At 61.5% G+C, this 57,671-nt stretch carries 44 protein-coding genes and 20 pseudogenes (1 of these 64 running past the window's edge); 45 read left to right on the top strand and 19 right to left on the bottom strand.

Annotation, left to right across the window (positions count from 1 at the left end; translation table 11 throughout):
• Positions 1–247 (top strand): annotated as a pseudogene (locus OMK73_RS02980) (DDE-type integrase/transposase/recombinase); its annotated part reaches 65 nt to the left of the window's first position; the annotation flags it as partial.
• A 122-nt stretch (positions 248–369) separates the two neighbouring features.
• Here OMK73_RS02980 and OMK73_RS02975 read toward each other — a convergent pair.
• From OMK73_RS02975 to OMK73_RS02935, 8 genes and pseudogenes are all read right to left on the bottom strand, one after another.
• On the bottom strand, positions 370–867 hold the full coding sequence (locus OMK73_RS02975) for a YbhB/YbcL family Raf kinase inhibitor-like protein (protein WP_267600613.1): 498 nt from the start codon (positions 865–867) through the stop codon (positions 370–372).
• A 276-nt stretch (positions 868–1,143) separates the two neighbouring features.
• Positions 1,144–2,148 (bottom strand): annotated as a pseudogene (locus OMK73_RS02970) (2-hydroxyacid dehydrogenase).
• Positions 2,149–2,287: 139 nt separating this feature from the next.
• Positions 2,288–2,691 (bottom strand): annotated as a pseudogene (locus tag OMK73_RS02965) (fumarylacetoacetate hydrolase family protein); the annotation flags it as partial.
• 55 nt (positions 2,692–2,746) lie between these two features.
• Positions 2,747–3,170, bottom strand: a pseudogene (locus tag OMK73_RS02960) (VOC family protein).
• A 930-nt stretch (positions 3,171–4,100) separates the two neighbouring features.
• Positions 4,101–4,343: a hypothetical protein gene (locus OMK73_RS02950; protein WP_267600612.1), complete on the bottom strand. Its 243-nt coding sequence runs from the start codon at positions 4,341–4,343 to the stop codon at positions 4,101–4,103.
• Between the two features lie 370 nt (positions 4,344–4,713).
• Entirely contained in the window at positions 4,714–4,851 is a 138-nt protein-coding gene (locus tag OMK73_RS02945; protein ID WP_267600611.1) for a hypothetical protein, read from the bottom strand.
• Between the two features lie 72 nt (positions 4,852–4,923).
• Positions 4,924–5,916: a Bug family tripartite tricarboxylate transporter substrate binding protein gene (locus OMK73_RS02940; RefSeq protein ID WP_267600610.1), complete on the bottom strand. Its 993-nt coding sequence runs from the start codon at positions 5,914–5,916 to the stop codon at positions 4,924–4,926.
• Between the two features lie 207 nt (positions 5,917–6,123).
• Positions 6,124–7,260 carry a DSD1 family PLP-dependent enzyme gene (locus OMK73_RS02935; RefSeq protein WP_267600733.1) on the bottom strand — a complete coding sequence of 379 codons (1,137 nt, stop codon included), beginning with the start codon at positions 7,258–7,260 and terminating at the stop codon, positions 6,124–6,126.
• 579 nt (positions 7,261–7,839) lie between these two features.
• On the opposite strand from OMK73_RS02935, the gene OMK73_RS02930 reads away from it, so the two are divergent.
• The 11 genes and pseudogenes from OMK73_RS02930 to leuD all read left to right on the top strand — a co-directional run bounded on the left by OMK73_RS02930 (position 7,840) and on the right by leuD (position 22,459).
• A complete protein-coding gene (locus tag OMK73_RS02930) occupies positions 7,840–8,592 on the top strand; it encodes an SDR family NAD(P)-dependent oxidoreductase (protein ID WP_267600609.1) in 753 nt (250 codons plus the stop codon).
• Positions 8,593–9,762: 1,170 nt separating this feature from the next.
• Positions 9,763–11,043 (top strand): MFS transporter, encoded by a 1,281-nt coding sequence (locus OMK73_RS02920; RefSeq protein ID WP_267600608.1) that lies wholly within the window; start codon positions 9,763–9,765, stop codon positions 11,041–11,043.
• Positions 11,044–11,105: 62 nt separating this feature from the next.
• Positions 11,106–12,673 (top strand): annotated as a pseudogene (locus OMK73_RS02915) (UxaA family hydrolase).
• Positions 12,674–12,832: 159 nt separating this feature from the next.
• Positions 12,833–13,087, top strand: a pseudogene (locus OMK73_RS02910) (DUF4136 domain-containing protein); the annotation flags it as partial.
• Between the two features lie 268 nt (positions 13,088–13,355).
• Positions 13,356–15,746: an NADP-dependent malic enzyme gene (locus tag OMK73_RS02905; protein WP_324291644.1), complete on the top strand. Its 2,391-nt coding sequence runs from the start codon at positions 13,356–13,358 to the stop codon at positions 15,744–15,746.
• A 358-nt stretch (positions 15,747–16,104) separates the two neighbouring features.
• Positions 16,105–17,537, top strand: a pseudogene (locus OMK73_RS02895) (MFS transporter).
• A 67-nt stretch (positions 17,538–17,604) separates the two neighbouring features.
• Positions 17,605–18,522, top strand: a complete 918-nt coding sequence (locus tag OMK73_RS02890) for an ABC transporter substrate-binding protein (protein WP_324291643.1) — start codon at positions 17,605–17,607, stop codon at positions 18,520–18,522.
• 22 nt (positions 18,523–18,544) lie between these two features.
• Positions 18,545–19,261 (top strand): hypothetical protein, encoded by a 717-nt coding sequence (locus OMK73_RS02885; RefSeq protein WP_267600605.1) that lies wholly within the window; start codon positions 18,545–18,547, stop codon positions 19,259–19,261.
• 48 nt (positions 19,262–19,309) lie between these two features.
• Entirely contained in the window at positions 19,310–20,218 is a 909-nt protein-coding gene (locus OMK73_RS02880; RefSeq protein WP_267600604.1) for a LysR family transcriptional regulator, read from the top strand.
• Positions 20,219–20,387: 169 nt separating this feature from the next.
• On the top strand, positions 20,388–21,803 hold the full coding sequence (leuC, locus tag OMK73_RS02875) for a 3-isopropylmalate dehydratase large subunit (RefSeq protein WP_267600603.1): 1,416 nt from the start codon (positions 20,388–20,390) through the stop codon (positions 21,801–21,803).
• A 2-nt stretch (positions 21,804–21,805) separates the two neighbouring features.
• On the top strand, positions 21,806–22,459 hold the full coding sequence (gene leuD / locus OMK73_RS02870; protein ID WP_267600602.1) for a 3-isopropylmalate dehydratase small subunit: 654 nt from the start codon (positions 21,806–21,808) through the stop codon (positions 22,457–22,459).
• A 448-nt stretch (positions 22,460–22,907) separates the two neighbouring features.
• Here leuD and OMK73_RS02865 read toward each other — a convergent pair.
• Positions 22,908–23,225, bottom strand: a pseudogene (locus OMK73_RS02865) (ISKra4 family transposase); the annotation flags it as partial.
• Between the two features lie 168 nt (positions 23,226–23,393).
• On the opposite strand from OMK73_RS02865, the gene OMK73_RS02860 reads away from it, so the two are divergent.
• Positions 23,394–23,570, top strand: coding sequence for a hypothetical protein (locus OMK73_RS02860; RefSeq protein ID WP_267600740.1), 177 nt, complete (start codon positions 23,394–23,396; stop codon positions 23,568–23,570).
• 329 nt (positions 23,571–23,899) lie between these two features.
• Here the strand turns inward: OMK73_RS02860 and OMK73_RS02855 are convergent, their stop codons facing one another.
• Entirely contained in the window at positions 23,900–25,180 is a 1,281-nt protein-coding gene (locus OMK73_RS02855) for a sigma-54 interaction domain-containing protein (RefSeq protein ID WP_420715450.1), read from the bottom strand.
• 369 nt (positions 25,181–25,549) lie between these two features.
• Here OMK73_RS02855 and OMK73_RS02850 point away from each other — a divergent pair.
• The 3 genes and pseudogenes from OMK73_RS02850 (at position 25,550) to OMK73_RS02840 (ending at position 28,987) form a co-directional block, all read left to right on the top strand.
• Positions 25,550–26,441, top strand: a pseudogene (locus OMK73_RS02850) (MBL fold metallo-hydrolase).
• A 39-nt stretch (positions 26,442–26,480) separates the two neighbouring features.
• Positions 26,481–28,147: pseudogene (locus OMK73_RS02845) on the top strand (TIGR01244 family sulfur transferase).
• Between the two features lie 33 nt (positions 28,148–28,180).
• The gene (locus OMK73_RS02840; RefSeq protein WP_267600601.1) at positions 28,181–28,987 is read left to right on the top strand and encodes a sulfite exporter TauE/SafE family protein; all 807 of its coding nucleotides are present in this window, start codon (positions 28,181–28,183) and stop codon (positions 28,985–28,987) included.
• 159 nt (positions 28,988–29,146) lie between these two features.
• On the opposite strand, the pseudogene OMK73_RS02835 reads toward OMK73_RS02840, so the two are convergent.
• From OMK73_RS02835 to OMK73_RS02825, 3 genes and pseudogenes are all read right to left on the bottom strand, one after another.
• Positions 29,147–30,097: pseudogene (locus tag OMK73_RS02835) on the bottom strand (IS5 family transposase); the annotation flags it as partial.
• 41 nt (positions 30,098–30,138) lie between these two features.
• Positions 30,139–30,273 (bottom strand): annotated as a pseudogene (locus tag OMK73_RS38060) (NAD(P)-binding domain-containing protein); the annotation flags it as partial.
• A gap of 444 nt (positions 30,274–30,717) precedes the next feature.
• The gene (locus OMK73_RS02825) at positions 30,718–31,071 is read right to left on the bottom strand and encodes a hypothetical protein (RefSeq protein WP_267600600.1); all 354 of its coding nucleotides are present in this window, start codon (positions 31,069–31,071) and stop codon (positions 30,718–30,720) included.
• A 596-nt stretch (positions 31,072–31,667) separates the two neighbouring features.
• Here OMK73_RS02825 and OMK73_RS02820 point away from each other — a divergent pair.
• Both OMK73_RS02820 and OMK73_RS02815 read left to right on the top strand, forming a co-directional pair.
• Positions 31,668–31,994, top strand: a complete 327-nt coding sequence (locus OMK73_RS02820; protein WP_420715441.1) for a hypothetical protein — start codon at positions 31,668–31,670, stop codon at positions 31,992–31,994.
• 132 nt (positions 31,995–32,126) lie between these two features.
• Positions 32,127–32,795: a hypothetical protein gene (locus OMK73_RS02815; RefSeq protein WP_267600598.1), complete on the top strand. Its 669-nt coding sequence runs from the start codon at positions 32,127–32,129 to the stop codon at positions 32,793–32,795.
• A 24-nt stretch (positions 32,796–32,819) separates the two neighbouring features.
• Here the strand turns inward: OMK73_RS02815 and OMK73_RS38725 are convergent, their stop codons facing one another.
• Positions 32,820–33,095 (bottom strand): VOC family protein, encoded by a 276-nt coding sequence (locus tag OMK73_RS38725; RefSeq protein WP_420715440.1) that lies wholly within the window; start codon positions 33,093–33,095, stop codon positions 32,820–32,822.
• 50 nt (positions 33,096–33,145) lie between these two features.
• On the opposite strand from OMK73_RS38725, the pseudogene OMK73_RS02805 reads away from it, so the two are divergent.
• The 9 genes and pseudogenes from OMK73_RS02805 to OMK73_RS02775 all read left to right on the top strand — a co-directional run.
• Positions 33,146–33,482, top strand: a pseudogene (locus OMK73_RS02805) (integrase); the annotation flags it as partial.
• A 101-nt stretch (positions 33,483–33,583) separates the two neighbouring features.
• Positions 33,584–33,742: a hypothetical protein gene (locus OMK73_RS02800; RefSeq protein WP_267600597.1), complete on the top strand. Its 159-nt coding sequence runs from the start codon at positions 33,584–33,586 to the stop codon at positions 33,740–33,742.
• Between the two features lie 180 nt (positions 33,743–33,922).
• Positions 33,923–34,164: pseudogene (locus OMK73_RS02795) on the top strand (IS1595 family transposase); the annotation flags it as partial.
• 117 nt (positions 34,165–34,281) lie between these two features.
• Positions 34,282–34,779 (top strand): annotated as a pseudogene (locus OMK73_RS38720) (PAS domain-containing protein); the annotation flags it as partial.
• 28 nt (positions 34,780–34,807) lie between these two features.
• A pseudogene (locus OMK73_RS38715) lies at positions 34,808–35,131 on the top strand (hypothetical protein); the annotation flags it as partial.
• Positions 35,014–35,352, top strand: coding sequence for a hypothetical protein (locus OMK73_RS38710; RefSeq protein WP_420715449.1), 339 nt, complete (start codon positions 35,014–35,016; stop codon positions 35,350–35,352). The pseudogene OMK73_RS38715 and the gene OMK73_RS38710, both read left to right, overlap by 118 nt.
• Positions 35,307–36,008, top strand: a complete 702-nt coding sequence (locus OMK73_RS02785; RefSeq protein ID WP_267600596.1) for a response regulator — start codon at positions 35,307–35,309, stop codon at positions 36,006–36,008. The genes OMK73_RS38710 and OMK73_RS02785 overlap by 46 nt, the downstream gene beginning before the upstream one ends.
• Entirely contained in the window at positions 36,005–37,198 is a 1,194-nt protein-coding gene (locus tag OMK73_RS02780) for an adenylate/guanylate cyclase domain-containing protein (RefSeq protein WP_267600594.1), read from the top strand. The genes OMK73_RS02785 and OMK73_RS02780 overlap by 4 nt, the downstream gene beginning before the upstream one ends.
• A gap of 30 nt (positions 37,199–37,228) precedes the next feature.
• Positions 37,229–37,504 (top strand): annotated as a pseudogene (locus OMK73_RS02775) (patatin-like phospholipase family protein); the annotation flags it as partial.
• A 554-nt stretch (positions 37,505–38,058) separates the two neighbouring features.
• Here OMK73_RS02775 and OMK73_RS38705 read toward each other — a convergent pair.
• Positions 38,059–38,256, bottom strand: a complete 198-nt coding sequence (locus OMK73_RS38705; RefSeq protein WP_420715439.1) for a DUF2188 domain-containing protein — start codon at positions 38,254–38,256, stop codon at positions 38,059–38,061.
• 229 nt (positions 38,257–38,485) lie between these two features.
• On the opposite strand from OMK73_RS38705, the gene OMK73_RS02770 reads away from it, so the two are divergent.
• The 4 genes and pseudogenes from OMK73_RS02770 to OMK73_RS02750 all read left to right on the top strand — a co-directional run bounded on the left by OMK73_RS02770 (position 38,486) and on the right by OMK73_RS02750 (position 43,139).
• Positions 38,486–38,620: a hypothetical protein gene (locus OMK73_RS02770; RefSeq protein ID WP_267600593.1), complete on the top strand. Its 135-nt coding sequence runs from the start codon at positions 38,486–38,488 to the stop codon at positions 38,618–38,620.
• A gap of 1,228 nt (positions 38,621–39,848) precedes the next feature.
• A pseudogene (locus OMK73_RS02765) lies at positions 39,849–40,618 on the top strand (ISL3 family transposase); the annotation flags it as partial.
• A gap of 1,083 nt (positions 40,619–41,701) precedes the next feature.
• Positions 41,702–42,643: pseudogene (locus tag OMK73_RS38700) on the top strand (AMP-binding protein); the annotation flags it as partial.
• Positions 42,644–42,701: 58 nt separating this feature from the next.
• Complete coding sequence (locus tag OMK73_RS02750) at positions 42,702–43,139, top strand: class I adenylate-forming enzyme family protein (protein ID WP_324291642.1); 438 nt, start codon at positions 42,702–42,704, stop codon at positions 43,137–43,139.
• Here OMK73_RS02750 and OMK73_RS02745 read toward each other — a convergent pair.
• Positions 43,096–43,524 (bottom strand): hypothetical protein, encoded by a 429-nt coding sequence (locus tag OMK73_RS02745; RefSeq protein ID WP_267600586.1) that lies wholly within the window; start codon positions 43,522–43,524, stop codon positions 43,096–43,098. The genes OMK73_RS02750 and OMK73_RS02745 overlap by 44 nt on opposite strands.
• Before the next feature lie 89 nt (positions 43,525–43,613).
• On the opposite strand from OMK73_RS02745, the gene OMK73_RS02740 reads away from it, so the two are divergent.
• From OMK73_RS02740 to OMK73_RS02700, 8 genes and pseudogenes are all read left to right on the top strand, one after another.
• Positions 43,614–44,387 (top strand): enoyl-CoA hydratase/isomerase family protein, encoded by a 774-nt coding sequence (locus OMK73_RS02740; protein ID WP_267600585.1) that lies wholly within the window; start codon positions 43,614–43,616, stop codon positions 44,385–44,387.
• Positions 44,388–44,589: 202 nt separating this feature from the next.
• Positions 44,590–45,051 carry an ABC transporter substrate-binding protein gene (locus tag OMK73_RS02735; RefSeq protein WP_267600584.1) on the top strand — a complete coding sequence of 154 codons (462 nt, stop codon included), beginning with the start codon at positions 44,590–44,592 and terminating at the stop codon, positions 45,049–45,051.
• Positions 45,030–45,737: an ABC transporter substrate-binding protein gene (locus tag OMK73_RS02730; RefSeq protein WP_267600582.1), complete on the top strand. Its 708-nt coding sequence runs from the start codon at positions 45,030–45,032 to the stop codon at positions 45,735–45,737. The genes OMK73_RS02735 and OMK73_RS02730 overlap by 22 nt, the downstream gene beginning before the upstream one ends.
• 35 nt (positions 45,738–45,772) lie before the next feature.
• Positions 45,773–46,645 (top strand): branched-chain amino acid ABC transporter permease, encoded by an 873-nt coding sequence (locus OMK73_RS02725; RefSeq protein ID WP_267600581.1) that lies wholly within the window; start codon positions 45,773–45,775, stop codon positions 46,643–46,645.
• Positions 46,632–47,587: pseudogene (locus tag OMK73_RS02720) on the top strand (branched-chain amino acid ABC transporter permease). Before OMK73_RS02725 ends, OMK73_RS02720 begins: the two are co-directional and overlap by 14 nt.
• A gap of 4 nt (positions 47,588–47,591) precedes the next feature.
• Positions 47,592–48,377, top strand: coding sequence for an ABC transporter ATP-binding protein (locus tag OMK73_RS02710; RefSeq protein ID WP_267600578.1), 786 nt, complete (start codon positions 47,592–47,594; stop codon positions 48,375–48,377).
• Positions 48,361–49,068: an ABC transporter ATP-binding protein gene (locus tag OMK73_RS02705; RefSeq protein WP_267600577.1), complete on the top strand. Its 708-nt coding sequence runs from the start codon at positions 48,361–48,363 to the stop codon at positions 49,066–49,068. The genes OMK73_RS02710 and OMK73_RS02705 overlap by 17 nt, the downstream gene beginning before the upstream one ends.
• 63 nt (positions 49,069–49,131) lie before the next feature.
• Positions 49,132–49,905: an SDR family oxidoreductase gene (locus OMK73_RS02700; RefSeq protein WP_253927888.1), complete on the top strand. Its 774-nt coding sequence runs from the start codon at positions 49,132–49,134 to the stop codon at positions 49,903–49,905.
• 71 nt (positions 49,906–49,976) lie between these two features.
• On the opposite strand, the gene OMK73_RS02695 is transcribed toward OMK73_RS02700, so the two are convergent.
• Positions 49,977–50,444 (bottom strand): flavodoxin domain-containing protein, encoded by a 468-nt coding sequence (locus OMK73_RS02695; protein ID WP_267600576.1) that lies wholly within the window; start codon positions 50,442–50,444, stop codon positions 49,977–49,979.
• Positions 50,445–50,543: 99 nt separating this feature from the next.
• Here OMK73_RS02695 and OMK73_RS02690 point away from each other — a divergent pair, with 99 nt between their 5' ends.
• The 6 genes from OMK73_RS02690 to OMK73_RS02665 all read left to right on the top strand — a co-directional run bounded on the left by OMK73_RS02690 (position 50,544) and on the right by OMK73_RS02665 (position 55,421).
• Positions 50,544–50,711, top strand: coding sequence for a DUF2889 domain-containing protein (locus tag OMK73_RS02690; protein ID WP_420715438.1), 168 nt, complete (start codon positions 50,544–50,546; stop codon positions 50,709–50,711).
• A 5-nt stretch (positions 50,712–50,716) separates the two neighbouring features.
• On the top strand, positions 50,717–51,088 hold the full coding sequence (locus tag OMK73_RS02685; RefSeq protein WP_267600574.1) for a DUF2889 domain-containing protein: 372 nt from the start codon (positions 50,717–50,719) through the stop codon (positions 51,086–51,088).
• A gap of 129 nt (positions 51,089–51,217) precedes the next feature.
• On the top strand, positions 51,218–52,033 hold the full coding sequence (locus tag OMK73_RS02680) for a Phenylacetic acid catabolic protein (RefSeq protein WP_267600573.1): 816 nt from the start codon (positions 51,218–51,220) through the stop codon (positions 52,031–52,033).
• Between the two features lie 14 nt (positions 52,034–52,047).
• A complete protein-coding gene (locus OMK73_RS02675; protein ID WP_267600572.1) occupies positions 52,048–52,818 on the top strand; it encodes an enoyl-CoA hydratase-related protein in 771 nt (256 codons plus the stop codon).
• Positions 52,811–54,037 (top strand): epoxide hydrolase family protein, encoded by a 1,227-nt coding sequence (locus tag OMK73_RS02670; RefSeq protein WP_267600571.1) that lies wholly within the window; start codon positions 52,811–52,813, stop codon positions 54,035–54,037. Before OMK73_RS02675 ends, OMK73_RS02670 begins: the two co-directional genes overlap by 8 nt.
• 1 nt (position 54,038) lies before the next feature.
• Positions 54,039–55,421 (top strand): FAD-dependent oxidoreductase, encoded by a 1,383-nt coding sequence (locus OMK73_RS02665; protein ID WP_267600570.1) that lies wholly within the window; start codon positions 54,039–54,041, stop codon positions 55,419–55,421.
• Positions 55,422–55,513: 92 nt separating this feature from the next.
• Here OMK73_RS02665 and OMK73_RS02660 read toward each other — a convergent pair whose 3' ends face one another.
• Together OMK73_RS02660 and gcvA are read right to left on the bottom strand one after the other, a co-directional pair.
• Complete coding sequence (locus OMK73_RS02660) at positions 55,514–56,455, bottom strand: PaaX family transcriptional regulator C-terminal domain-containing protein (protein WP_267600569.1); 942 nt, start codon at positions 56,453–56,455, stop codon at positions 55,514–55,516.
• 229 nt (positions 56,456–56,684) lie between these two features.
• The gene (gcvA, locus tag OMK73_RS02655; protein WP_267600568.1) at positions 56,685–57,614 is read right to left on the bottom strand and encodes a transcriptional regulator GcvA; all 930 of its coding nucleotides are present in this window, start codon (positions 57,612–57,614) and stop codon (positions 56,685–56,687) included.
• Between the last annotated feature and the right edge of the window lie 57 nt (positions 57,615–57,671).

The raw sequence follows: 57,671 nt of genomic DNA, 5'->3' as shown, positions 1-57,671 counted from the left end.
CATCAACTCCGAACGGGAGGCACCCATCGTCATTCGGCAGTTCAAATACCCGAGCAACATCGTCGAGCAGGATCATCGGGCCATCAAGCGCGTGATTCGGCCGATGCTGGGATTCAAGGATTTCAGCTGCGCCAGCATCCTTCTGGGCGGCATCGAACTGATGCACATGATCGCCGAGGGTCAGATGCGGCGCTCCGAGAGGAGCACTGCGTCCGCTGCTCAGCAATTCTACGCGCTGGCAGCATAAGCAAAACCACTCCCGCGGAGTTCGTCCGACTACGCACCCCTATCGCGACAAAACCCTCCAATGTCCATCGCTTCCCGTTCGGTAGCAACGCTAATTTTGGCGATGGGCATCGTCACGACAGCTCAGCGACTGTATTTGCCGATGACGCTCTGGCCACCAAGCGCGTGCCCCTTGAGCGCCGACATGAGTTCGTCCCTGGTCAATCCAGGCGGCAGTGCGGACGGCGCGAGATCCGTCGCGACCACGGTCAAAGTGTAATGGTGTGGTGCGTCACCCGCCGGCGGGCAGGGCCCGCGATATACGACCTCGCCACTGACGTTCTTGCCGATGGTGGCGCCATGGCCGTCGGTCTGGCCTTCGCCCTCCTTGAGCTGCCCACGATCTGCGGCGATGTTGTACGCAACCCAATGTGAAACGCCAAGCCCCAGCGCGCCGTCGGGATCGGAAAGCAGCACGGCAACCGACTTGGCACCGGCAGGCAGGTTCGACCAGGACACCTGCGGAGAAACGCCCTTGCCGCCGCAATCGGACGTATTGTTGCCGTGGAACACAGGAATCGTCGCGCCATCCGCGAACGACGCGGAAGACACGTGCATGCCTGCCGCTTGCGCGATGCCCATACCGAAAAAGCAATGCGCCTGCTAGCGGCGCGAAGCCCCTTTAACCAGTTTCATTCGTACATCCTCCTATGAAATGAGTGGAATGTATGCCGAGCGCGCCAGGCAAGGTGCGGCTATACCCTCTGGTATCCGCGACTGCCAGCACAGCGATTCCGGGTTTACCTTGGACCAAATCGTGCGCAATGCACTTAACGTGTACGGAAGATGTCGGACGATGTTATTAGATATAACGTTAAAATATAACGACTGGGGATCTGGGATATCGGGCGCGGGGCTTCATCCCGCGTGGCGTCGGGAGACCTCAAGGACAACTTGCACTTCTGGATTCACGCAGGTCGAGGTGATACGGCCGTCGAGTGCGTCGAGCAGGTTGCGGGCCGCACGTAACGCCATCGCGTCGCGTGTCTGTTGCGTCGCCGAGCCGATATGCGGCAGGGCGACGACGTTCGGCATTGTCAACAGTGGCGAGTCCGGTGGCAGCGGTTCGCGCTCGAACACGTCGAGTCCGGCGCCGAGGATGCGATGTTCCCGCAGCGCCTCGATGAGCGCGGCTTCGTCGACCACCTGGCCGCGCGCGCAGTTGACGAGGATCGCCGTTCGCTTCATCTGGCGGAGTTCTGCCGCGCCGATCAGGCGCTCGGTCGCGGCGGACAATGGCACCAGCAGGCACACGAAATCGGCCTGCGCCAGCAGTTCCGGCAACGTGCGCCATTGCGCACCGTAGGCTTCTTCCGCTTCGTGATTGCGTGTGCGATTGCAATACAGCACGTCCATTCCGAAACCCAGCGCCGCGCGTCGCGCGAGGGCGCTGCCGATGCGTCAGAGCCCGACGATGCCGAGCGCCTTGTGATGAACGTCGACGCCGAACTGAGCCGCTCCGACCGACGCACGCCATTCGCCGCGCCGCGTCCATTCGGCGAGTTCGACGACACGCCGCGCGCTCGCGAGCAGCAGGGTGAACGCGAGATCCGCGGTGGTTTCAGTCAATTCGTCGGGCGTGTTGTTGAGGACGATGCCGCGCCGCGTCAGGTCCTCGACATCGAATGCATCGAATCCGGCGGAAATGGTCGATGCTGCTTCCAAAAATGGTGCGGCGTCAAGTAGCTCCGACGTGATCTTCATGTGGTTGCCGAGGATGCCATGTGCCCGCGCGAGCGCTTCGATCAACGGCGCGCGGCTTGCGGCAGCAACCTGTTCGACCTCGATCACGTCATGCTGTTCGCGCAACAGCGCGAGCACGCTCTGCGGCACCTTCCGGTACACGACGATTCGTTTTCTCATCGGGGGCTCCTCTGAGCGCCGGTGATATTCAAGCAGCGGCACATAGATTTATAGGGAAGCGGAATATGAAATTCCGGGAAGCAACCGCCAGAAGTTGCACGAGAAGTACGCATCCCACCAGAAGCGATTCAGGTCGGCCATCGAAACCCTTTGACCAGTCCCAGGGCCGGCGCATCTTCTTGGCGGTGTCCTGCAGGTCGCGGCGGGTCAGGTCGACACCCACGCCGTAGCCCCAGACCAGATCCTGCGCTTGCTCCGGCTTGAGGTTGGCGCCACCCTTGCCGATCGCCACCACCAATTCGATCTCGTGGTGGAGGTTGTCCGTCAGCGACGGATAGGGCACCGTCCCTTCGGCGGCCACGACGGCGTCCGCGGGTTTGGTGAAGAAGAACGGCGGCTCGCGGTCCGGGTCATTGCCCATCTCGCGGGCGTGCGCGGCGTAGTTGCGGCCGACGCAGAACACGCGGCGGATGGGAAGCGGGCGCTGCTGCCGGCCACGGCGACGCTCGCCTGCTCGGCGGGCTGGATAACAAATTCTGTCATTTCGGTGTCTGTTTCCGTGCGGGCCAACGTGGGCCCGTGCACGAGGAGGAATTAATTACTTGGCGAAAACCTGGCTGAGGTCGCCGAACGCCTTGAACTCCAGCGCGTTGCCCGACGGGTCGAGGAAGAACATGGTCGCCTGCTCGCCAACCTGTCCTTTAAAGTGCACATGCGGCTCGATCACGAACTTCGTATTAGCGGCGCGCAGCTTGTCCGCCAGCGCTTCCCATTCTTCCATCGGCAGGATCGCGCCGAAATGCCGCACCGGCACCTCGTCGCCATCGACCGCGCTGGTCGCGCGATGGCCGCATTCTTCCGGCGCCAGGTGGGCGACCACCTGGTGGCCGTAGAAATTGAAATCTATCCAGGCATCGGATCTGCGGCCCTCGGGGCAACTCCAGCAGTTCGCCATAGAAGTGGCGGGCTTCGCTCAGGTCGTGAACGGGAAATGCCAGGTGAAACAGCGGAGTTGCGTTCATGAGAAGGGTCTTTTTTCGCGCGGGATGGAGAAGTGTTGCGGTGTTCCGGTTGCACAGATTGTAGTCAGCAGAACTCGTAATATGAAACGAATTATTTCTGTTCTAAGAATCAAAAGTTTCGATAGAAGATCAGCTACTTCTGCACCTTCCTTGTCGTCGCGGAAGCCGCCTCTTTCTCCGCCGCCGGCGCGCGGCTTGCCGCCGTGAGCACTTAGGCACGCCGGCTGGAGGAGGACCTGGGATACAGTTTGTTCGATCGCGCTGGCAAGTCGATCGCGCTGAGCGAGGAGAGCCGCAGGCTGCTGCCAGAAGCCTCCGCTTCGTCGAGCTCTATGAAGCGCCTTCTTCGTGAACGCGGAACTTCTTTTCTGCCGCTGCGATCATCTCAACCACCCGAATCGAAGGTATCACGCTTCATGGCCATGCGCATCAGCGTCAACACAATCAACACAATCAAAACGATGACAAGGAAGCCGAGCATGCCGGCAAGCAGGATGGTCGTCATAGTCTCCTCCAGATATTCAGTAGCCTCGACGATGTTTCGCGTCGTATTGACCTGGCACGTCTGTGCCCGGCCAACGCAGACGAGATATCGCGCTCATCGAGCCGACTGGTCGCTTGTGCTTGATGGCTCCGGATAAGCCGCACCTCGACGCCTCGTCTCCAATTGGAGGTAAATCCGGCACGAACAACGACACTCAGTGAATAGGCCGTCCCGATGCCGTGGCCCGTGTACCCGCCCCTCCTTTCGCCAAGGCCGACTCTAACGCATGTGCAAGACGCGGAAAGGCGTCGAGTGTTCTATGGACGCTTCGATATTCAGTACCCCGATCCTGCCGTCAAGGTCGACCAGCATCCCGACATCCTGTGCCAATTCGAGGATGTTCATCTGGAGCCTATAAACCATAGATCTCTCGCCTGGCCTGTCGCTCATGCGGCGAGCTGGCAAGCACGCATCCCCAGCATGTCCGTCTTTGGTGGAAAGACGTTCCACGACCCGTCATCGTGCCGGAAGAAAACGATCGTCACCCATCCTTCTGGCCGCAACGTGCCAATGCGCACGTAGCGCCTTCGATCCGAAGGCGCCCGACTGAACTCGATCACACGCAACGCCGCACCAGGCCCGAACCACTTGCCGGCCTGCACGCGCACGGACTTCTTGCCGGTATGCATATCCTTCTCCTTCAACCACATTCGCCTTTGTTGGCACAGCTCCGTTTTGCGCGCCGTCAGGCGGCTATATCCTCAAGGCGTTCGCTGCGCGGTGCGGCGACTGGGCACGATAGGATTCGAGGAAACGGCAGCGAAACACCCGCTGTCAGGCACTCGATTGCACGGAGTGGTAGTCCCCGTCACCTTGGACAAGGACCGGCCTGTTACCTTATTTCGGCCCGTGCACGCGTTGCAGCCCTTTCGCGATCTGGCCCGGTAGCTGCGCCTCATCGAACCAGCACGCGAATCGTCCGGGCTTCCGGATCGATCCAGATTATGGCGCCATGCGGAACTTGCGCCGTGATGTCTGTATCGAAACCTGCCAGCATCGTCACGTCCCCCAGCGCCGCTCCCTATGCGAGGACTGTGTTGACAGTATGAACACGATCGCCAGCGGCGCCATATCGCGCGACTGCATCTCGTGCAGCCTCCACAAGGTTGCGACACCACCCTTCGCCGTATCGAGCACGAGAATCTTGTCGAACGACTGGCCAGCGACCTTTTGCGCGGGGCGAGAGAAACGCCACGCAGACGATTCAGCTCAGTTCATTTTTGGGATATGCGCGGATTCGATGACGCCGGTCCATTTCTTCTGCTCGCTGGCGACGAATCGCGCGAAATCTTCGCGGGTGCCGGTGCCTGCCGATGCGTTGGCGTCGGTCAACTCCTTGCGCAAGGCGTCGGACTTCAGGACTTTCTCCAGCGCGGCGCTAACCCGGTCGACGATCGGCTGTGGCGTGCCCTTGGGAAATACCAGACCGCCCCACGAGACGTTCTCGTAGCCTTTCAGTCCGGACTCGTCCAGGGTCGGCAGATTGGGATAGAGTGGAATACGCTCGCGGCTGGTGATCGCCAGCGCGCGCAGCTTGCCGCTTTTGACGAGCGGCCATGCGACCGAGGCATTGGTAAACGTGTAGTCAAGCCGGCCGCCGGCGAGGTCGGTGAGGGACGGCGGGTCGCCGTTGTACGGGATGAACAACACGTCGATGCCGGCCATCTTCTTGAATAGCTCGCCGCCCATGTGGCCACTGCTGCCGGTACCCGCCGCGGCGTATGACAGCTTGCCGGGCTCCTTCTTGGCCAGCGCAATCAGTTCGGCGACGTTCTTGATCGGGGAGTCGCCACGAACCACCAGCAGGTTGTAGATCGAGAACATGCGGCCCACGGGCACAAAGTCCCGTTGCACATCATAGGGAAGCTTTCTGAACAGGCCGGGGTTGACGGCCAGGGTGTTGATGTTGCCATAGCCAATCGTGTACCCGTCCGGCGCGGCGCGCTTGACCATCGCCATGCCGATGTTGCCTGCGGCGCCCGGGCGATTGTCGACAACGAAGTTGGCGTTGGTCGCTCTCGCGAGGTGACTCAGCACAATGCGGCTTAGTACGTCGCCCGATCCACCGGCAGCAGAGGGAACGATCACGGTGACCGGCTTATGGGGCCACGGGTCCTCCGCCGCCTGGACGGACGAGGTGAGACTGCATGCCGCACCGAAGGCGAAAGCAGCGAAAGCAGCGAAGGCGGTCGTGAATCGCATGATGCGATTTCCGGGGGAAGTGAGTGTGGCGTTCGAATTTCATGGTTTCTCCTAAAGTCTTTCCCTGCCATTGCTCATGGCAAGCAGGCGGTCTGGGCAATGATTTACTCGTTTGCGTGTCAGGATTGGCCCCCTCTGCGGGTGCTACAACGGCTGGCCGCGCTGGCCAAGCCTGCCGGAGTGACGACTCGTCCGTCGCCGCGCAATTCACCAGCCATGGAAACGCTCCCAGGTCGTGAGCGTTCCGCCCTCAGCGAGCGCTCGGTACTCGGGGAACTGCGCGCCTGTTGCGCAGGCGTGGTTCGGAAGAATGCGCAGGCGCGTACCTACCGGAAAGCGATGGGAGATGTCCGCGTCGGGCCCACCTTCGCGCGACACGATGCCGTGCTCCTGGTTAGCGCCGCTCAGCAGGTAGCCTGGCAACACCGTGCCGTCTATCGTGCAGACCTGCCCATATCCATAGTCCTGCTTCTGCTTCTGGGTTCCGCGATCGCGGCTCATGGCCATCCACCCTGCGTCCACGATGATCCAACCCTTGTCACTCTGATGGCCTATCACCGTCGTCAGTACACTAAGCGCTATCTCATCCGTAGTGCAGACACCGATGTTGTTCATCACCAGGTCAAAGAGAACATAGACGCCGGCCCGCACCTCGGTTACCCCCTGGAGTTGCGCGGCGGCAAATGCCGTGGGGGTCGAGCCGACACTAACCCCCGGGCATGGAAGGCCCGCCGCGCGCAGACGCTCCGCCGCGCGCACGCAGCCGACGCGTTCGCGCTCGGCCAAGGCCGTCAACGCCTCAGGCGTATCGAGTTCGTAGCTCGAGCCAGCGTGGGTCAACACGCCACCGAGGCGCATGCCCCCGTTCTGCAATGCGTGGCCGACCTCCATTAGCACGGGGTCTTCAGGCTGGATACCCGAGCGGTGGCCGTCGGTGTCGATCTCGATCCACACATCGAAGGCCTCACCGTTTGCTTTGCCGAACTCAGCAATCGCCTGAGCCGATACCAGGCCGTCGGTAAGTATCTTCAGATTGCAGCCGCGCCGGCGCAATGCCAGTGCCTGCGGAAGCCGGTGCGGTGCCATGCCAACCGCGTAGAAAATGTCCGTGACACCCGCGGCAAGGAAGTGCTCGGCTTCCTTGAGCGTGGAGACAGTGATTCCATGCGCGCCGGCCGCGAGCTGGGCGCACACGACAGGCGTGCATTTGCTGGTTTTTACATGCGGCCGAAACCGCACGCCCAGCATATCCATGCGCTGCTGCATCCGATCGATGTTGTGCTGCATGCGCTCCAAGTCAATAATCGCTGCAGGCGTGTCAACGGTGTGGAGGGAAAAGTACATGTCGAACGGAAAGGAAAATCGGTTGCAGGCTGGTGGGTCACGGAAATGCACGCCTGTAAAGAGCGAGCCCAAGTCCTCCGTCGCGGCGTCGGCGCGCGATGAAGGTGAGACCGGTGAATAGTAGCCACTGTAGTCAGCCAAGTCCTCTCCGTGGTTAAATGCCTGGAAATCAATTGTTAAGCTGAATTGAATGATCCGCGTCGAGGGCTCCAGTGCATGTATGGACCCGACGCCTTTTGCAAGCTTCTTTCGATGATGAGAAGTGGTCTGCACGCATGCACCCAGCTTGCCTGGTGGGCGAGTACCGAGGCACGCCCGCAGCCTCGATGAGATCCTCGCACCCTGTCCTGAGCAAATTGCCGGTCTGGAATAATCCAGCCGGCACCACAGTGCAGGTTCTGAGGGTGCTGGTTTAACTGATTTCGTCACCATGTTGGCGAAGATTCGCAAACCTGCTTTGGGTATGGTTCTGAACTCCCTATGGGCGGTGTTCGACGCAGCCGATGCGGAACTCGTGGTTGTGCGGCTTCTAAAAATTTCGGCCATACTGCCCCCACGTCACTGCCCGGAGGCAAATAAATGGGGTTCGAATTCAACGGTAAGCGCGTCGTCGTCGCTGGTGGATCGCGTGGCATCGGCCGCAGTATTGCGCTCGGGTTCGCGCAGGCTGGCGCTGCAGTGTCTGTCTGCGCGCGCAATCTGGAAGGATTGAAAGCCATCGAGGCCGAGCTGGACGTTTACGGCCATCTGGCCCATACCGCACCTTGCGATCTCGCTGACGGCGAGGCGATCAGCGCTTACATTGCAGCAGCCGGCGAGGCGCTTGGTGGCATCGACATTTTGATCAACAACGCGTCCGGTTTCGGAGGCGGGGATACCGAAGCCGGCTGGGAGGCCGGCATCCAGGTCGACCTGTTGGCAACGGTGCGCGCAGGGCATGCTGCACTGCCATTCTTGCGACTGTCGGCCAACGCCGCGATCGTCAATGTGACGTCCATCTCAGCGCTTCGACCGTCGTCACGTACCCAGTCTTACGCGGCGATCAAGGCGGCGGTCATGCACTATACGGCTTCCCATGCGTTGACACTCGCGCCGGATCGGATCCGTGTCAACGCGGTTGCGCCAGGCTCGATCGAATTTCCCGGCGGATCGTGGGAACAGCGCAAGACTTCCGAACCCATGCTGTATGAGCGGATACTGCGTTCGGTACCGTTCGGCAGGCTCGGGACGCCAGGCGAGGTCGCCAGCGCGGTGCTATTTCTCGCCAGCTCGCACGCAGGCTGGATCACCGGCCAGACCTTGGTGGTCGATGGCGGCCAGGTGTTGACGTAAGTGCAAATACGCACACGGGGGCGGGAAAGGGTTCGCCGCGGAATGTAGCACTCCTGCGGCGAGCAGCACAAGCAGTCACCGTCGGGATCTCGGAATCAGATTCCGCGATTTCCGGATTCATGGCGGATTCATGGCGGTCTCATGGCTCTGAATGCAACATCGTCACATACTGCTGAATGCCAACTGCGACGGATCCCTCTGGCTTCGTTCGCTCCCGCCAGCCTCCCCGGGTTGGTGGAGCGCTATCGCAGATCGTCGGCTAGTCGAGATAGAGACGCCTCTCCTTCGGCAATTGCCGAGTTGTCTGTAACCCTGCCGCACCCGCACCCGCACCCGCACGTCTGCCGGTCGCGGGTGTTTTTGGGCGCTGAGCAAAACTGGCACTTTCGCACTGTCCCCGGTGGCTCACTGCGATGGCTGCCTCTATTGCGCGGCTACTCGGTATCAATCGTAGCTGCATTACGGTCGAAAGTCCTGGAGCTTGCCAGTCGAGCACCTTGCTGACTTCGTCAAGAGCACGCCCCGCGAGCAGTTGGCGCCGGAAGGAGGGGACCGTACGCTGTGGGTAAGAAATTTGACTTGTTAGAGATTCGACTTCTCACAAGAACCGCGACCCTTCGGTAATGGTTTGCGTGCGACGGCCCGCCGCAGACCAGAATCCAGGCTGCCTCAAGTAGATGCCTTCGGCGCGGATAACCAGCGCTAGCAGCCCGCTGACTCGCGCGGCGGGGCGTCGCCAAAACCAAAATAATTCTTTTGTTAATCGATCTGACGATCGCTTTTTTCTGTTCGCCGTCTCCGTCAAACTCCGTGACCCGGGCGCTGGCTCCGACGAACGCGTGCCTGACGTTGGCGTGCTCGGGGCTCTCGGCCTTCGCCGCCGGATAGCTGCTCGACTGATCGGGGATGATTTCGTAGGCCTGTCAGCACAAACCGCCAGCGCGCGATCGCATCGTACCCTGGACGTTTTGGCCTGCGCGCGCCGATGGCCAACCTCGCGGCGCGCGGTTTGCTGGATAACGCGCTGCTTTAGACAAACACAAGCGCGCGCGAGACGTGCGCAATGCAAAAAAGACGAAGCTGCCACCTGCGGCCTCGTAGTGGAGATGAATGATGCAAGTTGAACACGTCATAGATCGTGCGCTGGCGAGCGCGGTACGCAAGGCACGCATGCGCCTCACGCCGTTCCTCGCCCTGATGTTTGCACTGTCCATGCTCGACCGGTCGAACGTCGGCTTCGTCAAGCAGGCCCTTCAGGTCGATTCGAATATCGGAAATGCGGCGTTTGCGCTTGGTGCGGGGATCTTCTTCATCGGCTATGCGGTGTTCGAGATCCCGAGCAACCTGATGCTTCATCGGGTCGGCGCGAAGGTGTGGTTGAGCCGGATCATGGTGACTTGGGGCCTGGCATCGGCCGCGATGATGTTCGCGCACGACGAGACCTCGTTCTACGTGCTGCGCTTCATCCTGGGTGTGGCGGAGGCGGGCTTTTCGCCTGGCGTGATTCTTTACTCGACGTACTGGTTCCCGGCGCGCGAGCGCGGCAAGGCACTTGGCGTCTACTATTTCGGCTTGCCGGTGGCGCTCGTCCTCGGCAGCCCGCTGTCCGGCTTCCTGCTGGAAGTCATGGGCGGGCAACTGGGGCTGCGCAACTGGCAGTGGATGTTCATCATCGAAGGCCTTGCGGCTTCGATTGCCGGCATCATCGCGTTCTTCTACCTGGTCAGCAAACCTCGCGACGCCAGGTGGCTCACGTCCAACGAGAAGAGTGCCCTGGAAGCTGCCATCGCAGCCGAAGACCGCGAAAAGATCGCGCATGGTCCGGCTACCGCCCTACACGCGCTGCGCAACTGGCAGGTGCTGCGTTTCGTCGCGATTTACTTCGCGATCCAAGTCAGTGTTTATGGAGTTATCTTCTATCTCCCGACACGGATTTCCGAGCTGACGGGCACGGCGATAGGTTCGAAGGTTGGTCTTCTCACTGCCATTCCCTGGCTATGCGCGCTGATCGCCTTGCGCTTCATCACGGGCATGGCGGATGCCAAGGGCAAGCACCGGCAATTTGCCATTGCCATGCTGGCGATGGCGGCCGCAGGCATCGCGCTCTCGACGCTTGGCCAGCACCTTGCGCCGGTGCTTATTGCCTTCTGTATCGCGACGGTCGGCTTCGTGGTTGTCCAGCCGCTCTTCTGGACCCTCCCTACCGCGTATCTGAGCGGCACCGCCGCGGCGAGCGGCATCGCGTTGATCGGTGCGCTCGGCAATCTCGGTGGCTTTATCGCACCGACTTTGAAGACCGCGGTGGAGGCACTCTTTCAAAGCCAGCAGGCGGGGATGCTTGCCCTGGCGTCCGCGGGAGTGCTCGGCGTATTGCTCCTGTTAAGCATCGGCGCGCATGCACGCCGCGCATCGGCAATGCCGTTCGGCTCGTCCAAGGCGGCATCCCGCTAGAGTCCTGCATCTGAGATGCGTTGAAGAAGTAAGCGTGCCGAAAAGGGCATGGAGGTTGCCGTATGAATTTCACGATGGATAACGAAATGACAGGAACTACCGCAGCGGCCCCGGAGCCCGTCGTGCGCTTGCACCCGAACGACGATGTCGTCATCGCGCGGAGCCAGTTGGTTTCAGGCATGCAAATCGGCGCGGGCCTTCTCGTACGAGGACTGGTTCCGGCAGGCCACAAGCTCGCCGTGCGTGGTATCGCTTCCGGCGCGCCCGTGCGGCGCTATGGGCAGATCATCGGCTTCGCGACACGGGGCATTGACGCAGGCGAGCATGTCCACACGCACAATCTCGCGATGGGCGACTTCGAGCGGGACTATGCCTTCGGCGCCGACGCAGGGCCGTCGCGGGCCGCCGCGCCGTGTGCCCAATTCATGGGCATCTTGCGCGCCGACGGGCGTGTCGCGACGCGCAACTATATCGGTATCCTGACGTCGGTCAATTGCTCGGCAACGGCCGCTCGCGCCGTCGCCGACTACTTTCGCCGCGACATCCATCCGGAAGCGCTGGCGGCGTACCCCAACGTGGATGGCGTGGTCGCCCTGACGCACGGGCAGGGCTGCGCGATCGACGCGGAAGGCGAGGGCCTGGACTTGATCCGGCGCACCCTTGGCGGCTACGCGCGGCATCCGAACTTTGCCGCGGTGCTGATTGTCGGCCTGGGTTGCGAGACCAATCAGATTGATGGACTGATGGAGCGCCAAGGCCTGGCGCCTGGCGCCGCGCTGCGGACGATGACAATCCAGGCGCTGGGCGGGACGGCGCGCACGGTAGCGGCTGGCATCGAGCAGGTAAAGGCGATGTTGCCCGCAGCCAACAACGTGCGGCGCGAGCCGGTCGATGCCAGCCATCTGGTGGTCGGACTGCAATGCGGCGGGTCCGATGGCTATTCCGGCATCAGCGCGAATCCGGCACTCGGCGCGGCGGTCGATCGGCTAGTGGCGCATGGCGGTACAGCGATCCTCTCCGAAACTCCCGAGATCTATGGCGCGGAACATCTACTGACACGCCGCGCGGCGTCGCGCGACGTTGGCGAAAAACTCATCGAGCGGATCCGTTGGTGGGAGGCCTATTGCGCGCGCATGAATGCCAATATGAACAACAATCCCTCGGCGGGTAACAAGGCGGGGGACTCACGACAATTCTCGAGAAGTCGCTCGGCGCGGTAGCGAAAGGGGGAACCACGAATCTTGTCGACGTATACCGGTACGCCGAGAGGGTCCATGCCCGCGGCCTGGTTTTCATGGATACCCCCGGTTACGATCCGGTGTCGGCAACCGGCCAGGTCGCGGGCGGTGCCAACCTGATCTGCTTTACAACCGGGCGCGGATCCGCTTACGGTTGCGCGCCGTCGCCATCATTGAAACTGGGTACCAACACCACCTTATGGCTGCGACAGGAGGAGGACATCGATATCAACTGTGGGTCGGTCCTCGACGGTACACGATCCATCGATGAACTCGGAGAAGACATTTTTCAGATCATGCTCGCCACGGCGTCAGGCCATGCGTCCAAGAGCGAGGTGCACGGGTACGGCCAGAATGAGTTCGTACCATGGCACATTGGCGCTGTTACGTAGGCGTTGCGTAGGGGGACACAGCGGGAGGGCGTTTGCTTAGGCATTTTCGACGGACGCATGAAGGCAAAGTCATCGGGCTGGGGGCGCGAGGAGTTGGAGGGATTGGACGTGGGGGATGCGAGGCGCAATGAACAAGAGAAGACGCTGGTGACGCGTAGCTGGGGTGGCCCGGGCTACTGGCCGCCGCAAACGGTCGTGGGCGATGTGCCGGTGGTCCAGTCTACGCTGTGCGTCTTCTTCAAGGACGCCGCTAGCGGGCGCCGGGTCTACCAGGTCACGGCGAATCGCCGAGGCGAGGGTTCGTCCCTGCAGGCGGCGATGTCGTACCTGATCTGCGGCGCGTTCGCCCAGTTTCCGGTTGAGAGTGGGCGGTCCCCGCGGGTGACATTGCCGCTGGACCCGAATGACAAGTAGCAGGTAGCAAGCAAACAGCAACAGGCAAGGCATTGCCTGTGCGGCGGTAAAAACTGAATTGTCCGGCGAAAGGCCTTAAAGTCCTGGATGCACTTGTGGGAGGGGCTTCGCGCCGGGCTTACGTGAGCTAGATTGACGGCTCGATTTTTCGGCCCGAGCCGCCGGCGCCCGTTTTTGAAAGCTGCAATGGAAGATTCCGGCAAGCACGCCGGATACGACCGGCGCGGCTTCGGCGGGCACTGGCTGGGCCACTTCTTGGACGAGCATAATGACCAGCAAGACCGGCGGTGATGCACCGCAACATGCCCCCAACAGTCCTGAAGCGCAATTGCGCCTGGCCGCGCTGGAATACCACCGCAGCCCGACCAAGGGCAAGATCCAGGTAAACGCGACCAAGGCGCTGTCCAACCAGCGCGACCTGTCCCTGGCCTACTCCCCGGGCGTGGCCTACGCCTGCGAGGAGATCGCCAAGGATCCCGCGATGGCCGCCGAGTACACCTCGCGTGGCAACCTGGTGGCAGTGATCACCAACGGTACCGCCGTGCTTGGCATGGGCGACATCGGCCCGCTCGCCGGCAAGCCGGTGATGGAGGGCAAGGGCTGCCTGTTCAAGAAGTTCGCCGGTATCGACGTATTCGACATCGAGCTCGATGCGCACGACCCGGACAAGATCGTCGAGATCGTGGCCGCGCTGGAGCCCACGATCGGCGGCGTGAACCTCGAAGACATCAAGGCGCCCGAATGCTTCTACATCGAGAAGAAGCTGCGCGAGCGCATGAACATCCCGGTGTTCCACGATGACCAGCACGGCACCGCCATCATCTCGGGCGCGGCGCTGCTCAACGGCCTGAAGGTGGTCGGCAAGGACATCGCCAAGGTCAAGCTGGCGGTTTCCGGCGCCGGCGCCGCGGCCATCGCCTGCCTGGACACCATGGTGGGCCTGGGCGTGACCCGCTCGAACATCTCGGTGGTGGACTCCAAGGGCGTGATCTATGTGGGCCGCGACGCCAGCATGGAGCCCAACAAGGCCCGCTACGCGCAGGAAACCGCCAACCGCACCCTGGCCGACATCGTCAACGGCGCCGACGTGTTCCTGGGCTGCTCGACCGCCGGCGTGCTGACCGCCGAGATGGTCAAGACCATGGCCGACAAGCCCATCATCCTGGCGCTGGCCAACCCGGAACCGGAAATCCGCCCGGAAGTGGCCAAGGCCGCGCGCCCGGACTGCATTATCGCCACCGGCCGCTCGGACTACCCGAACCAGGTCAACAATGTGCTGTGCTTCCCGTACATCTTCCGTGGCGCGCTGGATTGCGGCGCCACCAAGATCACGGAAGCCATGAAGCTGGCCTGCGTCAAGGCCATCGCCGACCTGGCCGAAGCCGAGCTGAACGACGCCGTTGCCGCCGCCTACGGTGGCCAGGAGCTGAAGTTCGGCCCCGACTACATCATCCCGACCCCGTTCGACCAGCGCTTGATCGAGAAGATCGCGCCGGCGGTGGCCAAGGCTGCTGAAGAGTCCGGCGTGGCAACCCGTCCGATCAAGGACCTGGAAGCCTACCGCCAGCAGCTCACCCAGTACGTCTACCACACCGGCCTGATCATGAAGCCGGTGTTCACGGCAGCCAAGGCCGCGCCCAGGCGCGTGGTCTATGCCGAGGGCGAAGAGGAGCGCGTGCTGCGTGCGGTGCAGACCGTGGTGGACGAAGGCCTGGCCCGTCCGATCCTGATCGGACGCCCGCACGTGGTCCAGATGCGCATCGACAAGGCCGGCCTGCGCCTGAAGGCCGGCACGGACTTCGAGCTGATCAACCCGGAAGACGACCCGCGCTACCGTGCCTACCACGAGGCCTACCATGCGCTGCGCGGCCGCGACGGCGTCACGCCTGACATGGCCAAGGTGGCGCTGCGCCGCTCCAATACGCTGATCGGCACCATGCTGATGCATATGGGCGACGCCGACGCGCTGCTGTGCGGCACCGTGGGCCGCTTCGAAGCCCACCTGGAGCACGTGCAGGACGTGATCGGCCTGGCGCCGGGCGCCAAGGTGTTCGCCGCGATGAACGCGCTGATGCTCGAGAAGTACACGCTGTTCATCACCGACACCTTCGTCAACGACGATCCCACCGCTGAGGAACTTGCCGCCATCACGCAGCTGGCCGCCGAGGAAATCGCGCGTTTCGGCCAGCACCCGAAGGTGGCGCTGATGTCGCACTCGATGTTCGGCTCGTCGAACCGCCCGTCGGCCAAGAAGATGCGTGTGGCCCAGGAGATCCTGGCCCGCGAGGCACCGCACCTGGAAGTGGAAGGCGAGATGCAGGGCGACGCCGCCCTGGTCGAGGACGTGCGCCGTCACTTCCTGCCGGGCACCAAGCTGGCCGGCAGCGCCAACCTGCTGGTCATGCCGACGCTGGACGCGGCCAATATCGCCTTCAACCTGCTCAAGATCACGGGCGGGCAAGGCGTCACCATTGGCCCGATCCTGCTGGGCGCGGCCAAGCCGGTGCACATCCTCAACCCGCAAGCTACCACCCGCCGCATCGTCAACATGACCGCGGTAGCGGTGGCGGAAGCCAACGCGGCCGCGATGATCCGCGGCGCGGCGGCCTGGCGCCGCCGCGCGCGTGCGTGCATGCCGCCAGGCATCGCGATCGAGTAGGGTAAGGGGTCGCCCCCTCTAACATTGGATTTCAGCGTAGGTAGGTCTGGCGCGATACGCTCCCCCTTGCAAGCTATTTGATTTCGTTTGCGGACTGACGCGGCACGAAGCCGAGGTGGGGGTTGGTCCTTGCCGGGTCGCAGCCTGGACTACCTTCTATCCGTGCCGGCGCGAGGGCCGGGCACCACATACCACATGCGCAAAGCGCTGGAACATGTCTCTACCCTGCGTGTTCTCAAGGCTGGGCGTGTCGTTTGATCACCTTGAAAGAGGTGGCTCTGAGACATTGTGAATTGTTGTGCCCAGCGACGCCTGGAAACATCTTCCATGTAGGTCAAAAAACACATGCACTCGATTCATGTACATCCTGACGACTATGAGTTGGCATTTTCCTCGCCAGTTGCGCACCATTGTCTCAAACAAACGCCGCCTCCACGGCGGCCAACGAGAATCAGGAGACGATATGTGCACAAATCGCCGTTATCTAGTGTATTTCGCCATGTTCCTTATGAACGCGGTGAATTACGTCGACAGGACCAACCTGTCGGTTGCCGCAAGCTCCATTGCGTCCACCTTCCAACTTTCCCCGATTCAATTGGGATACATGTTCTCTTCGTTCCTGTGGACGTATCTGTTCTGCCTGATTCCGGCCGGCTTGGTCGTCGATCGCTTCGGCGCCCGAAAGGTTACGGCACTGGCGCTCATCGTTTGGTCAGTGGGGGCGTTTTGACCGGCCTCGCCTCCAGCTTCTTCTTGCTTTTGGGATCCCGACTTCTCCTGGGTATTGGCGAAGCGGCGTCTTACCCTTCGGGCAGCAGGATCATCCGCGAATGGGCGCCCAAGACCGAACGTGGACTCGCCGCCGCGATCCTGAACGCCGGCTCCTATGCGGGCCCGGCTCTTGGCGGCATCTTCGTGGGTTGGTTGATCGCGCAAGTCGGGTGGCGCGGCTCGTTCCTGGTCACTGGCGCAGTGGGCATATGCCTAGGCGTGTTCTGGTGGATCTTGTACCGCACTCCTGCACAGGCAAAATGGATTTCGGCGGAAGAACGCGTGCTGATCAACGATTCGGCCACGCCGGCGGTTGCCACTGATTCTGCCGCCGCGAAGAAACGCGCTTCTGGCGGGCTGGAAAAGCTGCTCGCCGAAAAGACAATGTGGGGCCTGGCACTGACTCAGGGCTGCGCCGGATATACCGTCTATCTGTTTCTGACCTGGCTGCCCACTTATTTCGAGCGCGCTCGCGGCATGAATGTCGTCAAGAGCAGCCTTTACACTGCCGCGCCCTATGCCAGCGCCTGTGTGCTCGGCATCATGCTGGGTTATCTCAGCGACCGGCTGCTGACGAGCGAAGCGCTTGCACGCGGTGCCAGGCGCAACATGATCTTCGTGATGCTGCTCCTCGGATCGGTCGTATTCGCGCTGCCATTCGTGGATTCGATGTGGGCAATCGTGCTGATCATTTCGTTGGCGCTTACATGCGTGTCCACGGCCATGTCGATGAATATCGCATTGACTAACGATCTTCTAGGTGACCCGGCGCATTCGGGAGTGGCGGTAGGTTTGCTCATACTGGGCGGTAATGTCTTCGGTCTTGCCGCGCCCATCGTCACCGGCTATGCCGTTGCGTCCAGCGGCGGCTTTACCGCGGCCTTTGCGATTGCCGGCGCGCTGCTGCTTTTGGGATCGCTGGCAAGCCTGACTTTGACACGCAGGCAGATCCTTGTCGACTGGACGGAGCCGATCCGGGGCGACCAGCCCATGGCATCAAAGCCCGCCAGCCAGTTGTGACATTACTGGTGACCGTCCTCGTCACAGTACTCGTGGTATTACTCTTTTCGCTTTAAAGGAAGAAACAATGATTTCGCTAAAAGCCGGCGCAGTATCGCGCAATTATTTCAACATGCCTCTCTGGATTGCGCAAGACGCCGGATTCTTCAGGAAGCACGGGCTGGATGTCTCGATCGAGTTGTATGAACCGATCGACGAAGTCACGGACCGCTTGATCGATGGCCGGCTCCAGCTATCGCTTGGGGTGACTGAACACGTGATCCTGGGCAGCGAGACGGGCAGCGATCTGGAGATCATTGCTGGCAACGTCAACCGCTTGCCGTTTTCTTTCATCGCGCGCCCCGATATCAAGACCATCGCACAGTTGCGTGGGGGCGTGGTAGGTGTTTCCTCGCTGGACGCTGGCAGTTCTTCACTTGTGATGAAGATCCTTTCCGCTCACGGCCTGGAGCATCCCCGCGACTACACCATCGTGGCGGTCGGACCGATCCTGTCGCGCTGGGAAAAGTTGCAGAATGGGGAGATCGATGCGGGGCTGCAGGGCATCCCGCTGAACTATATCGCGCTCGACCAGGGTTACACCTCGTTGTGCGAACCCCGCGATGAATTCCCGTGGTTCCAGTTCACCTCCTTGAACGTTTCCGCAAAGTGGGCCAACGAAAACGCCGGGGCCGTGGTGGCTTTCTTGAAGGCATACATCGAAGCGCATGACTGGTTCTATGCGAACAAGATGGGATGCCGTGAGATCGCTATGCAGCACAGTGGGATCAGCGCAGATTATGCAGACCGCGCGTGGGAAGAGTACAGCCGGGACGAGATTTTTCCACGCGATGCGGCGGCCAATCCCAACTCCATACAGGCACTGATCGACATCAGCGCGTTGATCCGCGCCCTTCCGGGCCGCGCCAAGACCTCTGCTGCGGAATACATCAACCCGGTCTATCTTGGCCAGGCGCGCCAGTCGCTTGCCGAATCGAAGTCCTGAGAGCAAACAGAGGGCGCACGCAATGCAAATCAACTACGGTGAACGCGCACGACTGGGCATTATCGTGCCTTCGGGCAATTTCATTGCTGAACCGCAGATACAGGCCATGCTGCCCGATGGCGTGGCAGCCTACGTCACGCGTCTTCCACTTAAAGGGACCGGTTCAGAAGAATTGTTTGCCATGGCGGCGGGCGTCGGGCCTGCCGCTTCCATGCTGGCAGACGCCGGTGTGGAGCGGGTGATTTTTCACTGCACCGCGGTATCGACGTACAGCGTGCCATTGCAGGACGAAATCATGGCGAGCATCGAACATGCGACCGGACTGCCCTGTTTTTCCACCGGGTCCGCGATTGTCACCGCTTTGGAAACCCTAAGTGCCAGGAAAATTGTTCTCCTTACCCCTTACCTTGACGCAGTTAATCAGCGAGAAATCGCGTTCCTGGCGCACCATGGATTGGAAGTCGTCCATCATCACGGTCTCGGCCTGAATACGAATGCGGAAATGGGAAAGCTGGCGCCGGACGTCTTTTTCGATCAAGCGATACAGTATGCAGCGTCGGTAGCGGACGCCTATTTCATCAGCTGTACCGCCATCCGGTCGGCGGAAGTGATCGAGCGCCTGGAACAAGCGCTCGAACGGCCCGTCATCACGAGCAACCAGGTCATGGTGTGGAATGCGCTGCGCACGAGCGGAATTGATGATAAGGTCAAAGGATACGGCACGCTTTTCTCTCATTGAGACGAGGGAGAGTTCCGTTCCCCCGCTCGTCAGCCAAGTCTGTCACCGATGAATCTGCGCAGCATTGATCTAAACCTCCTGGTCATATTGGAAGCACTGGTAGAAGAACGAAGTGTGACCAAGGCTGCCCAGCGCGTCGGCATCAGCCAGTCGGCTGCGAGCCATGCGCTAAGACGCCTTAGGGTGACGTTCAAGGATGAGCTGCTGGTGCGTACCGCAGACGGCATGATTCCCACCGGACAGGCACTCTTGCTGGCAAGCATGATTAGTGGATCGTTGCAACAGATCGAACAAGCGGTGATACAGGGCAGCAAGTTCGATCCGACCACCTCGACGCAAGTCTTCAAAATGCGCGTATCCGACTATGCCGGGGTGTATCTGCTTCCGCGCCTCTGTCGGAGGCTACGCGAGCAGGCACCGTCGACGCGTCTGGAAGTCAAGCATTTCAGCCCTCAGGACATCGAACAGAAGACTAGCCAGGGCGAGGTGCAGGTGCGTCTCGCCCTGCGTTCCAGGATCGCTGGTCTGAGCAACAGTGTCCGATTGCTTGAAGACCATTTCGTGGTCGTGATGAGCGCCGCTCGCTATCCCGGACTATCAAAGCTCGATCTATCAGATTATCTCAGTCTGACCCACCTGAAGATCGCGATCAGTGGAGTCGGCACCAACCTGATCGACGATGAACTCGCCAACCTCGGTCATGAACGCAAGATCGCGATGACCGTGCCGAGTTGGCTCGAGATGCGCGAGGTCATTGAAACCACCGATCTGGTGGCGGTCGTCCCCAAGCATTGGCTGCATGCAGAAGGATTCCAGAAATTCCTTACCTTTCCGCTTCCGCTCGAAAACGCTTCGCTCGCCATTGACCTGGTATGGCATCCGAGGGACGACAAAGATGTGGCGCAGCGTTGGTTTCGTTCGCAGATTCAGGAGATTTTCCATGATTTTGCATTTTAGCCACGAAGATATGCGCTAAGGAACATACGCAGATTGATGCGTGGTTTCCAATGCAATTTCCGGAAGTATGCCCCGTGCCTACGCCTCCTACACCGACCATGTTCCTGATGGCCTCGAAGGTGGTTATTTGAAGCTGGTTAATTGAATCTAGTTACTTGGATTCGCAGAAATGAATCAATCCCTCACGCTATATGAAAAGCTATGGCGCCGACATGTCCTGCGCGAAGCAGATGACGGCTCGGCGCTTCTATATATTGATCGTCACCTCATGAACGAAGTCACGAGCCCGCAAGCGTTCGATGGGCTTCGGCTGGCAGGGCGCCGCATGTGGCGAGCAGAAGCGGCTATTGCGACGCCGGATCACAATATTCCGACGGTTCACCGGGAACGCGGAATGCATAGTGAGATCGCGCGCTTGCAAGTCCAGGCATTGGACCGGAACTGCGCGGAGTACGGCGTCCCGTTCTACGCATTGCAAGACGTTCGCCAGGGCATTCTTCATGTCGTCGGACCGGAGCAGGGCGAGATCCTGCCCGGCATGACCATCGCGTGCGGCGATTCCCATACGTCCACGCATGGCGCCTTCGGCGCCTTGGCATTTGGTATCGGGACTTCCGACATCGAGCATCTCCTGGCGACGCAGTGCCTGGTCATGAAGCGCATGAAAACTATGCGGATCACGATTGATGGCGCTCTTCCCGAAGGGACCTACGCCAAGGATCTCGCTCTGGCGATCATCAGCCGGTGGGGTACCGATGTCGCGAATGGCCATGTGATCGAGTTCGACGGTGAGACGGTGCGGGGGCTGGACATGGAAGCGCGCATGACGTTGTGCAACATGTCCATCGAAGCGGGTGCGCGCTGCGGCATGATCGGCGTGGATGACGTGACCCTCGCGTATCTGCATGGGCGACCCCGTGCGCCAGCGGGCGCGGAATGGGACACTGCGGCAGCCTATTGGTCGACCTTGCGTAGCGATGCGGATAGCACCTTCGACAGGTCGCTGCGCTTCGATGCCGCTGCGCTGCGGCCTCAGGTGACCTGGGGAACGTCGCCGGGCATGGTGACGGACATTGACTGCTACGTGCCTGATCCCGCGACCGAGAACGATCCGCAACGCAGAAAATCCATGGCATCCGCACTCGCCTACATGGAGCTTCAACCCGGTCTCGCCATCCAGGACATTCGATTGGATAAGGTATTCATAGGCTCATGCACGAATGCGCGTATCGAGGATCTGCGCATTGCCGCGCGAGTCGTGCGGGGGCAAAAAGTCGCGCCGACGATCGCTCAGGCGCTGGTGGTGCCAGGGTCGGGCAGTGTCAAGCTGCAGGCGGAGCAGGAGGGGTTGGACCGGATCTTTCTGGAGGCGGGTTTCGAATGGCGCGATGCCGGCTGTTCGATGTGCCTGGGAATGAACAACGACAGCCTCAAGGAAGGTGAACGCTGCGCATCGACGTCGAATCGCAACTTCGAGGGGCGTCAGGGGCGCGGCGGCCGTTCGCATCTAGTCAGTCCCGCCATGGCCGCAGCAGCGGCTTTGGCGGGCCATTTTGTCGATGTATCGCGCCTACGTGGGAGATAGTCATGGAACGATTCGACACGCTGACGTCGATCGCCGTACCGATCGACCGGGATAACGTGGATACCGATGCGATCCTGCCCAAGCAGTACATGGCAATGATCGGCCGTACCGGCTTTGGCGCCTATCTATTCGATGAATGGCGCTATTTCGATCGCGGAGAGCCGGGTATGGACGCCAGCCGGCGGCAGCCCAACCCGAATTTTCCATTGAACCAGCCCCGATTTGCGGGGGCGCGGATCATGTTATGCCGCACCAACTTCGGTTGTGGGTCGAGCCGAGAGCATGCGCCGTGGGCCCTGGCGCAGTGGGGAATTCGCGCGCTCGTCGGCGTGAGCTTCGCCGATATTTTCTATGGCAACTGCATCAAGAATGGCATCTTGCCGGTATGCCTTTCGACTGAGCAGATCAATACGATGTTTGCGGCGATCAATCGCGGCCAGGACAATCCCATTACGATCGATCTTGGTCGCCAACAGATCAAGTTCGGTGATGACCTTGTCTTGTCATTCGCAATCGATTCATTTCGACGCGATCTGTTGATGAACGGACTCGACGAGATTGGCCAAAGCTTGCAGCATCAAGAGGAAATCAGAAAGTTCGAATTTCAACGCATGCAAAGCGAGCCCTGGCTATTCCATTCTGTTGTGGATCATTAATTCCGCAAACGGTGACCGCTATATCAGCAATCACATGGTTTTGATCTATATGGGGAAACGACCGGTCAATGGTGTTGTTGGCCGTTGTGCAAGAGCAACGCCATTTTCCGTCCATGTCTAACGAATCCGCTAATGCGGCGCGGCGGATCATTAATTCGGCTAACGCGGGCTACGCCGAGCCGGTGTCGGCGAAATTCTATCGCTGGCCGGGCGGGGCGGACGGGGAGGGTGATAGTTCGGTAGAGCCATGCGTATGGCCTCGCGAAAGATCGGAAAAATAGGGGTATTCTGGCGATCCGCGTTCACGCCACAATCTGCGCGCCAGTGAGATCTCCATTGAAAGCGCTCGTGAGCGTCGGCAGGAGAAGAGCGTTTTTCCTTCATCTATCCTGCTGGCACCCATATTTGCGTAATTAGTGGTCGCCATTAGCGGAATTAACGATCCTCAACACTTGCAGGCTTTCCATCGTTCGCGGCAGTAGAAAACCTTCCCGAGCGTGGTCTTCAACTCCGAGCAATGACTATCGTGCAGGCGACGGAGCACGCCGCAGGCCAAGCACGCTCAACGCGACGTGCAAAGACGCTCGAGCTGCTCGACGACGAACTCCTGCTGGATGCAATTGACCAATGACTTGCCTTCGGCCAGGGACAGGCCGACGTCGCCGGAGGCCTGACTTCCGGCGCCCCGGTGAAGCCGCATTACCTCGACTCGCTTGACCGCGGTTCCATCGCCATCATCGAACTCAAGAACGATCCTGCATCGCATGGCAGCCTCCGTCTCGTGTTACGAAGACGATACTCCGTTGCGCCGGCTTCCCAGATACTTTTTAACGGCTTCCCTCAACAATAATAGCGCGCGTCAACACGCACCTGCGCCTGCACGCCTTGCGAAAGCAGTTGGAGGCGCAAAACGCTGCTGCTGAAGCAGGAGATCATGGAACGCAGAAGGGCCGAGGGGCGTGGCCGGGGACACGTGCAAATCACGGAAGCCACCAGGAGGCTGCTGGGCGAGGCGTTCCTGCTCGAGGACCGCGGTACCATTCTCGCCAAGGGTATGGGTCGGGTGCATACCTGGTTCCTGGTCGGCAGGGCCGGTGCGTCGTCCGAATGAAACCGGCATGCGGCCCCACGGCGCCGACAAGGGCTTGAGTCGGACAACGCTTAACATGAGCGGCTCTTCAAGTTTGCTCCCTAAAGCGGACGCCTGAAACGGCCCACCATGTGCGAATCCCCAATTTGTCACTTCGGCGCTGCCGCGTCCCTCAAGTCGAGGACCCTCGTTGATGTGACGCCGAGCGCGCATCCAAACCTGGTGATAAGTGCGCTGACCTTCAGAGAGCCAGGGTGCAGCGCAATGGTCGTTACCGAAATGCTTGCCGCCAACATTTCCCGCCCCGCTGTCACCGGCTATGGAAACCCAGACTACCTCCCGCCGCCCACTCACCTTAGCGTTTTCAGTCGACGATACAGCGTGCGCTCACTCATCCCAAGGTATGCAGCGAGGGCGCTGCGTGTCCCTGAAAACCCCTCCACCAGCCGTACAAGCTCACGATCAGTGAGCTCGCCGCGCGCCGAAATCGAGGTCGAGCCCGCGCTGCTCTCCAGATACGCCGCCTCTCCCGCCATCATGTCACCCGGCAGATGTTCGATCCGGATCACCCCGTCATCGGCCAGCAGGCAGGCCCGGTCGAGCGAGTTGCGCAGTTCCCGGATATTGCCTGGCCAGGAATAGGCATGGAGTTTCTCGAGAGCGTCCGGTGCGACGCTGAACTTGCGGCCTGCAGCAGTGCCTGCCGCGCCTTGCGCGCTACCAATACGCTGCAGTATCGAGTCGACGAGCAGCGCGATGTCGTCCGGGCGCTCGCGCACCGCCGGCAAGTGAATCGGAAATGCGCTGATGCGGTAGTAGAGGTCCTGGCGGAATCGGCCGTCGTCGATCATTTTCCGCAAAGGTTTGTGCGTCGCCGCCACCAGTCGGAAATCCGCGCGTAAGGTCTCGATGCCGCCGACCCGGCGGAACGTGCCGGATTCGATCAGGCGTAGCAGCTTGACCTGCATCGACAGCGGTACATCGCCGATTTCGTCGAGAAACAGCGTCCCGCCCCGTGCGGTTTCGACCAGACCGGGCTTGCGGGCGGCTGCGCCGGTGAAGGCGCCCTTTTCGTAGCCGAAGAGTTCGCTCTCGAACAAGGTCTCCGTGATGCCGGAGCAGTCGACGACTACAAAAGGGCGTTGCGCGCGCTCGCTCGCCTCATGAAGGGCGCGCGCGAACAGTTCCTTGCCGGTTCCGGATTCTCCAAGGAGTAGGACGGGCAGCATCGAAGGTGCGACGCGATGCAACGCCGAGATCGCCGCGTTGAACGCCGTCGAACGCCCGACCAGACCTTCCGCGCTCGGCTTGGCGGACGCGCCGCGTACCGTGGAGAGCCGCTCGACGTAAGCCACTACCTCCTGCTGCGCATTGAATATCGGCCGCAATTCGACATCGACATGCTCAGGCCCGCGAGGTGTGTGATGAATGTGGAGCACGCGGTCGGGGCCGCGCAGCTCAAAGGCCCGCTTCATTGGACAGTGCTCGCCCGCCTGGTCGCAAGGTACGTCGTAGTGATGCGAGACCTGATAGCACTTGCGGCCCACATGAGGCTGGCTGGCGACGCCGAACTGACGTTGATAAGCGGTATTGGCAGCGAGGATGCGGTACTCGGGATCGAGCACGATCATGGGTTGAGCGTCGTGCTCCAGATACGACACGAGGGCGTCGACATCCAGCGCTTGAGGCGACCCGGCCGAGGTCTTTACGAGGGGCGTGATGGGTATGGACGGCTTAGGGGATTTCACGGCGGCGGCTCCAGTAGACCTCACTATACGTCGACACTGCCACGACTGCCATCCCTGCCACCTGACTGCCAGAAATGGCAGCCCTCGACCCCAGACGGCCGTTCCAAGGGCTGTGACGCAACCCGATGGAAGAGGAATGTTAATACAAATCAAAGGGTTACCTAACAGAGATCAATCGGGGTGAGGTGGCACGGTTCTTGTGTTGATTGGCTGGCCTTGCAGCTTCGCAAGCTCCATTCGTTTGAGGAGAGGATGTTGAATACCACGAGCCCCATGCTGGTCGAAGGCTTCTTCGACCCCGGTACCTGGACGATCAGCTACCTTTTGCTGGATGTCCGCACGGGCGACTGTGCACTGATCGACAGCGTCCTCGACTATGACCCGAAGTCAGGCCGTACCTCCACAATGACAGCCGACAAGCTAGTCTCTCGCGTCCACGAGCTGGGCGTGAAGGTTCGGTGGCTTCTCGAAACCCACGTGCACGCCGACCACCTGTCCGCCGCGCCCTACCTCAAGGAAAGACTCGGCGGAAAGATTGCGATCGGCGCGCAGGTGACGCGCGTGCAAGACGTGTTCGGCAAGCTGTTCAACGCCGGCTCGAGATTCGCGCACGATGGCAGCCAGTTCGATCACCTGCTCTTCGACGGCGAAACATTCGCGGTCGGAGCGTTGCAGGCGCGCGCCATCCATACCCCGGGCCATACGCCGGCCTGCATGACCTATGTGGTCAGCGACGGCGCGCAGACCGCAGCCTTTGTCGGGGACACCCTGTTCATGCCCGACTACGGTACCGCGCGCTGCGACTTTCCCGGCGGCGACGCCCGTACACTCTACCGGTCAATCAACAAGGTGTTGAGCCTGCCGGCGGACACGAAGCTGTACATGTGCCACGACTACCAGCCAGGCGGGCGGGCGGCCTTTGCAGTTTGTCAGCACGGTAGCCGAGGAACGCGAGCACAACGTCCATATACGCAACGGTATCAGCGAAGAGGCCTTCGTTGCGATGCGCACCGCGCGCGACGCGACGCTCAACATGCCGGTGCTGATGCTGCCGTCAGTGCAGGTCAACATGCGCGCCGGACATATGCCCGATCCGGAAGATAACGGAGTGCCGTATCTCAAAATTCCCCTCAACGCAATCTGAGCCGGTCCACGTCGTTAATAGAAGCAACAGGAGAAGTTGATGGACATCAAGAAACTGACGGCCGACCTGGCGGTATCGCAACAGATTGCCGCATCCGCCCTGCGTGCGATCGCGGACGCTGGCTTTCGCGCCGTCGTCTGCAATCGCCCCGACGGAGAAGGTTCCGACCAGCCCAACTTTAGCGAGATCGAGGCGGCGGCCCGTGAACATGGTATCGAGACCCACTACCTGCCCATCGAGTCCGGCAAGGTCGGCGATGCCGAGGCTGCGCAGTTCGGCGAACTGATGCAGGCACTGCCGAAGCCGGTGCTCGCCTATTGCCGCACCGGGATGCGTGCCGCGACGCTGTGGGCGCTATCCGAAGCGCCCCGCCGGCCGCTGCCGGACATCATCGCCGCCGGCAAGGCAGCAGGCTATGACCTGTCCGCGCTGGCACGGCGTATCGCCAACGGCGGCAAGGTGCCCGTCGAAGTAGCCGTGGCCAGTCACGACATTGTGATCATCGGCGCAGGCGCCGCGGGCGTGGCGGCAGCCTCGAGCTTGCTCGCGCGCGACCGCAACCTCGACATCGCCGTAATCGACCCCGCCGACGTCCACTATTACCAGCCAGGTTGGACCATGGTCGGAGCCGGTGTGTTCGATCCCGGGACCACCGCGCGCGAGATGGCCGCCGTGCTCCCTCGCAAGGTGCACTGGATCAAGGCCGCAGTGGCAGCGTTCGAGCCGGAAAAGAATTCGGTGGTTCTCGAAGGATGCCGGGTGGTGAGCTACAGGCAGCTCATCGTTTGTCCGGGACTGAAGCTGGACTGGCATGCTATCGACGGGTTGCCGGAAACCCTTGGCCAAAATGGCGTGACGTCCAACTACCGCTACGATCTTGCTCCCTATACCTGGCAGCTCGTGCGCCAGCTCAAGGGCGGTCGCGCGCTATTCACCCAGCCGCCGATGCCGATCAAATGCGCCGGGGCGCCGCAAAGGCGATGTATCTGTCCTCGGATCACTGGCGGCGTTCAGGCCGGCTCGGGCAGATAGATGTCCAGTTCTTCAATGCCGGGGCGGTGTTGTTCGGCGTGGCCGACTATGTCCCGGCCCTGATGGAGTATGTCAAGCGTTACGACATCGCACTCAACTTCGGCTTCAACCTGATTGCGATAGACGGCCCCGGCAAACGCGCGATTTTCAGGCACACGCTCGAGAACGGCAACGTGGAATCGGTGACTAGTGAGTTCGACATGATCCACGTGGTGCCGCCCCAGAAGGCACCGGACTTCATCCGCGTCAGCCCGCTGGCCGATAACGCGGGCTGGGTCGACGTCGACCAGGCGACGCTACGCCACAAGACCTACTCAAACGTCTTCGCGCTAGGCGATGCCGCAAATACGCCGAATGCGAAGACCGCCGCCGCCACGCGCAAGCAAGCACCGGTCGTCGCCCACAACGTGCTTGCGGGCCTGGGGAAGGTCCGGGGCGAAGCGGCATACGACGGCTACGGCTCATGCCCGCTGACCGTCGAACGCGGCAAGATCGTGCTCGCGGAATTCCTCTATGGCGGAAAGGTCGCGCCAACGCTGCCGAGCTGGCTGATCGACGGCAAGCATCCGTCGCGCCTCGCGTGGCTGCTGAAGGAGCGCATCCTGCCGCCGCTTTACTGGCACGGGATGCTCAAGGGGCGCGAGTGGATGGTGCGGCCTGAACTCGTGGGCTAACGCAGCGGTGGCTCACAACCTGTCGGATTTTCCATGCTAACTTCACTTATCCTCGGCGCCATCGTTGGCGCGGTGCTCGGCCTGACCGGCGCGGGTGGCGGCATCCTGGCCGTTCCGGCACTGGTTGCCGGCATGGGCTGGCCGATGCAGCAGGCGACGCCGGTAGCGCTGGTTGCCGTGGCGGGCAGCGCTGCGATCGGCGCGCTTGAAGCATTCCGGCAGCGCCTCGTCCGTTACCGCGCCGCGCTTTTCATGGCCGCGGCGGGCGTGCCGCTGACCTCGCTCGGCGTACGCCTTGCGCACGCGTTGCCACAACGCGTGCTATTGGCGCTGTTTGCCACTGTCATGCTGGTGGTGGCCGGAAGGCTGCTATCACAGGCTTTGCGGCGCGGGCGTCCGGACAGCGCGGACTCATGGCTTTGCGTCGGCCAAATCAACCCCGACACCGGGCGGCTGATCTGGTCATGGACCACCGGGGCCGCACTCGCGGCAACCGGCGCGTTGACCGGGCTGATGACGGGACTGCTAGGCGTGGGCGGCGGCTTCATCATCGTGCCAATGCTGCGCAAGCTGACCAACGTGTCGATGCATGGCATCGTCGCCACGTCGCTGATGGTGATCGCCCTGATCGGCAGCGGCGGTGTTGTCGTGACGGTCCTGCACGGCGCGCCGCTGCCGCTCCACCTGACGCTCTGGTTCAGCCTGGCGACGGCCGCCGGCATGGTGGCCGGGCGGCTGGTCTCGCACCGTCTCTCCGCGCTGCATGTACAGGTGGGTTTCGCGGGGGCGTTGATCTGCGTGGCGCTCGGGCTGATGGCGAAGGCCGCGCTAGGCGGGTGACTCTCGTTAGTAGCAGGCTGCTGAAATACACCCGGCACAAGGGCGAGCTTTCCGCCCTGCGCGGCTGGTGCCCTGACATTTTTCACATGCCGAAACTTCGGCGCCACTTCATCGGCTTTTTCGGTGGTTTGACGCCCGTTTCCAGCCTCCTTACCGCGATTACTGCCACAGCGGACGGATTTGTCCCAGCGAGCGCATACGCACGAGGTTGTAAGCGGCCATGCCCAACACAAACACCTGGTCGACCTTCTTCAGCCCTCGCACCATCACCTGGCCCATGGGTCCACCGTCTTAGCCCACCCAAAGCCTTGTTCGATCAGCTTGCGCTTTTGCTGCGAGATGGCGTAGCCCTTGCTGCCGGCAATTGCATCTGGAACAGCCGAACGTCGCCCCGAGGTGTTTTGTGCCACATGGGGTGTGACCTTCATCTCAAGGCAAGCCTCGATAAACTCCTGCGCGTCATAACCCTTGTCGGCGCCCAGCGTGATCTCCGTGTCCGGATCGGCAGCCACCTGCCGGGCATCGTTGACCATGACCTTGGCGGCCACGCGCTCTGCATACCCGTCAGCACTGGTCACAACGGCGCTGACCACCAAGCCATGGCGGTTGTCGCTCAGGGTATGGCCCATGTAACGCAAATCGCTGGCGGTCTTGCCTTTGCGATAGAGCCGGGCATCGGGATCGGTCTTGGACTGGTGGGTCTCGTTGCTGCGCTTGCGACCCTTGAAGTTGCCACAATCGTCGTTGTCTTTGTCATAGCCATCCTTGCGCAAAGCTCTTGTGGCCGGCCCAAGCCTGAATAAGGGTGCCGTCCACGATAAAGTGTTCACCGGACAGCCAGTCCTTCTTCTGCGCGATAGCCAGCACTTCGTTGAAAAATTCGATCACTGCACCATGCTTGATCAGGCGTTCGCGGTTCTTGGTGAACACGGTGGGCACCCAGACTGCGTCGTCCATTGCCAAACCAATGAGCCAGCGAAACAGCAAGTTATAGTGCGCTTGCTCCATGAGTTGCCGTTCAGAGCGAATGCTGTAGAGTACCTGCAGCAGCATGGCCCGCAGCAGTTTCTCGGGCGCGATGCTGGGCCGGCCGCCCCTTGGCCCAGCGTCACGGCTTCAAGCGCGAAATCGTTAGCCAGCATCGTTACAGCGATTCCACCAGGAACAACAGCGTCAGCGGGTGTATCCGAGACAATCGCGCCGTCCGCTATCAATCCCTCTGCACGCGCTCTTGAGCGATTGAAGACATTTACGGAAAAGCCGTTGCTCAGTAGATTGCGGGCCATGGGAGCCCCCATGTTCCGAGGCCCAAAAAGCGCCACATTCCGGACATACAGTTCTCCTGAGTTTGTGGGGTTACTCATGCAGACATTACAAGCTGCCGGGGCTCGGCCCAGGCTTTCGGCAAGTATCCTGCTCTGCCCCAACTAGAGTTGTCACGTGTCGCCCCACGCCCTTGAATCGTCGGCGGCCCACGTGGACTCGCCGTAGACTAGACTCTGCAGCTGTTGTTGCCGTTTTATGAATTCCTGTCGGCTTGGTGTTGACCGCCGCAGTAGGGTTCGCAGTCGCGCGGCTAATGGGGTGCCGCAAATGATTTCAAAGTAGCCACAGCCAAGAACGCAGCGGAATCGAACAGTCTTGCTCATAATAGTCAGCCTTAGAAAGGGCGGACTTTAAACGGATTCGATTTGGTGGCCCGCCGAGTCCCAAGCTCCCTGTTACGCTGCTTATGCAACGGTTGGTTCCGCATCTTGGGGTGCATAGTTGCCGCCGTCGGTGAACGGGTCGCGGGGGCTGTCGGTCGAGCGCATACCATCCGTAAACGCGTCAAACTTCCCAGCGCTCGCGGAGAGGACACGTGCGTCGGTTTGACTTGCGCGGCTCCGGCCACCATCCGTGTACGGGTCGCGAGCCCCCATGGAGTGGCCGCCGTCGGTGAATGGGTCGCGAGTCCCCATCGAATGTCCACCGTCGGTGAACGAGTCACGTGGCGAGGTAACGCCTGCACTTGCCACACCAGCGACAGAACCAAGCGCAGCGAAGGTGGCGGCGGCGAGCACCATTCTCTTCAACATTTTCATGTTGATTCTCCTGTTTGCTTAACAAACGGCTTATCCAGCCTTGTAAGCAAGTCTAGAGAACCGAGACCCACGCGAACCTGACGGTTGGATTACGATTCTGCCATCGAGTGCCGCCGGCACAGCTTGCGCTAGTGCCGTCTGAGGGCCATTGAGGTGCTGCAAATTTGCTACTTTGGCGCCCGCCCCAAAAAACAGTTGCGCAGCTTGCATGGCGTTTGCTACGCTACGCTTCGCCCCGTCACAACTACGGATTCATTTCCATGGACAGCTGTTCTAGTTGGCCCTCGGCCAAACTCTGAACGGCCAGGCAAGTCCAGGCGTTTCCTCGCCACTGCCTGGCCGGTACAGGTAGGTAGTGGTTTCTTGTGCGGGTTCTCCGCGCGAGCCACTCCCACTTAGCGTTGTTCGACCCAAGCGGGCTGCTTGCCGCGGTGTGCGCTCGTGCGCGACCTGCAGGTCGTCGGCCGCCCATGCCTACGCAGGCCATAGAAGCCTGTGGGGAGGAAGCATGCTGTTCACGCTTATCGCGCAGCACATCACGTTGGGCCTGCGTCTATGGCTCTGGCAAAACAACCGAGCCTGCCAGAGCCGCGGCGTTGTTGCTTGCCCTGGCGCTGGCGCTGGCGCTGGCACCGGTCGGCCAGGCGCGGGCCGAGGCCGCCGGTGGCGACGAAGCGGTGCCGCCGGCCGACGCGCAGGCCGACCGCTTCCCCTTCCATGGCCAGACCACCTATGTCTGGCAACGCAAGCCCGCATTTCTGCCACCTACAGCGGCGACCACAGCCTGCGCGCCAAGCGGGAGAAGAGCTACTCGTTCACGGCCACGCTGGACCTCGGTGCACACCTGCGGAAAGGCGCTGGTTCCACTTCAACCCGGAAGTCGCCCAAAGGGTGCCGCTGTCCGGCCTGCATGGCCTGGGTAGCGGACAAGCTCCGCGCTCAGGATGAGCTCATCGCACCGCTCCCAGCGCAGCGCGACACGCCCGCGCTTCTGCCTTAAATCAGTTGCCGGGTTGGCACACTCGGAGTTTGAGACTACTCACCAAGGAAAGAGCATGAATGCACAAAAAAACCTGAAACTCAAGCGCACCGTCGCTGCGTGCTTGGTTGGCCTGGGAGGTTTGACGGCCATGGCAGCACATGCGGCCAGCGATAGCCGAGCGCTGGACTTTGAAACCCATGCGGCATTCTTCTCGAGTGAGACACACCAGAAACCGCCACTGGACCCACAAGTGTTTGTTGCCGCGCCGGGGGCGCCGGCAGCACTCGGCCCGCAGAATATCAAGCGAAGCGCTGGCTTGCGCAATGCGTTGATTATGGATGCACCGAGCTCACCTATCATGAGCGCATCGGGCCAGCCTCTCGATATGTCGCTCGGCGCCTGGCTTGGTGCCAAGGGACAGGTCATCTTGACGCCGCAGCCCGATGGGCGGGAGAAGGTCACCGTGATTCTCTCAGGTCTGAAGCCCCACGGACACTACAGCCTGTTCGAGAATCATTTTGAGCAGAAGCCGATTGGCTTCACGCCACTCGATGGGAATGGCACAGACAACGATACTGTTGCAGATGCCGAGGGCAAGGCCATCTTGAGCACAGTTTCACCGACAACCATCACTCACGACAACGCAGTTCTTGTGGTCTACCATTCAGATGGAAAGACACACGGAAAGATGCGCGGTGAGATTGGCGTTAATGCGCATCATCAGTTGATAGCAAGGCCCTAACTGGCTGAGAGCCCACGCGACCCTCTACGCCGCCGCTAACAGTTTCGCGAAGCTCAACTCATGACCGTCGGGATCGCTGATGTGAAAATACCGCTCGCCCCATTCAGCATCGCGCGGGGCGGCTTCGGGACGCAGCCCCCGTGCTCGATTCGCTTGGAAGTAAGCCGCGACAGGACAACGAACTAGTCGGGGGAGTGACCATCTCCACGGGCCGTATGGCGGACGGAGAAGCGACAATGGAACTGCTTGTGCTTTCGTCGAGCTCGCCAGGCAGATCGTGCCGGTGCGATATCCGGACATGGATACGGCCGACTACACCTCGATCATTGACGAGCGTCACGCCGGCGGGCTGGAACCCCAAAATGCCGCTGGTCGCTAGCCCTGGCGAGGACGGCATCGCTGGCATTGCCGGTGCGCGCCTGTGGCGGGTGATGCGACGTTTCTTCACGCGGGCAGCGGACGTGATCCAAGCCGATCATCCAATGACCGCCGAAAAGCTTCGCCGTGCGAGAGCCCTCACTGGATACGGCATAGTCACACGCGCTGGCCCGGGGTGCCGAATTGATGACAGTGCACGATAACCTACGGCATGCATCAATCGTAACAACCTCGATGTACCTGCATGGCGACGAAATCCAGCGCGCGCGGCAAATGAATCAGGCCTTTGCTGCGCAAAATAACGTCTAACCTGCTGAATCAAAAAGACTTCCGGCAAATCTGGGGTTCCGGCTCATAACCCCTACTTCGCCCCTGAGGCTAAGACTCCTGCGCATTTTGCTCGGTAGCCGATGAAACAGCTCATGTTCTTGCCCGGCGATTTCGTTGAGAACGGGAAAGCGCTTGGGCTGGGCATGGTGCTGTTCTGGTCGGCTGGCACGACCCACGGCCCGCGTGATTCTGAAAAGGGTGCACGATACTTTTTTCTCTGTCGCGGGAGCTTGATTTGAACGTAAGTGATCTTAACTCTGTGTCTTGACTGTATCGATACCGGTTAGCCTTACTTGCGCACTGGAAAATGGCACTCACAGTTCGCATGAGACGAGATGCGCTGCATGTTAGAGGGAAAGTGATATGGGGCTAGGAACGAGTAATCAGATCGTTTGGCGGCCGTGTGAGGCTGGGTTCGCACCAGCAAACTGCCGCTGCAGAAATGGTTCTCGGCCATATGCCTGACGGTTTCGGACAAGGGCGGCATTTCCGCTTTGCGCTGGTCCGAGCAGCTTGACGTGTCATCGATCACGGCACACACTATGCTGCGTATGGCCCGGTGATGAGTGAACGGGATAAGTAATACCGTTTGCACGGGTTGGTGGAAGCGGACGACGCCTTGATCGATGGGCCGCGACTAGCAAAGCGTGGGCGCGCTGCCAACAATATTTTTTCTCTTATTCAGGTAGGCAAACATGTCCAGCCCCCGGAAAAATTGCCTTCTTTAGCAGACGAAATTGATGAGGGCGAACGGCGCTTCAGGTCGCTTGCAGATGCGATGCCCCAAATAGTGTGGACAGCCATGCCGGATGGTTGGATCGACTACAGCAATCAACGGTGGATCACCTATACGGGACTTACTTTTGAGCAACTCCAAGGGTGGGGCTGGACTCAAGCACTCCACCCGAATGATTTGCAACCCACCATCGATCGCTGGACGAGCTCATTAAAGAGCGGTGAAGATTATGAAACTGAATACCGCTGGAAGAGAGCCTCCGATGACATTTATCGATGGCATCTGGCCCGCGGATTACCGCTTAAAGACTTGAATGGACATATCGTCAAATGGGTTGGGACCAGCACTGACATTGAGGACCAAAAGCAGCTGCAGGCCGCGGCGGAAAGAGCCAACCGCGCGAAATCTGATTTCCTTGCCAGCATGAGCCATGAGCTGCGCACGCCGCTGAACGGTATTCTTGGCTACGCGCAGATACTGCTGCGGGACACCACGCTGGGCGAGCGGCAGGTCGCGGGGCTGCGCGTGATCCAGCAAAGCGGCGAGCAACTGCTGACGCTCATCAACGATGTACTCGATTTCGCCAAGATCGAAGCCGGCAAGCAGGAGCTCAGCCTCACCGACATCCCGCTGGTCAAGTTCCTGCGCATCATTGCCGAGATCATCAGCGTCAAGGCGGAGCAGAAGGGGCTGGCCTTTATCTGCGACACCGCGCCGGACTTGCCCGGCGGCATACGCGCCGACGAGAAGCGGCTGCGCCAGGCGCTGCTCAACCTGCTGGCCAATGCGGTCAAGTTCACCGACCGCGGTCAGGTCAGCCTGCGGGTGCGTTTTTTCTCCCGCCCGGCTGCGCTTCGAAGTGCAAGACACCGGCATTGGCATCCGCGAGGAGCAATTGGAATCCATCTTCCAGCCTTTCGAGCAAGGCGGCGACGCGCAGCGCCGGCTGGGGGCAGCGGCCTGGGCCTGGCCATCAGCCAGCGCTTTGTGCGCCTGATGGGGGCGAGATCCGGGTCGAGAGCCGGATCGGCCAGGGCAGCACCTTCTGGTTCGAGCTGGAACTGCCGGTGGTCGAGCTCGAGGTCGCGCCGCCGTCTGCCGCAGGGGTCGTGACCGGCTATCAGGGACCGCGCAAGAAGGTGTTGGTCGTCGATGATGTGGCCGAGAATCGGGCCGTGGTGGTCGACATGCTGGGCCAGGTCGGCTTTGAGATGGTCGAGGCGGAAAACGGCTGCGAGGGACTGGAAAAAGCCCAAACCTTGCGCCCGGACTTGATCTTGATGGACATCGTCATGCCGGAGATGGGCGGGCTGGAAGCCACGCGCCGCCTGCGCCAGCTGCCGGCCCAGAAGGATGTGCCGATCATCGCGATTTCCGCCAGCGCTTCCGGTGGCGACAAAGAGGGCAGCCTGGCAGCCGGAATGAGCGCGTTCCAGCCCAAACCGATCGACTTCGGCATGCTCCTGGCACAGATCGCCAGCCTGCTGAAGCTCAGCTGGACTTACGCAGCGCCGCCAGCGAGATCCGCTCCCGAACATCAGGCGCCCGGGCCGCTGCTGGTGCCACCGGCGCAGGAGATGGAAATCCTGCATCGTCTGGCGCGGGAGGGAAACATGCGCGACATAGTGCAGCGCGCCGCTCACTTAGCCGAGCTCGATGAGCGCTATCGTCCGTTCGCCGACCAACTGCGCCTGTTGGCTAAGGGGTACCAGTCCAAAGCCATTCTAAGCCTTGTGGAGCGGCACCTGGAAAGGAGGCCAGCGCCATGACGGCGACCTCGGCACAGGAAACGGGCACCCACACGATCCTGATTGTGGATGACACGCCAGCCAACCTGGACGTGATCGTGGAAAGTCTTGAGGACCACGGCTTTCGGATCGTCGTCGCGCAGGACGGCGAAGAAGGGCTGCAACGCGCCGACTTTGTACAGCCGGACCTGATCCTGCTCGACGTGATGATGCCGGGACTGGACGGCTTTGAAGTCTGCCGCCGCTTGAAGGCGCTGGCAAGCACCCGAAAGATCCCGGTGATTTTCATGACCTCGCTGACCGAGACCGAGCACAAGATCACTGCGTTCAAGGCGGGCGGGGTCGACTATGTCACCAAACCGCTGCAGATCGACGAAGTGATGGCGCGGGTCGGCACGCACTTGAACCTGCATGCGATGCAACAGCGGCTGGAGGCGCAAAACGCGCAGCTGCAGCAGGAGATCGTCGAGCGCCGGCAAGCCGAACAGGCGCTGGAGACCAGCCGCGAGCTGATCCGCCATCAGAGAGACGAGCTTAAGGAGCTGTACGACAAGATCGTCGCGGAGCAGCAGGTGTCGGAGCGGTTGCTGCTCAACGTGCTGCCCTACCCGATTGCCGAGCGCCTGAAGGCGCACCCCGGAGTGATTGCCGACAGTTTTCAGGCGGCAACTGTATTGTTCGCCGACATCGTTGAATTCACCCGCTTTTCTGCCGGCATGAACCCCGAGCGGCTGGTGGCGGTGCTCGATGAGATCTTCACCGACTTCGACAGCATTGCCGACCATCGCGGCCTCGAGAAGATCAAGACCATCGGCGATGCCTACATGGCTGCCGCAGGGCTGCCGGTCGCGGCGGCCGATCACGCAGCACGGGCGGCGCACATGGCGCTGGACATGATCGACGCGCTGGCCGGCTTCAATGCGCGCAGCGGCTACAGCTTGCAGTTGCGTGTTGGCATCAACAGTGGTGCGGTGGTGGCCGGCGTCGTCGGCAAGCGCAAGTTCATCTATGACTTGTGGGGCGACGCCGTCAATATCGCCAGCCGTATGGAGTCCCATGGCGTGGCCGGTCGCGTGCAGATTACGGAGGCCACCCGGCAGTACCTCGCGGAGCCATTCTTGTTCGAGGAGCGTGGCACGATTGCAGCCAAAGGCGTGGGTGAGCTGCGCACGTGGTTCCTGACCAGCCGGAACGACGCGCAGCGCCCATGATGCCCAGCAGCACCACCGAGGAGCTTCGGGATGGCTACAACGAACGGAAGACAGCGGGGTAATGGCGCGCAAAAGCCGATCGCACTCGCTTTGCAGGGCGGCGGGATGCACGGTGCGTTCCCGTGGGGCGTGCTCGACCAGTTGCTTGGGGACGGGCGGCTTACTATTGAGGGTGTCGGCGCGACCAGTGCAGGAGCCATGAATGCCGCCGTGTTGGCATATGGGCTGTTGCAGGGTGGCCACGACGGCGCGCGCCCGGCGCTGCACGACTTCTGGCGTGCTGTGGCGCAACCGGCAGAGAGGTACACCTATTAATCAATAGGTTGCAATACTGCCCGCCCAAGAGAAACCTCCGCAGGGCAGCGCAGAACCGATATTAGTACTGTCGGTCCTCACATTTTCATGCAATTAACCGCCTAATTTTCTCTCCATCGCCCTGTCAATCTGCTCGGCAGGAGAGAGCCTGGCCTCCTGCGATAGGGCTGCCTGGCATCAGGTCTTGGTGGTGTGCAAGGTTTTCCAGGGGGAATGATGTCCAACCGATCTGGTGGCGCTCCTGCGTGGCTTCGTGCGCGCATCGCGCTCGCTGCGCAAATAGGCTGGTGGACCGAAGCGCCCCCTCTCACGTGGCGAACGTCGTCCTATCCGTCCGCCGTCCCAGCAAAACTAAACTGCACTGGCCGGGCGTCGGGAAAACGGACTCTCTCACGAACGTGAATACTTGCCGGGATTGCCGGCAATTGAGTCCAACGGGACCGCATCCTGCTTCGTGTGGGCTTGTTCCACGGTGGCGGGCTTCCCGCCGATCCGGGGCCGTACCGATCATGCGCGCACTGGGTATGTGACTGGATCGCAGCAAGTCATTGCTGACCCCATAGGCTCAAAGTCTCGTCTTCGGCCTTCTGAACGTACAACTTGACGCCTTTTCGCGAGGCAACTGCGAATCCAAAGCGAACTGCATCGTCTCGCGTTTCGTGTTCCAGGATTGCCGTGGTTTCCCCGGCGACTCTTAAGCTCCAGCCAGTTCGTGTCGCAAAAACTATGAAGTCCTGCGGCATCACGTCGCTCCGGGTGTCTTGGTGAAAGAAGCATAAGTAAGCCCTACGGCGAACGCAATCGGTCGGCGTCCTACCCTTGGCCACGCACCTGTTCTATGCTGGCGGGCAGGAGACGCCAGAGGCGCAACCATGGCTGATGCATGGCATACGCTTTGCGTTGTAACTCGCTGAAGGCAGACCTATCCTCGAAAAGAGGTCTTTGTGCTTCGCAATCGTGCCGGAGGCCCCTATGAAACCCTTGATCCACCACTTCCATGCCAACCCGCCTCATCACGGTGCGCGGTACTACTTGGCGATTGCGGTCTGGTTGCTGGTGCCGGCACTAGCTTACCTAGTGTGGGAGGCAATCTCGGCAGGCCTGTGAGATGGAGGAATGTTGCAAGTAGTAAGCCCTATATACAAAAAGATCCCTATTGGTCACACTTGCCGGGTTGGCGGGCAGTCCTAGTTTTTTTAGGGGAGTAGCTGCATCACAGCGGAGCTACATGATGTTACGGGTATCGGTGCTGTTTCTAATTCTTCTGGTCTTGCGAGCGATTTGGTTGCATCGGCATGTCGCGACCATGCGATTGGTCCGACGCGACTCGTCGGGGTGGTTGAGTTATGAGTTGCGCCGGCGTGTTCGATTGGTGGCAGTTCCCGCACATGTCTCCGCCTACCCCGTTCCGAGAGAGGAGCGCGTCCGTGTCGTTCGGATGGCTGGGCTGGTGCTATGGCACAAGGAACTCAGTGTGGCGCTCCCGAACGAGGCAAGTTCGCATCTGAGCGATATTTCTCCGCAGGAATTCGATGGCCGCTTTCCCAGCTGGCTGCAGTTGGGTCCTCCGAGGCGGGGGCTTAGTACGCGCCTGCCTCCGAGCGGAGCGAACTGGCCTTGCCGGTAGCAGGCGTCGTCATACCTTATCTTTGATTGTCAGCGGCGCTGGCTCTGCATCCATCCGCGCTGCGAGATAGGGGCGCATGAAGCTGCTGTTGAGGATCGTTAATTCCGCTAGCGGCGCCCGCTATATCCGCTAGCAATCACATGGCTGTAACCTATTGATTTATATGTAGAACTAGCATCTTTTTGGGGATTTTTGCCGTTGTGCAAGAGCAACGCCATTCCCTGTCCCTGCCCAATAATTCGGCTAATACGGCTCGGCGGATCATTAATTCGGCTAACGCGGGCTACGCCGAGGCGGTGTCGCCGAAATACTATTGCGGGCCGGGCAGGGCGGTCGGGGAGGGTGATAGTTCGGTAGAGCCATGTGTATGACCTCGCGAAAGATCCCAAAAATAGGGCTATTCTGGCGATCCGCGTTCACACCACGATCTGCGCGACGGTGAGCTCTCCATTGAAAGCGCCCGCGAGCGTCGGCAGGACAAAGGGCATCTTGCACCTTCATCGTAAATCCATCCTGGTTGGCACCCACATTTGCACAATTAGTGATCGCCATTAGCCGAATTAGCGATCTGCAACAGTTACTGCCGGAGTGGTTGCAGTGAAGGTTGGCCCGGGAGGCGGAGTCGGCACATCCGCGGACCGCACTTTGTGTGACGGCCGCGTCGAGGGCTTGATTTCGTGCCGATCTAGCCCTACGTTGATCGTTACCATGAGCCAAGTTCTCGGTGGGATCGATCGTATTCTCGCCCGTGTGGGTAAGCGCGTCGTCTCCAGCGACGCGCGAGGGGAGACCATCACTGTCGAAGCCTGCAGTACGGTTCGCGCGGCACCTTGTCCTGCCTGCCGTCGTTGGAGTAACCGACTCCACGGCAGCTATGTGCGCAGGCTGGAAGAACGTCCGATGCTTGAGCAGCGGGTCGTTCTCGCCGTGGAGGTGCGTCGCTTCAAGTGTGCGAATGCCGGCTGCCCCCGTCGTACGTTTGCCGAGAACATCAACGCCTTGGCCGGTCGGCATCAACGTCGAACGCGATCACAGGCTCGGGCGTTGCACGCGCTGGGCCACGCCCTCGGTGGTGAGGCGGCAGCCCGGCTTGCTAACGTCTTGGGCTTGCGCACCAGTGCCGACACCGTGCTGCGGGAGTTGCGAAGAGCTCCTGGGCGCAAGCGCAAACCACGACCGCGGGTCGTCGGCATCGATGACTGGGCGATCGCGCGCGGTCACCAGTACGGAACGATCATCGTCGACCTGGAGCGACGTGAGCCGATCGAAGTGTTCGCCGGCAGGAAACAACTGCGGTGACCGCGTGGATGCGTGCGCACCCATCGATCGAGATCGTCGCCAGGGACCGGGCGGGGGCCTACTCCGAGGCGGTCGACATCGCGCTGCCGGCAGCCAGGCAAGTCTCCGATCGCTGGCATCTGCTGTGCAACCTGCGCGACAACGTCGAGAGGCTGCTGTACCGACTCGGACCGCAACTGTTGAGGATCGTTAATTCCGCTAGCGGTGACCGCTATATCAGCTAGCAATCACATGGCTGTAAACCATTGATCTATATTGCGAAACGGCCGTTCAGTGGCGATTTTTGCCGTTGTGCAAGAGCAACGCCATTTTCCGTCCATGTCCAACGATTCCCCTAATACGGCGCGGCGGATCATTAATTCGGCTAACACGGGCCACGCCGAGCCGGTGTCGGCGAAATTCTATTGCTGGCCGGGCAGGGCGGACGGGGAGGGTGATAGTTCGGTGGAGCCATGCGTATGACCTCGCGAAAGATCGGAAAAATAGGGGTATTCTGGCGATCCGCGTTCACGCCACGACCTGCGCGCCAGGGAGATCTCCATTGAAAGCACTCGCGAGCATCGGCAGGAGAAGAGCGTTTTTCCTTCATCTATCCTGGCTGGCACCCACATTTGCGGAATTTGAGGTCGCCATTAGCCGAAATAGCGATCTGCAACAGCCATCGCCATCATCGAACTCAAGAACGATCGTGCATCGCATGGAACCTCCGTCCCTTTGTTACGAAGACGATACTCCGTTGCGTCGGCTTCTCAGGATTTTTAACGGCTCCCTCAGCCGTTTCCCTCAACACCAACCCTGCCACTCGGCACCCCGATGAAGGGCAAGGCCCGCCAAGCCGCGATTGCCCGGAACGCCTTCGCGAGATCGCCGGCGGTATGCGCCTTCGGCGCCCACTAGGATGGTCCAGCCCAGTACCCTCCGTTGAGTATTCGGCCGTCTGAACTGGGAATCCCCGTGCTGCTCCAGCAATGTCCCGGCCGTCATGAGTCGCAGCGCGCCGGCATCCCAACGATCGGGGCCAAGAGCCGTCGATCAGCGAATGAAGCCGCGCGCCGCGGCTCCGAAGAAACCCGTATATGCAACATTATTTGCATACGGTAAAACGTAAATGTAGTAAATAATAGCAGTGGCGTAAGCGGCTGCGCCGGGGACAAATCGAACGGAGGAACGGCAATGGAAGTAACCATCTCGGACATGTTGCGCAACGCGGCACGCCGCTGGCCGGACAAGACGGCCTACGTATATGCAGGCTTGTCTCATACATGGTCGGAGGTCGATCGCCGCGTCGACGCGCTGGCTGCCGGGATGGTATCCCTGGTATTCGCCCAGGAGACCCCGTTGCGAATCTGAGCAAGGATGGTCCGGTGCTTACCGAACTGATCTACGCGGCCGCGCGCATCGGTGCAATCCGGGTCGGTGTGAACTACCGCATGGCGGCCGGCGAAATCGATACGCTCTTGCGGCATTGCGGAGCCCGCATGCTGTTCGTCCAAGATGAGCATCGTTCGCTGGCCCCGACCATCGATGGCCTCCGTGTGATCGGCGCCGGCGATGCGCAGACGGCATTCGGCGATTATGGCGAGCTGATCGAGCGGCATGCCGGCGCGCCGGTGACCGACGTGTACCATGGGATTGCGCAGTATTGCTATACGACGGGATCGACCGGAAGGCCGAAGGCCGCGATCTGGTCCCACGAGGCGATCAACTATTCGATCGGCCATTCGCTGCTCGATCTGGATTTCCGCAGGGACGATGTCTGGCTCCATTGCTTTCCCGGCGCGGGCACGCCGTGCCTGCTGGCGGTGTGGAACGTTGCCAAGGGATTCACCACGGTGGTGATGCCGGCCTTCGAACCCGGCTATGCCCTCGATCTGATGGATGCCAACCGGGTCACCCGGGTCCTGTTTGTGCCGACGATGCTAAACGCCTGCTGCGAGGAGCAAAAGAAGCGCACACGCGATCTTCAGAGCGTCCGGCGCATTACCTATGGCTCCGCGCCCACTCCGCCGGCGCTGATCCGGCGAGCGGCGGCGACCTTCCCGAATGCCTCGTTCGAGCAATTGTATGGCGCAACCGAGGCCTGCGGCGGCTTTTTCACGACGCTCAGCCCGGAGGACCATTCGCTAGCGCTGACAACCAATCCGAGGATTCTGGAGTCTTGCGGGCTCCCGATGCAGCATTCGCGAGTCCAGGTGCAGCGGACTGACGGCACCCCCTGTGAGCCGGAAGAGATCGGTGAGGTCGCCGTGCAGGGGGTACGTAATGCAAGGCTATCTGAACGAGCCGGAACTGACTGCGGTAGCCAAGAGAAATGGCTGGCTGATGACGGGAGACATGGGGAAGATGGATCAGAATGGCTATCTGTACCTGGTAGATCGCAAGCAGTTCATGATCATCTCAGGCGGCTACAACGTCTATCCGATCGAGGTCGAGAACGTCATCGCTGCGCATCCGGCTGTCCTCGAAGTCTGTGTGTTCGGCGTGCCGGATCCACACTGGGGCGAAGCCGTCCACGCCGCCGTGGTCCTGCGCGACTCTCAAGACGGGCTCACGGAGGAACTGCGAGCTTGGGCACGCGAGCGTCTGGCGAAATACAAGGTGCCCAAGTCGATCGAGATGCGCGACGCGTTGATCCGCGGCGGGACGGGAAAGATCCTCAAGCGGGCCGAACGCGATCGCTTTCTGGCTTTGAAGAGCTGAATACTTTCGCCAGCAACTCGCGGTGCGCGGCAAAGTCTTCGACGGCTTGCTCGAAGCTGTCGCGCACCACAGCATAGGCTTCGACAAGCTCGGGTCGCGCGCCCTCGGTGGCGATCCTAGCGTGCGCCTCGTCGCATTGGAGCATCAGCCGATCGGCCGCCCGCCGCTGCCGGACATGTTCCGCCGCCAGTTTGCGCAGATGCGGCGCCAGTGCGGCCAGCCGGGTAGCCGGCGCCGCCGGACTGGAAAAGTCCGGCAACAGCAGCGCCCATTCGCGTTCCAGTTCCTCGTCGGAAACCTTCACTTCGAGCCGTCCGTAGCCAAATCGCTCCAGCGCCGTGCGGCGACCGGTTTCGTTCTCGGAGGGCATCGTTCCATTAGTCATATCTTGTCTCCAAATAAGACAAATATTGTTTGAGAGGAATATAAAATGTACTACATTGGCCGGGCCCAAACAACGAGAAGGGAGACGAAGTGGACAACGGGATACTAATTCAGCGGCACGACGCAGTCATGGAGATTCGACTGGACCGGCCTGAGAAGCTCAATGCGGTGACCCCACGGATGACCGAGGCGATCGGCGCGGCAGTGGCAGATGCTTCGAGCGATGACGGGGTTCGCTGCCTACTCATTACCGCGTCAGGACGCGGGTTCTGTGCCGGCCGCGATCTCTCTGGCGCGACGGGTGACGAGGATGCCCGCGCGATCCTTGCCGAACAGATGAATCCGGTGATCGCGGGCGTGCATGCATGCCGCAAGCCAACAATCGCTGCGGTCAATGGCGCAACGATGGGGTTCGGGCTAGGGTTGGCGCTCGCGTGCGACGTGGTTTACGCCGCGCAATCGGCCCGCTTCGCCGTCCCTTTCGCCCGCCTCGGCGCAGCGCTGGATTGCGGAGGCCATTTCCTGCTGCGCAGCCGCATCTCCCAAGGGCGCGCGCTGGAGATGATCTATGGCGCCGAGGCGATCGATGGCCAGACCGCCGCCGCCATCGGTCTGGCGGACCGGTGCTGGCCCGACGCCGACCTCCAGTTTAAGGCCATGGCGCTCGCGCAAACCTGCGCTGATGGGCCCACCCTGGCGTTCCTGCAGCAGAAGGCGCTGCTGCGGCGGGCCGAGACCATGAGCCTGGATCAGGTGTTGGAGGCGGAGGCGGAACTCCAGGGTGAACTCGCGCGCACCGACGATTACCGCGAAGGCGTGTCCGCCTTCAATGCCAAGCGAAAACCGGTCTTTCGCGGGCGCTGACCCGGCCCGAACCCCTTCCGATCTCTTTCAATCTAATACAAATAGCGTATACGAGGATTCCATAACGTAGTGACGCTGCTATGCTGTGTCTCACTGGCGCCCCCTCGGAACACAATGGGACGAGACCCAACGCTCCTAGGACGCCGGCTAAGGCCAGCACTGAAGATAAACGATAAATCCCGGAAACGTTCTGGAGGGGACCATGAAATGCATCAAGAGATTTGCACTGGCGGCAGTGGCAGCGGCGACCCTCGGCGCTGGGTGGGCGATGGCTGCGGAGCCGATCAGGATTGGCGCGATCATCTCCAAGACCGGGGCGGCTTCGTTTCTCGGCGAGCCGCAGGACATCACGCTGCGGCACTATGTGAAGAAGATCAATGAGGCCGGCGGCGTGCTGGGCCGGCCCATCGAACTGATCATGTATGACGATGCGACCGACGCCAACACGGCACGCACATTCGCTTCCCGCCTGGTTGACTCCGACAAAGTGGTGGCTGCCATCGGCCCGAGCACTACCGGCATCACGCTGGCCGTCGCCCAAGTCTTCGAGGACGCGAGGATTCCGCTGGTGTCCCTGGCAGCCGGAATCGAGATCGTCGAACCCCTCGCGCCTACGTCTACAAGACACCGCATACCGACCGGATGGTTTGCCGCAAGCAGATAGCGGACCTGAAGGCGCACGGCTTCAAGCGGATTGCCATGATCAATGGCACCGACGGAGCGGGCAAGACGCTACGCAACGAGTGCTCGATCGCCGCCAAAGCCAACGGCATATCCATCGTGGTGGACGAAACCTTCAATCCAACTGACAGCGACATGACGCCGCAGCTGACGAAGATCAAGAACCGATCCGGTGTCGATGCGCTGCTGGTTGGCGGTTTCGGCCAGGCGCTGGCGGTAGTGACACGCAATTATGGTCAACTCGGCATGACGGTTCCGCTGTACCAGGCGCACGGCGCAGCGTCTTCGGCCTTCATCAAGCTCGCAGGAAGTGCCTCCGATGGCGTGCGTGTGACCTCGCCACTGCTGGTGATTGCCGACAAGCTGCCTGACAGCGAACCGGTGAAGAAGGTCGCGCTCGATTACACCGGGACCATTCGCGCGATCACGGGGGGCGAAGCCTCTACCTTTGGCGGCTATGCCCATGATGCTTTGATGCTGTTGGTCGATGCGATCAAGAAGGCCAACACCGCTGATCCCAAAGCCATCCGCGATGCACTGGAAAGGACCAAGGGCTATGTCGGCGTCACCGGGGTCTTCAACATGAGCAAGGACGATCATCTGGGTATCGACGACCGCTCGCTCTACATGGTCGATATACGCAATGGTGGCTGGGTGATCGCCAAGTAAGCCGCCACCGCATCCTCTCCCACGAGCTAAAAACCATGTCCGAACTCCTGCAGTTCGTGTTTGCCGGGATCACCATCGGCGCCATCTATGGCGTCGTGGCCCTGGGATTCACCATGATCTACAACGCCTCCGAGGTCGTGAACTTCGCCCAGGGCGAGTTCGTCATGCTGGGCGGCATGCTGTCAGCGCTGGGGATCTCCTATGGGCTCCCGTTCGCTCTGGCCGGCCTGCTGGCCATTGTCGCCACATGCGTCATCAGCCTGCTGCTCTACGATCTCGCAATGCGGCCCGCACGCGGCGCCCCGATCTTCGTGTTGATCATCATCACGATCGGGGCGTCTATCCTGATCCGTGGCCTCGCAAAGGTTGCGTTCGGAGCCGCTCCCAAGTCCCTCCCGGGGCTGGTTGGCGAAGAACCAATCCGAATCGGCGGCGCGGTAATCCTACCCCAGAGCTTGCTGCTGATTGTTGTCGCCGTACTCATATTCGCTGGGCTGTTCGTGCTGGCGCAACGCACGATGCTCGGCCGCGCTATAGTCGCTACAGCCGCCAATGGCATGGCAGCGCAACTGGTCGGCATCAACGTCCGATCGATCGCCCGATTCAGCTTTGCGATGTCGGCGGGGATTGGTGCGTTATCGGGAATCCTGATCGCGCCGATTACCCTGGTCAGCTATGACATGGGCGCGATGCTCGCTCTCAAAGGCTTCGCGGCTGCCATCCTCGGCGGCATGGGCAGCCCGCTCGGCGCCGTCATCGGGGGCCTGCTGGTCGGCCTCACCGAGGCGCTGGCCGCCGGTTACCTGTCCTCCCAGTACAAGGACGCCTCGGCGTTCCTGATCATCGTGCTGGTGCTGTTCGCCTTCCCCAGCGGGCTGTTGGGAAAGGGGGGCCATGAACGTGTTTGATTCTTTGCGCAGCCGTGCAGGCTCTCGCCGTGAGGCAATCGTCCTTGCATCGATCATTGCCATGCTGCCGTTCGTGCTTGCCTCTGACTATCACTACCGAGTTCTTGCGATCGCGTGGGTCTTTGCATTGGCCGTCATCGGCCTGAACATCCTGATGGGTTACGCCGGGGTGGTGAGCCTGGGTCATGGCGGGTTCGTAGGGATTGGCGCCTATGCGGTCGCGCTGGGACCGGCGCGCCTGGGCGTCCCCTCCGGAGCCAGTCTGGTCGGCGGGCTGCTGCTCGCGGGCTTGCTGGCGTTTGTGATCGGCCGCCCGATTCTTCGGCTGAAGGGGCATTACCTGGCGGCCGCGACGCTCGGGTTCGGCATCCTCGTCTCCATTGTCCTGGTCAATGAGGTTCAATGGACTGGCGGGCCGGACGGCATGTCGGTTCAGCGTCTTGGCGCGTTCGGCTGGCAGCTTAGGAGTCCACAGGCCTGGTACTGGGTTGCGGGTGGGGTGCTGGTGCTGGGTGCCATGCTGGCGGTGAATCTTGAGCGCAGTCCGACGGGGCGGGCCCTACGGGCCATTCACGGCAGCGAGATCGCGGCGTCGGTGGCCGGGGTCGACGTGGCGCGCTACAAGCTGGTGGCCTTCGTATTGTCGGCGGTCTACGCGGCTGCGGCAGGGCGATGCTCGCGCTGATGAACGGGCACATCACGCCTGGGGTCAGCGACTTCCTGGTCTCGCTCCAGTTGGTGACGATGGTGGTCCTTGGCGGGATGGGATCGGTCCTGGGGGCGGTCGTGGGTGCGGCGCTGCTGTTGATCCTCCCCCAGTTCCTGACCGTGTTGCACGACTATGAGCACGCGTTCCTGGGTGGGGTGCTGATCCTGTCCATGATCTTTCTTCGGTCGGGCATTGTGCCGACGCTGCAGGCGGCCCTGCGAAAGGGCGGGTGAGGGCATGCTTGAAGTCAACAATCTTGGCATCGAATTCGGCGGTGTGCGCGCATTGGACGCCGTATCGTTCAAGTCGGCCCGCGGCAAGATCCTGTCGGTCATCGGCCCCAACGGGGCGGGAAAGACGACGCTGTTCAACCTTATTTCCGGCGTCTATCGGCCCAAGGCCGGAACCGTGATGCTGGGCGGCGATGACGTCACCGGATTGGCACCGCACGAGTTGGCGAGGCGCGGCCTGTCCCGCACCTTTCAGAACTTGCAGATTTTCTTCCAGATGACGGCTGTCGAGAACGTGATGGTCGGCCACCACGTGCACGAACGGCGCAGCGTTATGGCTCACCTCCTGGGCCTACCCTCGGTATCGCGGCAGAACACTGCCACCCGCGAGCGCGCGATGATCTTGCTCGAGCATATCGGGCTTGGCAGGTATGCCGATCAGCCGGCGGGCTCGATGCCGTACGGTGCGCTGAAGCGGCTGGAAATTGCGCGGGCGCTGGCGGTGGATCCCTCCGTATTGCTGCTGGACGAACCGGCGGCGGGTTGCAATCCGCGCGAGACCGAGGAGATCGACGAGATCATCCAGTACATCGCGGGCACGGGCGTGTCAGTGATCCTGGTCGAGCATGATATTCGCCTGGTGATGAAAATATCTGACCGCATCGTCGTATTGAATTACGGCCGCAAGCTCAGCGAAGGGTGCGCCGTGGAAGTCCAGAGCGATCCTGCCGTAATTGAGGCATATCTGGGCACGGAACAGACACAAGGAGAACTAAGTGCTGTCGGTGCGTGACGTCCGTTCCTGCTACGGCAGGATTGAAGTACTGCATGGCATCTCGATGGAGATCGCGGAAGGCGAAGTCGTGGTCGTGATCGGTGCGAACGGCGCCGGAAAGACCACGTTGATGCGCGCCATTTCCGGGGTGCAGCCGATCTCTTCGGGCGAGTACTGGTTCCGTGGCGAGCGCCTGTCCGGTATTCCGGCCTTCCGCCGCGTGGGGCTCGGTATTGCGCAGGTACCGGAGGGGCGGCAGATCTTTGGTCCGCTTTCCGTGGAGGAAAACCTGCAACTCGGGGCCTGGAGTGGAGGCAGGAAGAACGGGTCATATGCGACCAGCTTGCGTTGGGTCTACGACGCATTTCCGGTCCTTGAGCAGATGCGCCAATTGCGCGCCGGCGAACTGTCCGGCGGACAGCAGCAGATGCTGGCGATCGGACGTGCCCTGATGTCACGTCCGAAACTCCTGCTGCTGGATGAGCCGAGCATGGGGCTGGCTCCACTGATCGTCGCACAGATCTTTGCGACGCTGCGCGAGCTAAAGCGGGACGGGATGACAATCTTGCTGGTCGAACAGAACGCCAATGCCGCGCTCGGGCTAGCCGACCGGGCCTATGTGATGGAGACGGGTACGATCACGCTGGAAGGAGCGGCCAGCACTCTTGCCGCCGACCCAAGGGTTCGGGAAGCGTACCTGGGCCGCTGAATCGAAGGAACCGGTCTCGGCCGGCACACTGCGGATGCCGCCGCCTGACCTGAAGGAGCTGACATGTCGAATCAACTTGCGGGCAAGGTTGCCTGGGTGACCGGGGGTGGCTCCGGCATCGGCCGCGAGGCCGCCCGGGCGCTGGCCAGGGAGGGTGCGCACGTAGTCCTCTCCGGCCGCAGGGCTGGCGAGTTGGACAAGGCGGTCAGCGAATTCGCCGCCGAAGGCCTGGCAGCATCGAGCCTGCCGCTCGATGTCAGCGATTGCGCCGCGGTGGCGAAGGCCGCGAGCGCTATCGCCGAGTCGATCGGGGTGGTGTCGATCCTCGTGTGCTCGGCCGGCCTGAACGTTCCCGGGCGCTTCTGGAAGGACCTCACCCTCGACGATTACAACAAGGTCGTGGGCGTGAACCTGAATGGCGTCGTCCATTGCACGCATGCGGTGCTACCGGGCATGCGGGCGCAGCATGACGGGAAGATCGTGATCGTTTCATCTTGGGCCGGGCGCGAGTTCCTGCCCATTGCCGGCATGGCCTACGGCGCGGCCAAGTGCGCGCTGTCGCCGCTCACCGAATCGCTCAACTGCGAAGAGGGACGTAACGGAATCTGCGCAACGCTGATCATGCCAGGCGAGGTCGCGACACCAATATTGATGACCCGGCCAGTACCACCATCGGCCGAGGACCTTGCGAAGATGCTACAGCCGGAGGATCTCGGCGATCTGATCCGCTATGTAGTTGTCGCACCGCGCCGGGCGTGCATTGGCGAGGTGCTGATCGGGCCCACCTGGAACCGCATCTACATCGGCGCCGACGACATGCGGATCGACGCGCGATAGAGACGTGCCGGGCGGAAGGGACGCAACCGGAGGGTCCCGCCGATGCCGCGTGGCAAGCGTCGGTATCGGCGTCAAGCGAGGACCGACTTTCGCGCTTGTTCGATCCACCCCTGAAGCCATGCCAAGGCGACTTCGTCGGCGAACGGCTGGGTGGAGGCATCGACTTCCAACCGTTCGCCGACGCGCTGCGCGCCCCGGTCCCGGAGCAGGCTGTCGATACGCTTGCCGCCGAAACAGAAGGTATCGCTGTACGTGCGGTCTCCCAGTGCAATCACGCCGTAGCGAAGCGACGACAGGTCCGGGCACGCGCGCCCGATCGCGTCGATCAGCGGCAGCATGTGGTCGGGTACGTCGCCATCGCCGTGGGTCGAACAACAAACCAGCAGCCATTGCTGGCGCGCGATGAGGTCAGGCTCCGTGCCATTCTCGGGGGCGAGTTCGCACCGGACGCCCGCGCGTTCCAACGCCGACTTGATCGTCTCCGCGACCATCGCCGCATTGCCGGATTGGGTGCCAAACAGAATCAGGGCGGAATCCAAGTCAAATCCTCTTGTGTAGTCGAAAGACAAATCTATGATAAGAGAACATTCGTTTGTAGTGCAAGAATCATTGCCGGGAAAACCGGCGGCGGAGGGGATGTGACGATGGTCGCACGACAACTGATGCACCTGCGCCAGGTTGAGCTGGCGGCGTTCATGCGCGATGACGGCCTGTGGGATCTGGAGGTTTCGCTCAGCGATCGCAAGACGCAGGTATTTGCGGGTGGTGCCCGGGATCATCCCGCGGGAACGCCGATTCACAACTGACCTTTGTGCTCACGGTGGACACGCAGGGATGCGTCACCGCCGCCACAGCCGACATGAAGGCGGTTCCCTTCGACGGCTCCTGCCAGGCCGCCGCCGATGACTACGCGTTGCTGGTCGGCTTGAACCTTTTTGACGGATTTCGGGCGCGCCTCAGGGAGAGGATTGGATCAAGGCAGGGATGCAGTCACCTGTCGGATATGGCGCTGATGCTGCCGACGCTGGCGATCCAGTCTTTCGCCGGTGTGATTTATCCGGTTCGCGACGATGGAACGCAAACGCAGCGCCCACCGCCCCTGGACAGGTGTCGCGGATTGGGATCCGACGGCGAGGCGGTACGGCAGTTCTTCCCGCGCTGGTTCCAGAAGCCGGTCGATTGATCACGTGCTGACGTCGTTATATGTAATACAAAAATATGATTGACGAATATTAAAAGGTATCATATCTTGGGAACAGAGCAGGCCGAGAACGGCCAGCGCAACCGTATTCGACCATCACTGGAGCTGACGATGAAGTGCTACGAAAAGGGTGACTCGCTGCCTGACGACTACAAGCGGGCGTTGATTCATTTGCTAAGCTTTCAGGCCGACTCCGAGTACGCTGGCGCGCAACGCGTCGGAGAGAACATGCAGTTCGCCCCGCGACCGGAAGAGGCGTATCGCCTGGCAAAGAAGACGATGGAGGAGTACGGCCACGCCTTCTACCTTTGGACGCTGCTCGAAGAGCTGGGTGTCGACGTCAAGGCGCGCCTCGAGGAACTGCGTGACAACCCTGACAACCCGGACCCGAAAAAGGTCAACATCATCAATGGCTTTCGCCGCGGGTTCTGGAAGGATCAGTTCCAGTGCTGGGAGGACGTCGTCATGATGTCCTGCGCAACCACACCTGCCGCCGTGATCTTCCTGGGGCAGTACCAGAATTGCTCGTATCTGCCGTGGGCTCGCGTCTCCGAGCGGATCGCGCGCGAGGAGGTGGGCCACATGGGATTCGGCCTGTGGGGGGTGAAACGATGCATCGAGTTCGGCGGCGAAAAGGCCCGCGATCGACTGCAGCGTCGTGTGCCGAAGTTCATGGCGATGGGGATGGGCATGTATGGCCGTCCCAGCCTGAGCGGTGACTCGCAGTCGCAGAATTTCGATCGCTACTACGAGATGGGCCTGAAGATCATGCGCCCGGAGGAGGCCCAGGCGCAGTACCTGGAGTTGCTGCGCACGCGGCTCAAGGACAGCGGCCTGGAATGGGTCGACGGCGTCGAGCCCGACTACGACATGCGCATGGGCTATGCGATGGATGACGCCGAACTCGAGTCCCGGATGGTGGTTTGATGGAGCACCCGACAATGACGACCGTACTGCGCGAGGTGCGAGATGGCGTGGGGATTGCCACGCTGAACCGCCCGCTGGCACGCAATGCGCTGAACCGCCAGCTCATCGCCGAGCTCGTCGCGGTGGTGCGCGGCTTCGAGGCCGACCCGGCGGTAGGCGCGATCATTCTCACCGGCGGGCCTGACATGTTCTGCGCCGGTGCCGACATCAAGGAGATGACCGAGAAGACGTTTGCCGGCGCCTATCTCGAAGACTTCGTGTCGCGCGACTGGGATGCGATTAACGCGTGCCGCAAGCCGGTGATCGCGGCGGTCGCGGGCAATGCGCTGGGCGGCGGTTGCGAGTTCGCGCTGATGTGCGACATCGTGATCGCCGACGAGACGGCCCGTTTCGGACAGCCTGAAGTGGCCGTCGGGACGATTCCCGGGGGCGGTGGCACACAGCGTCTGGCGCGCTCGATCGGCAAGGCGAAGGCGATGGAATTGTGCCTGACGGGGCGGATCATCGACGCCACCGAGGCGGAACGGATCGGCATCGTCTCGCTAGTCGTCGGACGTGGAGAGCACCTCGCGCGCGCGATGGAAGTCGGGCGGCGCATCGGCGACTTTTCCCGGCCGATCGTCCTGATGATCAAGGAGTCGATCCAGGCCGCCTTCGAGACCCCGCTGCGCGAGGGCTTGCATTTCGAGCGGCGCATGTTGCATGCGACGTTCGCGCTGGACGATCAGAAGGAAGCGATGCGCGCGTTCGCCGAGAAGCGCAAGCCGGTGTTCCGTCATGGCTAGCGCCGGAGCCAGGCCGCGCCTGGTCCTTCCGCCGCGCGATGCCGAACCATTCCGCGTCAACATTGGCGACGACGCGCTCCATGACCTGCAGCGCCGACTGCGGGCCACGCCGATGCCGATCGAACCGGGGCGGGCCGACTGGCGCTACGGCCCGCCCGTGGCTTATCTACGGGAGCTGACGCAGTGGTGGGCCAACGGCTACGACTGGCGGGCCGCCGAGGCGCATCTGAATCGATTCGCCCAGTTCCTGGTGCCGGTCCCGTTTCCCGATGGTTCGACCCTGCGCATTCACGTGACCGTGGAAGTCGGCTCCAATCCCGACTTGCCGCCGATCGTGCTGTCGCATGGCTGGCCCAGCCTTCCGTTCGAGTTCTTCGGCGTCATTGACGCGATCGCGCATCCAGAGCGCTCGGGTGGACGGGAGCAGGATGGGGCCACCGTGATCGTGCCGTCGCTGCCGGGCTTTGGCTTCTCCGATCCGCCGCTGCAGCCTCTGCACGCCAGGGAGATCGCCGTGGGCTTGCGCACGATGATGGTCGAGAGTTTCGGCTGCGACCGCTTCTTCGCGCATGGCGGCGACTGGGGCGCGGTTGTCTCGAGCTGGCTCGCCGTCGATGCGCCGCAGGTTTTGACCGGGCTCCACCTGAGCATGCTTGGATTGCGTCCCGCCGTGGTTCCGGCGCAGCCCCTGGATGGCGACGAGAAGCACTGGATTGCGGACATCCAGAAGCGATTGGCGCGCGATGGCGGATATCGCGAGACGCAGGCCACTAGGCCGACGACCCTCGGATTCGGCCTGGCGGACTCGCCTGCATTCCTTGCCGCATGGCTGGTCGACAAGTATCACGGCTGGTGCGGGTCTTCCACCGGCGACCTGCCAAGGCATTCGCGAGACACGATGCTCACTTTCGCAAGCCTGTACTGGTTCTCACGCAGCTTGCCTACCGCCAGCTGGATCTACTACGCGGATCGCCATGGCCGCCACGAACTTGCCCCAGGCCAACGCTGTGAGGTCCCGACCGGTTGTTCATTCTTTGGCAAAGGGTTTTTCCCGCGCCGCCCACGCGATGGGTGGAGCGCGGCCACAACCTGCGATTTCGACAAGACTTCGCCGACGGTGGTCACTTTCCGGCGCTGCTCAAGCCCCGCGAGTTCGTCGACAGCCTGCGCGCCTGCTACCGACATGCGGACTTCGCATTATGATGCAGGATGCCACTAGCGTGCCAAACGAGGCGTCTCCGGACGCCGTAGCCTGCACCCCAATCAAGCGATCGACGCGTCGGTTCGCCGTGGTGGGCAGCGGCGCGTCCGGATGCTATGCGGTCGAGGCGCTGTTGCGCCAGGATCCGCTGGCGCTGGTCGACGTGATTGAGCGGTTGCCGACGCCCTTCGGTCTGATCCGATATGGCGTGGCGCCCGACCACCAGGGGACCAAGGCCGTGGTGCGCACGCTTGAACGATTTCTGGCGAACGAACGGGTGCACTACTTCGGCAGCGTTTGCGTTGGCCGCGACGTGTCTCTCGACGAGCTGATGGCGCACTACGATGGCGTGATCCTGGCCACCGGCGTCAACCGCGACCGCAAACTCGGCGTGGCTGGCGAGGACTTGCCCGGGGTGTTGGGTTCCGGGGCGTTTGCGAGCTGGTACAACGACCATCCGGAGGCGCTCGATGCATCCGGACTGCTCGCGCGAACCAGGCAGGTCGTGGTGATCGGTGCCGGCAATGTGGCGCTCGATGTCACGCGGCAGCTCGTCAAACGCCGGGACGGGTATGCCGGATCGGATTTGTCGCCGGTCGTCGCCGATGCGCTATCGAACGCGCCGATCGACGCGGTCAATGTCGTGGGTAGGCGCAGCCCCGGGTACGCAAAGTTTTCGCTGCACGAGTTTCGCGAACTCGCGCGCCTGGCGTCTGGCCGGATCACACTGGATCCGGCTGCCAGGCAGACCGGGTTCGACGGCGGGGAAGCGACAACTGCCTTGCTGCAGGAGATTCTGGCGTTGCCGGTCTCCGATGCCATCGAAGCCGCTGGTCAGCCGATCGAACCGAGGCGGGCGGTCCGGCTGTGCTTCGACCTCGAACCGGTTGCCTTCCTGCCCGCGGCCGATGCGCCGGACCGGGTGGGCGCGGTTCGCTTCGTATCGAGGTCCGCACAACGGGAAAGCGATGCGGGCCGCTTGCGCGAGTTGACGCTGCCGGCCGACCTGGTTGTGACCTGCGTCGGCTACGATTTTCATGATCGCTTCGGACTGGGCGCCTCGGGTGGCGTATTGCACCATCGCGATGGCAAGCTCAGGGAGCGCCTGTACGTGGTCGGATGGGCCAAGCGTGGTCCGTCGGGAGCGATCGGCACCAACCGGATCGATTCGCATGCGGTGGTTGCCAAGGCGTGCGCGGAGGTGTCGCTATCGGCGGCCGGCGATGGTTCCGTGCCGTCGGGCATCGAGCCGCTGCTCAGGTCGCGCGGACTGCGCTGGGTCGACTTCGCGGGCTGGAAGCGGATCGACCAGGCCGAGCTCGACAAGGCGGGACCGGACAGGGCGCGTCGCAAGCTGGCCGGGTCCGAGCAACTGGCGGTCGGCTCGATCGCCACGCGCTGACCGCAGGGGACGGGGCGCTTGCGTCGGACCTCGGCCATCGTGGCGTCCGGCAGCGGGGTCGTTAGGTGGCTGTTAGGGACGCTGTTTGGGAGTCAGGCCGGGATCGCGACCTCGGATAGTCCGCCGAAGCGGCTCCACAACATCGGTCCCGCGGGCTTGAAGGGGCCGTCCAGCGTGCGCACGATGCTCGCGAGGTAGGCTTCCGATCCGGGTAGCACCTGCTGGTACAGGGTCTTGCAAAGCGTAAATGCGGCATGACCGGACCAGGAAGCCGGCAGCAGCGTCGATGGCAGGTGCGGGTCGCGCAATGCGATCAGCCGATACTCGAGGATCAGCAGGATCCGGATCACGAAGCTGGACTCCGGGTCGAGCGCGTCCTCATTGCGGTCGAGGGTCTGCTTGACCGGTCGGTACCGCTCCAGGAACGTATAGTATTTGCGCTCGATATCGGCAATAGCCCAGGCGACCCGGACCATCTTGCGGATCTGGTCGGGGTCCTTGCCCTCCAGAGGATGGGCCTTGAGGATCTGAATCCGCTCCGTCAGGCCGAACTCATCCAGGATCCTGGTTACCCGATTGATGTCCGGCGACGGGCTGACGAAGACGTGCGGCGCCAGTTGGCCGACGCCTTCCCAGACCAGCGCCTGTCGCAGCTTCGCGTAGACCGGCTTCGGTATATCGGCGGTTCCGGTGAAGAGGATGAACCACTCGCCGCTCCACGAGTCGTTCGGCGTGCCATAGACGGACGTCACATAGTCGCGCAGGCTGTCCTCGGTCATCCCGTAATAGCTGAGCTTGCCGACGCGCACGCCGTGCAGCCATCCCTCATAGCCCAGACGCAGGATTGAGGTACGAGCGTGCGCCTCCTTGATGTCGAACTGTTTCGCCGCTTCGACCAGGCTGCCGAGCCACACCGAACCGCCGTGGGGCACGATCATGTCGCCAAATATCGTGCTAATGATTGCTTTGGGAGAGAAATTATGGGTCTTGACGAGTCCCGCGGCTGCGCGCCGGACCTGAAGGGAGGATGACATTCGGCTTGGACAATCACTGCTACTACTACATAGTAGCGATCGAAGGAATCAATAATGAATTAATCTAACATAAGCTGGCACTGGGAAACAGTCCTTTGAGCAACCCGCCTTTGCCGGGCGGAAATCGCCGCAACCCGGCGGCCGCGCCATCAAAGAAGGGGCGGGACATGTAAGAGCCGGCGGAGTCACAGCAGCCCACCAGGCTCTCGTCGCTGCACCCCGCTCGCGCCTAGCAATACCGATCAGCCGAAAAGACTTTCTCCAGAATCACTCCCAGATCCGACTCGAATTGTTCTCCCTCCCTTTCGAGCCAGTCACAGAAGGTCTTCACCACCGGGTCATGCTGGCGCTCCTGCCGCAGGATCATGAAATAGTTCCGGCAAGGCAGCATCCTGCGGCCAAACGGAATCACCAGTCTGCCGGAAGCCACATCAGAAGCCACCAGCGAGGACGGTCCCATCGCCACACCCAGCCCGTCGAGGGCCGCCTGCAGGGCGAAGTAAAGGTGTTCGAGCTGGAGCGACTGCGCGGGCACCAGGCTGTCTTGCCAGAACGCTTTCAGCCAGTCGTTCCAAACCGTCGGCCGCGCCCGGCAATGCAGCAGCGTGTGATGGCGCAAGTCGCCGATTCCCTCGAGCCTGCCGTCCTTCAACAGGCTCGGCGCGCAAACTGGGAAATGCATCTCAGGGATGAATTTTCGCTTGACCAGGCCGGGCACGGTATCCGGCTCGCGGCGGATGATCACATCGATATCGCCGGACAACTCTTCCACGGGTTCGAGGCCGGTCGAGATGTCGACCTCGATGGTCGGGTGCGCCGCCCGGAACGACACCAGCCGCGGAAATAGCCAGCGCATGATGAAGGATGGCAACGCATTGACTCTCAGCACTTCATGACGACTCAGGCTTCTGGATGCGGAGGCGATCGCTGAGAGCGCGGGACTCACCGTAGCCAGATACAGGCGTCCCTGGTCGGTCAACTGAACGGTCTGTCCGAGCCTGCGGAACAAGGGCACGCCCAGCCATTCCTCGAGCGTCTTGACCTGGTGACTGACGGCGCCGTGCGTAACACAGAGTTCCTCGGCTGCACGAGTGAAGCTCAGGTGCCGGCCGGCCGCCTCGAATGCCCGGATCGAGTTTAGTGGGGGAAGGCGGCTCATCGTCGTTAGAAAATCTCACACTGGTTGTCAGATTATATGCTTTGCCCTCCCTTTATT

This window comes from Cupriavidus sp. D39, from assembly GCF_026627925.1.
Taxonomy (GTDB): Bacteria; Pseudomonadota; Gammaproteobacteria; order Burkholderiales; family Burkholderiaceae; genus Cupriavidus; species Cupriavidus ulmosensis.
This window is presented reverse-complemented; position numbering and strand designations above follow the sequence as displayed.

Excerpts from the sequence above, each read along its gene's own strand:
- OMK73_RS02890 (WP_324291643.1), top strand. The coding sequence starts at position 17,605 with ATGATTTCGCTAAAAGCCGGCGCAGTATCGCGCAATTATTTCAACATG.
- OMK73_RS02950 (WP_267600612.1), bottom strand. The coding sequence starts at position 4,343 with ATGCATACCGGCAAGAAGTCCGTGCGCGTGCAGGCCGGCAAGTGGTTC.
- OMK73_RS02745 (WP_267600586.1), bottom strand. The coding sequence starts at position 43,524 with ATGACTAATGGAACGATGCCCTCCGAGAACGAAACCGGTCGCCGCACG.
- OMK73_RS02840 (WP_267600601.1), top strand. The coding sequence starts at position 28,181 with ATGCTAACTTCACTTATCCTCGGCGCCATCGTTGGCGCGGTGCTCGGC.
- OMK73_RS02975 (WP_267600613.1), bottom strand. The coding sequence starts at position 867 with ATGGGCATCGCGCAAGCGGCAGGCATGCACGTGTCTTCCGCGTCGTTC.
- OMK73_RS02725 (WP_267600581.1), top strand. The coding sequence starts at position 45,773 with ATGTCCGAACTCCTGCAGTTCGTGTTTGCCGGGATCACCATCGGCGCC.
- OMK73_RS02815 (WP_267600598.1), top strand. The coding sequence starts at position 32,127 with ATGAATGCACAAAAAAACCTGAAACTCAAGCGCACCGTCGCTGCGTGC.
- OMK73_RS02885 (WP_267600605.1), top strand. The coding sequence starts at position 18,545 with ATGCAAATCAACTACGGTGAACGCGCACGACTGGGCATTATCGTGCCT.
- OMK73_RS02680 (WP_267600573.1), top strand. The coding sequence starts at position 51,218 with ATGAAGTGCTACGAAAAGGGTGACTCGCTGCCTGACGACTACAAGCGG.
- OMK73_RS02860 (WP_267600740.1), top strand. The coding sequence starts at position 23,394 with ATGGAACGCAGAAGGGCCGAGGGGCGTGGCCGGGGACACGTGCAAATC.
- OMK73_RS02905 (WP_324291644.1), top strand. The coding sequence starts at position 13,356 with ATGACCAGCAAGACCGGCGGTGATGCACCGCAACATGCCCCCAACAGT.
- OMK73_RS02730 (WP_267600582.1), top strand. The coding sequence starts at position 45,030 with ATGGTTTGCCGCAAGCAGATAGCGGACCTGAAGGCGCACGGCTTCAAG.
- OMK73_RS02770 (WP_267600593.1), top strand. The coding sequence starts at position 38,486 with ATGAAACCCTTGATCCACCACTTCCATGCCAACCCGCCTCATCACGGT.
- OMK73_RS02825 (WP_267600600.1), bottom strand. The coding sequence starts at position 31,071 with ATGAAAATGTTGAAGAGAATGGTGCTCGCCGCCGCCACCTTCGCTGCG.
- OMK73_RS02930 (WP_267600609.1), top strand. The coding sequence starts at position 7,840 with ATGGGGTTCGAATTCAACGGTAAGCGCGTCGTCGTCGCTGGTGGATCG.
- leuC (WP_267600603.1), top strand. The coding sequence starts at position 20,388 with ATGAATCAATCCCTCACGCTATATGAAAAGCTATGGCGCCGACATGTC.
- OMK73_RS02780 (WP_267600594.1), top strand. The coding sequence starts at position 36,005 with ATGACGGCGACCTCGGCACAGGAAACGGGCACCCACACGATCCTGATT.
- OMK73_RS02700 (WP_253927888.1), top strand. The coding sequence starts at position 49,132 with ATGTCGAATCAACTTGCGGGCAAGGTTGCCTGGGTGACCGGGGGTGGC.
- OMK73_RS02735 (WP_267600584.1), top strand. The coding sequence starts at position 44,590 with ATGAAATGCATCAAGAGATTTGCACTGGCGGCAGTGGCAGCGGCGACC.
- OMK73_RS02660 (WP_267600569.1), bottom strand. The coding sequence starts at position 56,455 with ATGTCATCCTCCCTTCAGGTCCGGCGCGCAGCCGCGGGACTCGTCAAG.
- OMK73_RS02935 (WP_267600733.1), bottom strand. The coding sequence starts at position 7,260 with ATGTACTTTTCCCTCCACACCGTTGACACGCCTGCAGCGATTATTGAC.
- OMK73_RS38705 (WP_420715439.1), bottom strand. The coding sequence starts at position 38,256 with ATGCCGCAGGACTTCATAGTTTTTGCGACACGAACTGGCTGGAGCTTA.
- OMK73_RS02675 (WP_267600572.1), top strand. The coding sequence starts at position 52,048 with ATGACGACCGTACTGCGCGAGGTGCGAGATGGCGTGGGGATTGCCACG.
- OMK73_RS02750 (WP_324291642.1), top strand. The coding sequence starts at position 42,702 with ATGCAAGGCTATCTGAACGAGCCGGAACTGACTGCGGTAGCCAAGAGA.
- OMK73_RS02710 (WP_267600578.1), top strand. The coding sequence starts at position 47,592 with ATGCTTGAAGTCAACAATCTTGGCATCGAATTCGGCGGTGTGCGCGCA.
- OMK73_RS02920 (WP_267600608.1), top strand. The coding sequence starts at position 9,763 with ATGCGCCTCACGCCGTTCCTCGCCCTGATGTTTGCACTGTCCATGCTC.
- OMK73_RS02940 (WP_267600610.1), bottom strand. The coding sequence starts at position 5,916 with ATGCGATTCACGACCGCCTTCGCTGCTTTCGCTGCTTTCGCCTTCGGT.
- OMK73_RS02880 (WP_267600604.1), top strand. The coding sequence starts at position 19,310 with ATGAATCTGCGCAGCATTGATCTAAACCTCCTGGTCATATTGGAAGCA.
- OMK73_RS02670 (WP_267600571.1), top strand. The coding sequence starts at position 52,811 with ATGGCTAGCGCCGGAGCCAGGCCGCGCCTGGTCCTTCCGCCGCGCGAT.
- OMK73_RS38725 (WP_420715440.1), bottom strand. The coding sequence starts at position 33,095 with ATGTCCGGATATCGCACCGGCACGATCTGCCTGGCGAGCTCGACGAAA.
- leuD (WP_267600602.1), top strand. The coding sequence starts at position 21,806 with ATGGAACGATTCGACACGCTGACGTCGATCGCCGTACCGATCGACCGG.
- OMK73_RS02800 (WP_267600597.1), top strand. The coding sequence starts at position 33,584 with ATGAAACAGCTCATGTTCTTGCCCGGCGATTTCGTTGAGAACGGGAAA.
- gcvA (WP_267600568.1), bottom strand. The coding sequence starts at position 57,614 with ATGAGCCGCCTTCCCCCACTAAACTCGATCCGGGCATTCGAGGCGGCC.
- OMK73_RS02855 (WP_420715450.1), bottom strand. The coding sequence starts at position 25,180 with ATGATCGTGCTCGATCCCGAGTACCGCATCCTCGCTGCCAATACCGCT.